The sequence below is a fragment of the Methylobacterium sp. ARG-1 genome (assembly GCF_001262595.1).
GTDB classification, from domain to species: domain Bacteria; phylum Pseudomonadota; class Alphaproteobacteria; order Rhizobiales; family Beijerinckiaceae; genus Methylobacterium; species Methylobacterium brachiatum.
The window spans coordinates 54754-112012 of sequence record NZ_LHCD01000013.1 but is presented as its reverse complement, the minus strand read 5'-3'; the positions used below and the strand labels follow the sequence as shown (position 1 = coordinate 112012).

General features: G+C 70.6%; 50 protein-coding genes and 1 pseudogene (2 of these 51 running past the window's edge). 26 read left to right on the top strand and 25 right to left on the bottom strand.

Annotated elements, in window-relative coordinates; genetic code table 11:
* The 5 genes from AKJ13_RS14335 to AKJ13_RS14315 all read left to right on the top strand — a co-directional run.
* A protein-coding gene (locus AKJ13_RS14335) for an ABC transporter ATP-binding protein (protein ID WP_039902032.1) crosses the window boundary here: on the top strand, positions 1–1680 show its 3' portion. Its footprint begins 90 nt before the window's first position; 1680 of the gene's 1770 nt are visible here — the last part of the coding sequence; its start codon lies off the left edge, out of view; the stop codon is at positions 1678–1680.
* Between the two features lie 25 nt (positions 1681–1705).
* Positions 1706–2635, top strand: coding sequence for a glutaminase (locus AKJ13_RS14330; protein ID WP_050733947.1), 930 nt, complete (start codon positions 1706–1708; stop codon positions 2633–2635).
* 77 nt (positions 2636–2712) lie between these two features.
* Entirely contained in the window at positions 2713–4122 is a 1410-nt protein-coding gene (locus AKJ13_RS14325; protein WP_050733946.1) for an MFS transporter, read from the top strand.
* 65 nt (positions 4123–4187) lie between these two features.
* Positions 4188–4742 (top strand): Uma2 family endonuclease, encoded by a 555-nt coding sequence (locus AKJ13_RS14320; RefSeq protein WP_244471604.1) that lies wholly within the window; start codon positions 4188–4190, stop codon positions 4740–4742.
* Positions 4743–4794: 52 nt separating this feature from the next.
* Entirely contained in the window at positions 4795–5808 is a 1014-nt protein-coding gene (locus tag AKJ13_RS14315; protein WP_007558712.1) for an adenosine kinase, read from the top strand.
* Between the two features lie 84 nt (positions 5809–5892).
* Here the strand turns inward: AKJ13_RS14315 and AKJ13_RS14310 are convergent.
* From AKJ13_RS14310 to AKJ13_RS14270, 9 genes and pseudogenes are all read right to left on the bottom strand, one after another.
* Positions 5893–6222, bottom strand: a pseudogene (locus AKJ13_RS14310) (methyl-accepting chemotaxis protein); the annotation flags it as partial.
* Between the two features lie 138 nt (positions 6223–6360).
* Positions 6361–7332: an NADPH:quinone oxidoreductase family protein gene (locus AKJ13_RS14305; RefSeq protein WP_050733943.1), complete on the bottom strand. Its 972-nt coding sequence runs from the start codon at positions 7330–7332 to the stop codon at positions 6361–6363.
* A gap of 56 nt (positions 7333–7388) precedes the next feature.
* Positions 7389–9476, bottom strand: a complete 2088-nt coding sequence (locus AKJ13_RS14300) for a PAS domain-containing sensor histidine kinase (RefSeq protein WP_050733942.1) — start codon at positions 9474–9476, stop codon at positions 7389–7391.
* A 160-nt stretch (positions 9477–9636) separates the two neighbouring features.
* The gene (gene polA / locus AKJ13_RS14295; protein ID WP_050733941.1) at positions 9637–12789 is read right to left on the bottom strand and encodes a DNA polymerase I; all 3153 of its coding nucleotides are present in this window, start codon (positions 12787–12789) and stop codon (positions 9637–9639) included.
* A gap of 22 nt (positions 12790–12811) precedes the next feature.
* Positions 12812–13081: a HepT-like ribonuclease domain-containing protein gene (locus tag AKJ13_RS14290; RefSeq protein WP_144426250.1), complete on the bottom strand. Its 270-nt coding sequence runs from the start codon at positions 13079–13081 to the stop codon at positions 12812–12814.
* Positions 13059–13304, bottom strand: a complete 246-nt coding sequence (locus AKJ13_RS14285) for a nucleotidyltransferase domain-containing protein (protein WP_050733939.1) — start codon at positions 13302–13304, stop codon at positions 13059–13061. The genes AKJ13_RS14290 and AKJ13_RS14285 overlap by 23 nt, the downstream gene beginning before the upstream one ends.
* A 116-nt stretch (positions 13305–13420) precedes the next feature.
* The gene (locus AKJ13_RS14280; protein WP_050733973.1) at positions 13421–14914 is read right to left on the bottom strand and encodes a UdgX family uracil-DNA binding protein; all 1494 of its coding nucleotides are present in this window, start codon (positions 14912–14914) and stop codon (positions 13421–13423) included.
* Between the two features lie 122 nt (positions 14915–15036).
* Positions 15037–16248, bottom strand: coding sequence for a putative DNA modification/repair radical SAM protein (locus AKJ13_RS14275; RefSeq protein ID WP_050733938.1), 1212 nt, complete (start codon positions 16246–16248; stop codon positions 15037–15039).
* Positions 16249–16348: 100 nt separating this feature from the next.
* Positions 16349–16963 (bottom strand): RecX family transcriptional regulator, encoded by a 615-nt coding sequence (locus AKJ13_RS14270; protein WP_050733937.1) that lies wholly within the window; start codon positions 16961–16963, stop codon positions 16349–16351.
* Between the two features lie 155 nt (positions 16964–17118).
* Between AKJ13_RS14270 and AKJ13_RS14265 the strand changes: the two genes are divergently transcribed.
* From AKJ13_RS14265 to grpE, 3 genes are all read left to right on the top strand, one after another.
* Entirely contained in the window at positions 17119–18543 is a 1425-nt protein-coding gene (locus AKJ13_RS14265; protein WP_050733936.1) for a TAXI family TRAP transporter solute-binding subunit, read from the top strand.
* A gap of 76 nt (positions 18544–18619) precedes the next feature.
* Positions 18620–21412, top strand: coding sequence for a [protein-PII] uridylyltransferase (locus AKJ13_RS14260; RefSeq protein ID WP_050733935.1), 2793 nt, complete (start codon positions 18620–18622; stop codon positions 21410–21412).
* 104 nt (positions 21413–21516) lie between these two features.
* On the top strand, positions 21517–22131 hold the full coding sequence (gene grpE / locus AKJ13_RS14255) for a nucleotide exchange factor GrpE (protein WP_007558684.1): 615 nt from the start codon (positions 21517–21519) through the stop codon (positions 22129–22131).
* Here grpE and AKJ13_RS14250 read toward each other — a convergent pair whose 3' ends face one another.
* Together AKJ13_RS14250 and AKJ13_RS33085 are read right to left on the bottom strand one after the other, a co-directional pair.
* On the bottom strand, positions 22132–22527 hold the full coding sequence (locus tag AKJ13_RS14250; protein ID WP_050733934.1) for a hypothetical protein: 396 nt from the start codon (positions 22525–22527) through the stop codon (positions 22132–22134).
* Between the two features lie 296 nt (positions 22528–22823).
* Positions 22824–22952, bottom strand: a complete 129-nt coding sequence (locus AKJ13_RS33085; protein ID WP_280137111.1) for a hypothetical protein — start codon at positions 22950–22952, stop codon at positions 22824–22826.
* A 467-nt stretch (positions 22953–23419) separates the two neighbouring features.
* Here AKJ13_RS33085 and AKJ13_RS14240 point away from each other — a divergent pair, with 467 nt between their 5' ends.
* Together AKJ13_RS14240 and AKJ13_RS14235 are read left to right on the top strand one after the other, a co-directional pair.
* Positions 23420–24265, top strand: a complete 846-nt coding sequence (locus AKJ13_RS14240) for a DUF6502 family protein (protein WP_050733932.1) — start codon at positions 23420–23422, stop codon at positions 24263–24265.
* Positions 24266–24276: 11 nt separating this feature from the next.
* Complete coding sequence (locus tag AKJ13_RS14235; protein ID WP_050733931.1) at positions 24277–25569, top strand: DUF5666 domain-containing protein; 1293 nt, start codon at positions 24277–24279, stop codon at positions 25567–25569.
* Between the two features lie 9 nt (positions 25570–25578).
* Here the strand turns inward: AKJ13_RS14235 and ada are convergent, their stop codons facing one another.
* Positions 25579–26643 (bottom strand): bifunctional DNA-binding transcriptional regulator/O6-methylguanine-DNA methyltransferase Ada, encoded by a 1065-nt coding sequence (gene ada, locus AKJ13_RS14230; protein WP_050733972.1) that lies wholly within the window; start codon positions 26641–26643, stop codon positions 25579–25581.
* A gap of 168 nt (positions 26644–26811) precedes the next feature.
* Between ada and AKJ13_RS14225 the strand changes: the two genes are divergently transcribed.
* The gene (locus AKJ13_RS14225; protein ID WP_050733930.1) at positions 26812–27804 is read left to right on the top strand and encodes a hypothetical protein; all 993 of its coding nucleotides are present in this window, start codon (positions 26812–26814) and stop codon (positions 27802–27804) included.
* Here AKJ13_RS14225 and AKJ13_RS14220 read toward each other — a convergent pair.
* Positions 27801–28547, bottom strand: a complete 747-nt coding sequence (locus AKJ13_RS14220) for a YebC/PmpR family DNA-binding transcriptional regulator (RefSeq protein WP_007558666.1) — start codon at positions 28545–28547, stop codon at positions 27801–27803. The two genes, AKJ13_RS14225 and AKJ13_RS14220, sit on opposite strands and share 4 nt — an antisense overlap.
* Before the next feature lie 178 nt (positions 28548–28725).
* Between AKJ13_RS14220 and AKJ13_RS31875 the strand changes: the two genes are divergently transcribed.
* Positions 28726–28884, top strand: coding sequence for a hypothetical protein (locus AKJ13_RS31875; protein WP_160320602.1), 159 nt, complete (start codon positions 28726–28728; stop codon positions 28882–28884).
* Positions 28885–28990: 106 nt separating this feature from the next.
* On the opposite strand, the gene AKJ13_RS14215 is transcribed toward AKJ13_RS31875, so the two are convergent.
* From AKJ13_RS14215 to AKJ13_RS14190, 6 genes are all read right to left on the bottom strand, one after another.
* A complete protein-coding gene (locus AKJ13_RS14215; protein WP_244471603.1) occupies positions 28991–31066 on the bottom strand; it encodes a HAMP domain-containing methyl-accepting chemotaxis protein in 2076 nt (691 codons plus the stop codon).
* Positions 31067–31600: 534 nt separating this feature from the next.
* Entirely contained in the window at positions 31601–32350 is a 750-nt protein-coding gene (locus AKJ13_RS14210) for an HAD-IA family hydrolase (protein ID WP_050733928.1), read from the bottom strand.
* Positions 32344–33030, bottom strand: coding sequence for a ribulose-phosphate 3-epimerase (gene rpe / locus AKJ13_RS14205; protein ID WP_050733927.1), 687 nt, complete (start codon positions 33028–33030; stop codon positions 32344–32346). Before rpe ends, AKJ13_RS14210 begins: the two co-directional genes overlap by 7 nt.
* A gap of 76 nt (positions 33031–33106) precedes the next feature.
* The gene (locus AKJ13_RS14200) at positions 33107–33358 is read right to left on the bottom strand and encodes an NUDIX domain-containing protein (protein ID WP_050733926.1); all 252 of its coding nucleotides are present in this window, start codon (positions 33356–33358) and stop codon (positions 33107–33109) included.
* Positions 33359–33563: 205 nt separating this feature from the next.
* Positions 33564–34424, bottom strand: coding sequence for a phosphoribulokinase (locus AKJ13_RS14195; RefSeq protein ID WP_050733925.1), 861 nt, complete (start codon positions 34422–34424; stop codon positions 33564–33566).
* A gap of 22 nt (positions 34425–34446) precedes the next feature.
* On the bottom strand, positions 34447–35502 hold the full coding sequence (locus AKJ13_RS14190; protein WP_007565703.1) for a class 1 fructose-bisphosphatase: 1056 nt from the start codon (positions 35500–35502) through the stop codon (positions 34447–34449).
* 182 nt (positions 35503–35684) lie between these two features.
* On the opposite strand from AKJ13_RS14190, the gene AKJ13_RS14185 reads away from it, so the two are divergent.
* Complete coding sequence (locus AKJ13_RS14185; RefSeq protein ID WP_007565705.1) at positions 35685–36626, top strand: LysR family transcriptional regulator; 942 nt, start codon at positions 35685–35687, stop codon at positions 36624–36626.
* Positions 36623–37864, top strand: a complete 1242-nt coding sequence (locus AKJ13_RS14180) for an FAD-dependent oxidoreductase (protein ID WP_050733924.1) — start codon at positions 36623–36625, stop codon at positions 37862–37864. The genes AKJ13_RS14185 and AKJ13_RS14180 overlap by 4 nt, the downstream gene beginning before the upstream one ends.
* 9 nt (positions 37865–37873) lie before the next feature.
* Here AKJ13_RS14180 and AKJ13_RS14175 read toward each other — a convergent pair whose 3' ends face one another.
* The 3 genes from AKJ13_RS14175 to AKJ13_RS14165 form a co-directional block, all read right to left on the bottom strand.
* Complete coding sequence (locus AKJ13_RS14175) at positions 37874–39118, bottom strand: MFS transporter (RefSeq protein ID WP_244471602.1); 1245 nt, start codon at positions 39116–39118, stop codon at positions 37874–37876.
* A gap of 74 nt (positions 39119–39192) precedes the next feature.
* Positions 39193–40104, bottom strand: a complete 912-nt coding sequence (locus AKJ13_RS14170; RefSeq protein WP_050733923.1) for an amino acid ABC transporter substrate-binding protein — start codon at positions 40102–40104, stop codon at positions 39193–39195.
* A gap of 177 nt (positions 40105–40281) precedes the next feature.
* Complete coding sequence (locus AKJ13_RS14165) at positions 40282–41178, bottom strand: LysR substrate-binding domain-containing protein (protein WP_050733922.1); 897 nt, start codon at positions 41176–41178, stop codon at positions 40282–40284.
* 97 nt (positions 41179–41275) lie between these two features.
* Between AKJ13_RS14165 and AKJ13_RS14160 the strand changes: the two genes are divergently transcribed.
* Positions 41276–41902: a glutathione S-transferase gene (locus tag AKJ13_RS14160; protein ID WP_050733921.1), complete on the top strand. Its 627-nt coding sequence runs from the start codon at positions 41276–41278 to the stop codon at positions 41900–41902.
* Positions 41903–41910: 8 nt separating this feature from the next.
* Positions 41911–42828, top strand: coding sequence for a pyridoxamine 5'-phosphate oxidase family protein (locus AKJ13_RS14155; RefSeq protein WP_050733920.1), 918 nt, complete (start codon positions 41911–41913; stop codon positions 42826–42828).
* A 7-nt stretch (positions 42829–42835) separates the two neighbouring features.
* Here AKJ13_RS14155 and AKJ13_RS14150 read toward each other — a convergent pair whose 3' ends face one another.
* Entirely contained in the window at positions 42836–43486 is a 651-nt protein-coding gene (locus AKJ13_RS14150; RefSeq protein WP_050733919.1) for a glutathione S-transferase family protein, read from the bottom strand.
* Positions 43487–43726: 240 nt separating this feature from the next.
* Here AKJ13_RS14150 and AKJ13_RS14145 point away from each other — a divergent pair, with 240 nt between their 5' ends.
* The 5 genes from AKJ13_RS14145 to AKJ13_RS14125 all read left to right on the top strand — a co-directional run bounded on the left by AKJ13_RS14145 (position 43727) and on the right by AKJ13_RS14125 (position 48814).
* Positions 43727–44107 (top strand): response regulator, encoded by a 381-nt coding sequence (locus AKJ13_RS14145; RefSeq protein WP_007565721.1) that lies wholly within the window; start codon positions 43727–43729, stop codon positions 44105–44107.
* 91 nt (positions 44108–44198) lie between these two features.
* The gene (locus tag AKJ13_RS14140; RefSeq protein ID WP_050733918.1) at positions 44199–46172 is read left to right on the top strand and encodes an AI-2E family transporter; all 1974 of its coding nucleotides are present in this window, start codon (positions 44199–44201) and stop codon (positions 46170–46172) included.
* A 142-nt stretch (positions 46173–46314) separates the two neighbouring features.
* On the top strand, positions 46315–47931 hold the full coding sequence (locus tag AKJ13_RS14135) for a hybrid sensor histidine kinase/response regulator (RefSeq protein ID WP_050733917.1): 1617 nt from the start codon (positions 46315–46317) through the stop codon (positions 47929–47931).
* A gap of 17 nt (positions 47932–47948) precedes the next feature.
* Positions 47949–48263, top strand: a complete 315-nt coding sequence (locus AKJ13_RS14130; RefSeq protein ID WP_050733916.1) for a hypothetical protein — start codon at positions 47949–47951, stop codon at positions 48261–48263.
* A gap of 368 nt (positions 48264–48631) precedes the next feature.
* Positions 48632–48814: a hypothetical protein gene (locus tag AKJ13_RS14125; RefSeq protein ID WP_050733915.1), complete on the top strand. Its 183-nt coding sequence runs from the start codon at positions 48632–48634 to the stop codon at positions 48812–48814.
* Between the two features lie 4 nt (positions 48815–48818).
* Here AKJ13_RS14125 and AKJ13_RS14120 read toward each other — a convergent pair whose 3' ends face one another.
* Positions 48819–49715, bottom strand: a complete 897-nt coding sequence (locus AKJ13_RS14120) for a ketopantoate reductase family protein (protein ID WP_050733914.1) — start codon at positions 49713–49715, stop codon at positions 48819–48821.
* Positions 49712–52798, bottom strand: a complete 3087-nt coding sequence (locus AKJ13_RS14115) for an FAD-binding and (Fe-S)-binding domain-containing protein (RefSeq protein ID WP_050733913.1) — start codon at positions 52796–52798, stop codon at positions 49712–49714. The genes AKJ13_RS14120 and AKJ13_RS14115 overlap by 4 nt, the downstream gene beginning before the upstream one ends.
* Positions 52799–52913: 115 nt before the next feature.
* Here AKJ13_RS14115 and AKJ13_RS14110 point away from each other — a divergent pair, with 115 nt between their 5' ends.
* The 5 genes from AKJ13_RS14110 to AKJ13_RS14090 form a co-directional block, all read left to right on the top strand.
* Positions 52914–53252: a hypothetical protein gene (locus AKJ13_RS14110; protein WP_050733912.1), complete on the top strand. Its 339-nt coding sequence runs from the start codon at positions 52914–52916 to the stop codon at positions 53250–53252.
* A 138-nt stretch (positions 53253–53390) separates the two neighbouring features.
* Positions 53391–55712, top strand: coding sequence for a ribonuclease R (rnr, locus tag AKJ13_RS14105; protein WP_050733911.1), 2322 nt, complete (start codon positions 53391–53393; stop codon positions 55710–55712).
* Positions 55713–55735: 23 nt separating this feature from the next.
* A complete protein-coding gene (locus tag AKJ13_RS14100) occupies positions 55736–56206 on the top strand; it encodes a DUF983 domain-containing protein (protein WP_050733910.1) in 471 nt (156 codons plus the stop codon).
* Complete coding sequence (locus AKJ13_RS14095; RefSeq protein WP_050733909.1) at positions 56157–56906, top strand: NUDIX domain-containing protein; 750 nt, start codon at positions 56157–56159, stop codon at positions 56904–56906. Before AKJ13_RS14100 ends, AKJ13_RS14095 begins: the two co-directional genes overlap by 50 nt.
* Positions 56903–57259 carry the 5' end (the start) of an MFS transporter gene (locus AKJ13_RS14090; RefSeq protein ID WP_050733908.1) on the top strand. Its footprint extends 834 nt past the window's final position, so 357 of the gene's 1191 nt are visible here — the first part of the coding sequence; it begins with the start codon at positions 56903–56905; its stop codon lies off the right edge, out of view. Before AKJ13_RS14095 ends, AKJ13_RS14090 begins: the two co-directional genes overlap by 4 nt.

Here is a 57259-nt window from a genome sequence, read left to right as displayed (position 1 = left end):
ATCTCCGTGCTCGGCGCGGTCGGGTTCTCGGTCTCGACCGATTACGCCCTCAAGGGCGTGGTCGACGCGCTGACCAAGGGTCCGGGCCCGGGCAACACCGTGGTCTGGGGGGCGCTCGCGGTCCTGATCGGCTTCATCGCGGCCGACAACATGCTCTGGCGCGTGGCGGCGCTGACCGGGGCCTTCACCTTCGTGGGCGTGACCGGCGACATCCGCCGGGACCTGTTCCGGCACATGACCGGCCATTCCCCGACCTTCTTCTCCGACCGGCAGCCGGGCACCCTGGCCTCGCGCATCACGGCGACCTCGAACGCGATCTTCACGGTCGAGAACATGTTCGTGTTCAACGTGATGCCGCCGACGGTCGCGGCCTTCGGGTCGATCGCCTACATCGCCACGGTCAACACCACCATGGCGGCGATCCTGGCCGGCGTCTTCGCCGCCGTGGTCGTGCTGATGTTCAAGATGGCCGCGGCCGGCAAGCCGCTGCACCACGACTTCGCCGCCAAGGCGGCCTCGGTGGACGGCGAGATGGTCGATCTCGTCGGCAACATGTCCCTGGTGCGTGCCTTCTCCGGCTTCAAGCGCGAGGGCCAGCGCTTCGAGGGCACGATCGCTACGGAGATGCGCGCCCGGCGCTCGTCGCTGCTCTACCTCGAGAAGCTGCGCATCGTGCACGCGGTGCTCACCGTGCTGGCGGTATTCGGTCTGCTCTATTGGGCGATCCAGATGTGGGAGGCCGGGCAGGCGACCAACGGCCAAGTCGTGCTGGTCTGCACGCTCGGCATCCGCATCCTGGCGGCCACCCGCGACCTCGCGGTGGCCCTGGTCGACGCGACCCAGCACACCGCCCGCCTCGCCGAGGCCCTGCACACCCTGCTCCAGCCGCACGACCTCGTCGACCATCCGGAGGCCAAGCCGCTGACCGGCCAGGGCGCCAAGATCGAGTTCGACCACGTCGCCTTCAACTACCCGGATGGGCGCCCGGTCTTCACCGATTTCGATCTGGTGATCGAGCCGGGCCAGAAGGTCGGCCTCGTCGGCAAGTCCGGCGGCGGCAAGTCGACCCTGTTCTCGCTGCTGCAGCGCTTCTACGACGTGAAGAGCGGCGAGATCCGGATCAACGGCCAGAATATCGAGCGCGTTACCCAGGAATCCCTGCGCGAGGCGATCACGGTCGTGCCCCAGGACGTGTCGATGTTCCACCGCTCCCTGCGCGAGAACATCCGCTACGGACGGCCCGACGCCACCGACGAGGAGGTCTGGCAGGCGGCCGAGGCGGCGCGCTGCACCGAGTTCATCCAGGCCCTGCCGGAGGGCTTCGACACGATGGTCGGCGACCGCGGCGTCAAGCTCTCGGGCGGCCAGCGCCAGCGCATCGCCATCGCCCGGGCGATCCTGAAGAACTCGCCGATCCTGCTGCTCGACGAGGCGACCTCGGCGCTCGACGCCGAATCCGAGCAGGCGATCCGCCAGGCGCTCGCCAACCTGATGAAGGGCCGCACCGTCATCGCGATCGCCCACCGCCTCTCGACGCTCCAGGACTTCGACCGGATCGTCGTGCTGGAAGGCGGCCGCATCATCCAGGACGGCTCGCCCGACAACCTGACCCATCTCGACGGTTTCTTCCGCGAGCTGATGAAGAAGGAATCGATGTCGATGTCCCTGGCCGCCGCCTGAGGGCGGCGCTCCGGGGAACCCGGCCGTGCCCGACCTCGACAGCGTCATCCGGGAGATCGCGGCGGAGATGGCGCAGCGCTCCGACCGGGGCGTGGTGGCCGACTACATCCCCGAACTGGCCCGGGTCGACCCGAACCAGTTCGGCATCGCGGTGATCGATGCCGACGGCCGGGTCACGACCGGCGGCGACAGCGAGACGCCGTTCTCGATCCAGAGCGTGTCGAAGGTGTTCACGCTCACCCTGGCGCTCGGCATGGCCGGCGACCGGCTGTGGAAGCGGGTTGGGCGCGAGCCGTCGGGCAACCCGTTCAACTCGATCGTCCAGCTGGAGCGCGAGTGCGGGGTGCCGCGCAACCCGTTCATCAATGCCGGCGCGATCGCGGTGACCGACCTGATCCTCTCGGGCCACGAGCCGCGGGAGGCGCTAGGCGAGATCCTGCGCTTCCTACAGTTCCTGGCCCAGGACCCAACCATCACCATCGACGAGCGGGTGGCGGCCTCGGAGAAGCGCACGGGCTTCCGCAACACCGCGCTCGCCAACTACATGAAATCGTTCGGCGTCATCGAGAATCCGGTGGACTACACGCTCGGCGTCTACTTCCACCATTGCGCCATCGCGATGAATTGCCGGCAGCTCGCCATGGCGGGGCGGTTCCTGGCCCATAACGGCCGCAACCCATCGACCGGCCACAATGTCGTCTCCGCCGAGCGAGCGCGCCGCATCAACGCGATCATGCTGACCTGCGGCCATTACGACGGCTCGGGCGAGTTCGCCTACCGGGTCGGCCTGCCGGGCAAGAGCGGCGTCGGCGGCGCCATCCTGGCGGTGGCGCCCGGCAAGGCCTCGATCGCGGTCTGGTCGCCGGGCCTGGACGCGGCGGGCAATTCCCATCTCGGCCGCGTCGCCCTGGAGCGCCTGACCCAGCGGATGGGCTGGTCGGTGTTCGGGGCTTGACCGACAGCTTGCGCAGGGGCGCCTTCCGCGGCACTGCGCCTGCGTGGTGCTGCGGCGCCTGAGGCAGGACCGGGCACATGACAACGCGTACGGCGGCACGGATGTCGGGCAGCGATCTCGATCCCGGTGCCATCCTGGCCCGCCTCGACCGGCTGCCGCCGACGCGGACGATCTGGCGCCTCGTGGCTCTGCTCGGCCTTGGCTTCTTCTTCGAACTCTACGACCTGCTGTTCACCGGCTACGTCGCCCCGGGCCTCGTGAAGGCCGGGATCCTCACGCCGACCACGCCCGGGCTGTTCGGCGCGAGCGGCGTGGCGAGCTTCGTGGCGGCCCTGTTCACGGGGCTGTTCATCGGCACCCTGATCTGCGGCTGGCTCGCCGACCGGTTCGGCCGCCGGGCGATCTTCACTTGGTCGCTCCTGTCCTACACGGCCGCCAACGTGGTGATGGCCTGCCAGACCGACGCGTTCGGGCTCAATCTCTGGCGGTTGATCGCCGGCATCGGCCTCGGCCTCGAGATGGTGACCATCGGCAGCTACCTCTCGGAGCTGGTGCCGAAGGGGATCCGCGGCCGCGCCTTCGCCCTGTGCCAGGGCATCGGCTTCACCGCCGTGCCGGTGGTGGCCTTCCTGTCCTACCTGCTGATCCCAACGGCACCGCTGGGCATCGATGGCTGGCGCTGGGTCGTGCTGATCGGCGCCACCGCGGCAATCGGGGTCTGGTGGCTGCGCGCCGGCCTGCCGGAGAGCCCGCGCTGGCTGGTCGAGCGCGGGCGGCTCGTGGAGGCCGACACGGTCCTGCAGCGCCTCGAAGGCCAGGTCGCCGCCGAATACGGTCGCCCCCTGCCGCCGCCCGCAGCACCGGAACCGGTTCAGCGGCGCGGCGCCTACGGCGACCTGTGGGTGGCGCCCTATCGCCGCCGGGCGCTGATGATGGCCGGCTTCAACGTCTTCCAGACGGTGGGCTTCTACGGGTTCGCCAATTGGGTGCCGACGCTGCTGGTGGCGCAGGGCATCACCATCACGTCGAGCCTCGCCTACACGGCGCTGATCGCGCTCGCCGCCCCGGTGGGGCCGCTGATCGGGCTCGCCATCGCCGACCGCTTCGAGCGCAAGCACGTCATCGTCGCCGCCGCGCTGGTCTACATCGCCTGCGGTCTGGCCTTCGCGCAGACCCGGGACGTGTCGGTAATCGTCGCGCTCGGGATCGGCCTGACGCTCGCCTCCAACGTGATGTCCTACAGCTTCCACGCCTACCAGGCCGAGCTGTTCCCCACCGGCATCCGGGCCCGGGCGGTGGGCTTCGTCTATTCGTGGAGCCGCTTCTCCGCGATTTTTACGGGGTTCGTCATCGCCTTCGTGCTGCGCGAGGCCGGCACCCCGGGGGTGTTCCTGTTCATCTCCGCGGCGATGCTGGCGGCCGGGTCGCTCGTCGGGCTACTCGGGCCCCGCACCCGGGATGTGGCCTTGGAGAAGATTGCAGGGTGAGGCGCGGTCCGCACGCATGCGAATCGTGTTAGCCTACGCCCATGGTCGCACTGCCGAAGCCTCGGATGACGGTCGACGAGTTCCTGGTCTGGGCCGAGGGCCAGCCGGGGCGCTACGAGCTGGTCGACGGCGAGGTTTTCGCGATGTCGCCGGAGCGCGCCGGACACGCGCTGGTGAAGTACGCAACCCAAACGGCGTTGAATCGGGCGATCAAGAAAGCCGGCCTACCTTGCCACATGATGCCGGACGGGATGATGGTGCGCGTCGACGCAGCGACGACATTCGAGCCGGACGCGCTAGTCTATTGCGGCCCCCCAATCGACCTTGACGCGGTCGAGGTGCCCAACCCTGTCGTCGTGGTCGAGGTGCTGTCTCCCAGCACCGCAGGGGTCGATTCAGGCCGCAAGCTCGCTGGCTATTTCACCCTCGCGAGCGTGATGCACTTCCTGATCGTCGACCCGGTCAAGCGCCTCGTGATCCACCATGCGCGCGGCACCGAAGGGCTGATCGAGACCCGCATCGCCAGCGAGGGACAACTCGCTCTGACCCCACCCGGCCTGAGCCTGTCCGTTACCGAGCTGTTCGCCGATCTCCCGCCCCCCGCAGATCCCGCGGCTTGATCCGATCCGAGGCGGATGTCACAGCGGCGCAACCGCGAATCAGGACGCCCGGATGACCACACCCCTCGATCTCCTCGTGCTCGGCAACGCCATCGTCGACGTGATCGCCCGCACGGACGACGCCTTCCTGGACGCCCAGGGGGTGACCAAGGGCGCGATGCAGCTGATCGACGAGGAGCGGGCTGAGGCTTTGTTCGCCGCGATGGGCCCGGCCACGATCGTCTCGGGCGGCTCGGGGGCGAACACCGCAGTGGGCGCGGCCCTGCTCGGCGCCAAGACCGGCTTCGTCGGCAAGGTGCGGAACGACGAGCTCGGCGGCCTGTTTGGCCACGACCTCAAGGCCACGGGCGTCGGCTTCACGGTGCCGGCGGCGATCGAGGGGCCGGCCACGGCCCGCTGCTTCGTGCTGGTGACGCCGGACGGCGAGCGCACGATGAGCACCTATCTCGGCGCCTGCCAAGGGCTGAAGCCCGAGGACGTGGACCGGGCGCTCGTCGCCTCGGCCCGGGTGGTCTACCTCGAAGGCTATCTGTGGGACCCGCCCGCCGCCAAGGACGCGTTCCGCAAGGCGGTCCAGATCGCCCACCAGGCCGGCAACGCGGTGGCGCTGACCCTGTCGGACGCGTTCTGCGTCGGCCGCTACCGGGACGAGTTCCTGGGGCTGGTGCGCGACGGCAGCATCGACATCCTGTTCGCCAATATCGGCGAGCTGCAGAGCCTCTACCAGACCGACGATCCCGAGGCCGCCGTGGCCGCGCTCCGCGACGAGCGCAACGCCCGGGGCCGGCACCTGCTCGGCTTGGTCACCCGCTCGTCGGAGGGCGCCCTGGTGGTGCAGGGCGGCGAGGTCCGGTCGGTGGAGGCGAGCCCGGTCCGCGAGGTGCTGGACACGACCGGGGCCGGCGATCTGTTCGCGGCCGGGTTCCTGGCCGGCCATGCCCGCGGCCTCGACAACGTCACCAGCGCCCGCCTCGGCGCGCTGGCGGCCGCGGAGGTGATCCAGCATATCGGCGCGCGCCCCCAGGCCGACCTCGTCGGCCTGGCCAAGGCGCGCAAACTGATCTGAACGGGGTTGCTTAGAGCGCTCGCCGCCGAGTCGGGTACCGGTTCGGCGTAAGCGAGCCCGATTGCAACGCGCTCGGGACCGGCGCTAGGCGGTGCGCACCGTCGCGAGGAAATGCGTCACCTCGCTCCGGAGATGCTCGGAGCGCAGCGACAGCTCGGACGCCGAGCTGAGCACCTGGTCGGCCGCCCCGGTCTCGCTGGCGGCGTCCGCGACCCCGGAGATGCTGCTCGTCACCTCGCCGGCGCTCGAGGCCGCCTCGGTGACGTTGCGGGCGATCTCCTGGGTCGCGGCCCCCTGCTCCTCGACGGCGGCGGCAATCAGGGTCGCCACCGCGCTGCTCTCCTGGATCCGCCCGCCGATCCGACCGATCGCGGACACGGCATCGTCGGTGGAGGCCCGTCGCCGCATTGAACCTTGGCGCGCCGAGGTGACAAAAAGGGATTCAATTTCGCCGCCCCATTTCAAAAACACGGCGGGCCGGCGCGGAAGAACGCAGAACATCTTTCGCGCCGTTCGACTGACGACCCGAGCGGGGGCGACGCCCCCGCCGGATCAGGGCTGCAACAGCACCTTGCCTACCGCAGCCCGGCGGGTGAGCAACCCGAAGGCCTCCTGGAAGTCGGCCAGCTCGTAGGTGCCGTGGACCTGCGCGGTAAGCTTGCCCTCGGCGACCCAGGCCAGCAAGCGGCGCTGGTCGGCCCGGTGTGCCTCCGGCTCGCGGTCGAGGAAGGCGCCCCAATGGACGCCCTGCACGTCGAGCTCCTTCAGGAGCATCAGGTTGAGCGGCAGCCGCGGGATGCCGCCGGCGGCAAAGCCGATGACGAGGTAGCGGCCGCGCCAGGCCAGGGCCCGCAGGGCGGGCTCGGCGTAATCCCCTCCGACCGCGTCGTAGACCACGTCGATCCCGCCGCCGCTGATCCGGCGCAGCTCGTCCTTGAGGGTCGCGGGGTCGTAGACCAGTGTCGCCTCGGCGCCGTGGGCGCGGGCGACCGCGAGCTTCTCCTCCGAGGAGGCGCAGGCGATCACCCGGGCCCCCATCAGCCGGCCGAGCTCCACCGCGGCGAGGCCGACGCCCCCGGAGGCGCCGAGCACGGCGAGCCACTCGCCCGGCTGAATGCGCGCCCGGTTGGCGAGCGCGTGCAGCGAGGTGCCGTACGTGATGGTGAGCCCCGCGGCCTGCGCGTCCGGCACGGCCTCCGGCACCGGGGTCAGCTTGGCGGCGTCGAGAGCGATCCGTTCGGCGCAGCAGCCATGGCCGGCATGGACGATGACCCGGTCGCCGACCGAGACGCCGGAGGCCCCCTCCCCCAGCGCCTCGACCACGCCGACGCCCTCGCCCCCGGGCGAGAACGGCAGCGGCGGCTTCACCTGGTAGCGCCCGGCCACGATCAGCGTGTCGAAGAAGTTGAGGGCGGCGAGGCGGATCCGCACAAGGGCCTGCCCGGGGCCCGGCACCGGATCGGGGCGCTCCACGATCTCCAGATGCTCCGGCCCGTCGAGCCTCGTGCACAGCAGCGCCCGCATCCTGTCCTCCCGGTTGGTATCTTTGCGCTCTGTTCAGGCCCGGACCGGCGGCGCGGTCAAGCCGTCCCGATCATCTCGCGGATGCGCGCGCCCAGCACCTCGACCACGAACGGCTTGGTGATCACCTGCATGCCGGGGTCGAGCTGGCCGTTGCCGAGCACGGCGGCCTCCGCGTATCCGGTGATGAACAGCACCTTGAGGCCAGGGCGCGTGGACCGCCCGGCCTCGGCCATCTGCCGCCCGTTCATGCCGCCGGGCAGCCCGACATCGCTGACCAGCAGGTCGATGCGCACGTCGGATTGCAGCACCTTCAGGCCCGCGACGCTGTCGGCGGCCTCGATCGCCGTATAGCCCAGATCCTCGAGCACCTCGGTAACCAGCATGCGCACGGTCGGCTCGTCGTCGACCACCAGCACGGTCTCCCCCGGCGCAGCCCGGGCGGGCGCCCCGGCGGCGGCCAGCGGATCCTCCTCCGCGACGGTGCCGCCATGGCGGGGCAGGTAGAGACAGACCTTGGTGCCCCGGCCGAGCTCCGAGACGATCCGCACCTGACCGCCCGATTGCTGGGCGAAGCCGTAGATCATCGACAGGCCGAGGCCGGTCCCCTGCCCGAGCGGCTTGGTGGTGAAGAACGGCTCGAACACCTTGCCGACGATCTCCGGCGCCATGCCGGTGCCGGTATCGGTGACGCGCAGCAGCAGATACGGCCCCGGCGGCATGTCGAGCTGCCGGGCCTCGCGCGCGTCGAGCGAGGTGTTGGCGGTCTCGATGGTGATCGCCCCGCCCTCCGGCATCGCGTCCCGGGCGTTGATGCACAGGTTGAGCAGCGCGTTCTCGAGCTGCGGCGGGTCGACCAAAGCCGGCCACAGGCCCGTGGCGGCGATCACATCGACCGTCACGGCGGGGCCGACCGTGCGACGGATCAGCTCCTCCAGGCCGGCGACCAGCCGGTTCACGTCGGTGGGCTTGGGGTCGAGGGTCTGCCGGCGGGAGAAGGCGAGCAGGCGGTGCGTCAGGGCGGCGGCGCGCTTCGATGCGCCCTGAGCGGCGTTGATGTAGCGGTCCACATCCTTGAGCCGGCCCTGGGCCAGCCTGGTCTGGATCAGCTCCAGCGAGCCCGAGATGCCGGCGAGCAGGTTGTTGAAATCGTGGGCGATGCCGCCGGTGAGCTGGCCGACCGCCTCCATCTTCTGCGACTGGCGCAGGGCCTCCTCGGCGGCCGCCAGGGCGTCAGCGCGCTCGCGCTCCGCGGTGAAGTCGCGCCCGACCGCGTTGATCACCGTCTCCCCGGGCCGCGCCGCCCAGGTGATCCAGCGGTAGCTGCCGTCCCGGTGACGGTAGCGGTTGTCGAAGCGCGCCTGGCTGCGCCCCTCGGCGAGCTGTCGCCCGCCCTCGGCGGTGCGGCCCAGATCGTCCGGGTGGACGAAGTCGATCAGGTTCGTGCCGACGAGCTCGTCGGCGCGCCAGCCCAGCACCTCCGTCCAGGCCGGGTTCACCGCGGTGATCGTCCCGTCGAACAGGCAGCGCAGCATCATGTCGGACGAGAGGGTCCACAGGGCGTTGCGGTCGGCGGTGCGCTCCTCGACCTGCCGGGCCAGCGAGGCGTTGAGGTCGCGCAGCTCGGCGAGTGCCGTCTCCAGCCGGGCCTGGCTGTCCGTGAGGGCGGCGTCGGACAGGACCCGGCCGGTGGTCTCGTTGGTGAGGATGAACAGGCCCGCGACCGTGCCGTCCGCGTCGAGCACCCGCGAATACGAGAAGGTCCACCACGTTTCCCGGGCGCCCCGGTCGCTATCGAGCCGCCACGGCAGGTCCGTGAACCGCTCGGGCCGGCCGTCCATGGCGGCGTCGATGATCGGCTTGGCCTGCGCCCAGCCATCGGCCCAGACCTCGTCGAACCGCGCGCCCATGGCCCAGGGCAGGCGCGGCCCGAGCAGCGGAAAATAGGTGTCGTTGAAGAAGAAATGGAGATCCGGGCCCCAGGCCAGGATCATCGATTCCGGCGAGTTGAGCACCAGCGACAGGGCGGCGCGGAACTCCGCCCGCCAGGTCTCCGGCGGGCCGAGCGGATGGTCGGACCAATCGCGCGCACGGATCATCCGCGCGGCTTCACCGCCGCCGGCGAGGAAGGCCAGGGGATCGGTCACGGGGCGATGGCGATCCGCGTCATGAAGAAGCGTCGGCGTTTCCGTTATAGGGCATCTCGAAAGCCGAAAACCACTTTTCGAGACGCAACGCTAGACCAACTTGAGACGGACAACGGCAAGACCAGGCTAGAGCGCGTGCGCCGGTCTTGGCTTTACCCCCTCAATGCGCCTCCTGCCAATTCTCGGCCGCGTTGGCTTCCACCACCAGCGGCACCTTGAGGGTCAAGGCCGGCGCGGGCGCCTCCTCCATCACGCCGCGGATGATCGGGATCGCGCGGTCGACCTCGTCCTCGGCGGCCTCGAAGACCAGCTCGTCGTGCACCTGCAGCAGCATGCTCACCTTGAGCTTCTGGGCCGTGAGCGCGGTCTCCATCCGGGTCATCGCCCGGCGGATGATGTCGGCGGCCGAGCCCTGGATCGGGGCGTTGATCGCCTGGCGCTCGACGCTGGCCCGCTCGGACGGGTTGTTGGAGCGGATCTGCGGGTAGTGGCAGACCCGGCCGAACAGCGTCGTGACGTAGCCCTTGTCCCGGCAGATCTTCTTCGTGCTGTCGATGTAGTCCCGGATGCCCGGGAATTGCTCGAAATACTGCTTGATGAACGCTGAGGCCTCCTCCCGGCCGATGCCGAGCCGGTCGGCCAGCCCGAAGGCCGAGATGCCGTAGATGATGCCGAAATTGATCGTCTTGGCCCGGCGCCGCAGGTCGGGGGTCATGTCCTTGAGCGACACGCCGAACATCGCCGAAGCCGTGGCCGCATGGATGTCGATCCCGTCCGCGAACGCTTTGCGCAGCTCCGGGATGTCGGCCATGTGGGCGAGGAGCCGCAGCTCGATCTGCGAGTAATCCGCCGAGATCAGTCGGTTGCCCGGCGCGGCCACGAAAGCGCGCCGGATGCGGCGGCCCTCCTCGGTGCGGATCGGGATGTTCTGCAGGTTCGGCTCGGAGGAGGACAGGCGGCCCGTCGTCGTGGCCGCCAGCGAGAACGAGGTGTGGACCCGGGCGGTTTCCCGGTCGGCATGGGTCTGGAGGGCGTCCGTGTAGGTGGATTTCAGCTTCGAGAGCTGGCGCCACTCCAAGATTTTTTTCGGCAGGGGGTGCCCGGCCTGGGCCAGTTCCTCGAGGAGCGTGGCGGGCGTCGCCCATTGCCCGGACGGCGTCTTCTTCGCCCCCGGCAGGCCCATCTTTCCGAACAGGATGTCGCCGATCTGCTTGGGCGAGCCGACGGAGAACTTCTCGCCGGCATCCTCTTGGATCTCCTCCTCCAGGCGGACCAGGATCTGCGAGAAATCCCCCGAGAGCCGGCTCAGCATCTCGCGATCGACCCGGATGCCGCGCTGCTCCATCCGGGCGATCACCGGCAGGAGCGGCCGCTCCAGGGTCTCGTAGACGGCGACCCGCCGCTCCGCGACGAGGCGCGGCTTCATCATCCGCCACAGGCGCAGGGTGACGTCCGCGTCCTCGGCCGCGTAGGCGGTGGCCTTGTCGATGGCGACGCGGTCGAAGCTGACCTTGTTGCGGCCGGTGCCGGCCACGTCGGTGAAGGTGATCGGCTGGTGGCCGAGATGGCGGCGGGCCAGCTCATCCATGCCATGGCCGCCCTTGCCGGCGTCGAGCACGTAGGAAATCAGCATCGTGTCGTCGAACGGCGTGATCTCGATGCCGTAGCGGGCCAGCACCACCCAATCGTATTTCAGGTTCTGGCCGACCTTCAGCACCCCGGGATTCTCGAGGAGCGGCTTCAGCCGGGCGATGGCGGCGTCGAGCGGGATCTGGCCGGGCACCGGCTCGGCCACGTCGGAGGCCGCCGCGCCCTCGCCGAACAGGTCGGTGGAATCGGCCTGCACCTTCGCGGCCTGGATATGGGCCAGCGGGATGTAGCAGGCCCGGCCGGTGGCGGTCGCCAGCGAGACGCCGACGAGCCCGGACTTGTGCGCGTCCAGCGCGTCGGTCTCGGTATCGACCGCGACCACCCCGGCCTCCTCGGCCTCGGCGATCCAGGCGTCGAGCTGCTCCAGCGACGCGACGGTCTCGTAGGCGGCCGTGTCGAACGGCGCCACCGCCTCCGCGGCGCGGGCCGCGACGACGTTGCCCGGCGTCGCCTCGATCGGCGCCCGGGGCTTGGCCGGCGCGTCGGGCAGGTCGAGATCGGCGAAGGGATCGACCTCACCGCCCTCGGGCGGGGCGGCGCCCGGCGGCCGCTCGGCCCCGGCCGCAGCGGTCTCCGGGTCCGGCGGCACGGAATCGCCGAAGAACGGCACCGCGTCGCTGCCGCCGGCGCCGTTCCGGTAGCCGTGGGGCCGGGCGCCTGGCAGCAGGGCCGGATCGGGCTTCACCGCCTCGGGATCGACATGCAGCATCTGGGCGATGCGGCGGGTCAGGGTGTTGAACTCCATCGCCTTGAGGAAGCCGACCAGCTTTTCGGGGTCGGGCTTGGGCACGGCGAGGTCGTCGAGGGGCACCGGGACGGCCACGTCCTCCATCAGCGCCACGAGCTTGCGTGAGAGCTTAGCCTGCTCGACATTGGCGAGCAGGGTCTCGCGGCGCTTGGGCTGCTTGATCTCGCCGGCCCGCTCCAACAGCGCGTCGAGGCTGCCGAACTCCTTGATCAGCGCTGCGGCGGTCTTCAGCCCGATGCCGGGCACGCCGGGTACGTTGTCGGAGGTGTCGCCGATCAGCGCCAGAGCGTCGCCGATCTGGTTGGGCTGCAGCCCTTCCCATTTGGCGATGATCGCCTCGACATCGAGGTTGCGCTCGGGCCGGTAGCCGGCCTTGCCCTTGGCGCCCGATTCGAAATCGTAGAACCGGACCAGCGGCCCGACGAGCTGCATCAGGTCCTTGTCGGAGGAGACGATGATGACGCCCGCGCCCCTTGCCTCCGCCTGGCGGGTGTAGGTGGCGATCAGGTCGTCCGCCTCGTAGCGCTCCAGCTCCACCGCGTGCAGGCCGAAGGCGCGCACCGCGTCGCGCATCAGCGGCATCTGGCGCTTGAGGTCGTCGGGCGCGTCGGGCCTGTGTCCCTTGTAGTCCGGGAACATCTCCTTGCGGAACGAGCCCTCGGACTTGTCGAAGACGATCCCGAGATGGGTCGGCATCGTGCCGGCGGCGCCCTCCTGGATGAACTGCGCGATCTTGGTGCAGAACAGCCGCACGGCGCCGGTGGGCAGCCCGTCCGAGGGCCGCGAATTGTACTTCTGGTCCTGATTGATCGACTGGAAATAGGCCCGGAAAATGAACGATGAGCCGTCGACCAGGATCACCTGATCACCCGGGCCGACCTTCTTGGGACTTGCGATGGCGATCTCGGCGGTCATGGTCGAAGGCGTCTCGGGGCGATCAGGGCTCGGGCGCGCGGTCCAGCTCGGCACGGCAGGCCGCGACGAGAACGGGCAGTTCGTCGTGGACGGTGAGCCAGACGATGTCCAGAGTCACGCTGTCGTAGCCGTGCCGGTAGCCGTTGCCCGCCCCCGCGATCAGTCGCCACGGCACGTCTTGATGTCGCGCCTTCGCGGCGGCGCTCAGCCGGCGGCTCTCTTCCGAGATGATCTCCAGGCAGCGCACGACGGCGTAGTGGGTCCGCTCATCAGCCGCGAAGGTTGGCGACATCGACGCGGATCGTGAACAGGTCGCCGATGAACCGGCACAGCCCGACATACCCGTAGACGCCGCTCACCACAGGGGCGTCGATCTCGATCATCACATCGAGGTCGCTGTCGGCCCGGGCTTCGCCGCGGGCCACCGAACCGAACAGGGCTGCGTGCCGAACGCCGCGACGGCGCAGCTCAGCCTCGTTGGCGCGCAGGATGGCGAGGGCGGCGTGGCTGTCCATGGCGCAGGCGCCGTGTGGATGCGATTGCCGGGATGTCAACAGAAACGGGGTGTCAGGACTCAAGCCTGACTGCTTGCATCCCCGCCGGATTGTCGGAGCTCAGCCGCGACGGCCCCTCACGCGGCCAGCTCACGCCCGAGCTCCTCCACCCGGCGCAGGTCGTCCACGAAGGCCGCGTAGGCCTCCGCCTTGGCCTCGTCGGGCAGGCGCAGCAGGTAGGACGGGTGGACGGTGATGAAGCCCTGGAAGCGGTTGTCGAGCCGGTCGAACCGGAACGGGCCGCGTGCCCGGGTGATCGGGACCGCCTTGCCGGTGAGCGCCAGAACCGCGGTGGCGCCGAGCGCGACGACGAGCTTCGGGGCGACGAAGTCGAGTTCCCGGTCGAGCCACCAGCGGTAGTGACTGACTTCCCCGGCAGTCGGCTTCTGGTGGATGCGGCGCTTGCCGCGCTCCTCGAACTTGAAATGCTTCACCGCATTCGTGAGGTAGCTCGCCTCCCGGTCGATCCCGGCCTCCGCCATGGCGCGTGAGAGCAGCTGCCCCGCCGGTCCGACGAAGGGTCGGCCCTGCCGGTCCTCCTGATCCCCCGGCTGCTCGCCCACGAAGGCGATGGTGGCGCCGACCGGCCCCTCGCCGAGGACCGCCTGCGTGGCGCCCGGCACCAGGGGCTCGGTCCGCTTGATGATCGCGTTCAGCTCGTCGAGGCTCTTCGGGTCCTGGTCGGCCATGGCGGCGACGGCGCGGACGGGTTCGCGGCGTGTGGGCAAGGTCGGCTCCCTCTCGATCATGGCTTCGGTCCGTCCCGCCGCCGCCCGGACGAGGGCGGGGATCGCGGCGGTCTCGGGCATGTTGCGCCAGTACTTCTTGGGCATTTCCGCCCGCATGGCCTTCAGGTTGGTGCGGGCCGGGTTGAACGTGCTCTCGTAATAGGTCTGCCAGCCGGCCTCGAATCCGTCGCCCTCGGGCAGCGCGGCCCGATCCCCCGGCGGTCCGAAGGTCAGGGTCTCGGTATCCCAATGCGCCGAACCGTCGGGTGTCAGGATCGACCAGCGCATGCCGCGGAAACGCGCGACGAAGAACGGCGCGGCCGCCTCCAGGATGTGGTGATCGGGCTCGAACCACGCCACGAAATGCTCGCCGCCCGAATCCTCGGCGCGGCGGAAGCGCAGGAAGGCGTGCATCTTGTGCAGGTCGCGCCCGATCGCCTTCGCCATCCGGTGGAGGCGGTGGACCAGGGGATCGCTGCCGACCTCCATCAGGTGGCGCTCGCCCAGGCAGACGCGCCAGATCAGGGCGTAGAGCAGACCGTAGCGCTCCGGATGGCGATGCGGGATCACCTGCGGGATCAGACCGGCGACGGCTTTGGGCAGGGCGAGCGGACCGGCGGGGGCCTGAGCCGTCTCGGCACCGAACAGGCCGGGCGAATCCGTCACCGACCACGTCACCGCCTCAGGTCGGACGCCCTGCGCCATGAGCCGGCGCGCGGCATCGCGGAAGCCTGCGAGATCGGCGCCCGGGCGCAGGAGGATATTCTGTGGCGCGTGCGCATTCCCTTCCCCTTCTGCGGGGGAGGGTGGGCCTGGCGTCGGCGAGGGTCGGGAGCAGGGCAGTGCGACGGTAGTGGATGGCGCAATCGCCGCGCCCTGTCCGGAATCGTCGCTCTCCTCTCCCGACCCGCTTCGCGGGCCACCCTCCCCTACAGCGGGGGGAGGGAATGCACGCAGGCCGCTCATCAAAACAAGCTCAGCTGCCGGGCTGGCTCGACCAGGCGTTCGCGCAGGTCGAGCCGGTCGGTGAGCCCCACCGGGCGATGGTCCGCGGCGATCAGGAACGGGCGGGCGCGTTTCAGCCCCGAGGTCAGCCGGGCGACGTCGTCGAGCCGCAGGGTCGCGTGACGGCGCGCCTTAACGATCTTGTCGACCGCCTTGGCGCCGAGGCCCGGCACCCGCAGCAGCCATTCCCGGTCGGCCTTGTTGACGTCGACAGGGAATTTCTCGCGGTGCTTGAGCGCCCAGGCGAGCTTCGGATCGATGTCGAGGGCGAGCATGCCGTCGTCCGAGGCGTCGGCGACCTCGTCGGGGGTGAACTCGTAGTACCGCAGCAGCCAGTCGGCCTGGTAGAGGCGGTGCTCCCGCTGAAGGGGCGGCGGCTTCGGCGGCAGGATCGCCGACCCGTCCGGGATCGGGCTGAAGGCCGAGTAATAGACCCGCTTCAGGCCGACGCTGCCGTAGAGATGCGCGCTCTTGCGGATCAGCGCCTCGTCGGTGGTGGCATCGGCCCCGACGATCACTTGGGTCGAATGCCCGGCCGGGGAGAAACGCCGCTTCTCGGCCTTGGCCTCGACGATGCGCTCGCCGATCTGCGCCATGGCGTTCTGGATCGCGGCCCCGTCCTTCTCGGGGGCCAGCCGTTCCAGGCTCGCCTCGGTGGGCAGCTCGACATTGATCGAGAGCCGGTCGGCGTAGAGGCCGGCCTCCTCGATCAGCCAGGGGCTCGCTTCCGGAATCGACTTGAGATGGATGTAGCCGGCGAAGCCATGGTCGCGCCGGAGCGACTTCGCCACCCGGGTCAGCAGTTCCATCGTGTGGTCCGGCGACTTGATGATGCCGGACGACAGGAACAGGCCCTCGATGTAGTTGCGCCGGTAGAAGTTGAGGGTGAGGTTCACGACCTCCTCGACGGAAAATTTCGCCCGCCGGACGTTCGAGGACCGCCGGTTGATGCAATAGGCGCAATCGAACAGGCACCAATTGGTCAGCAGGATCTTGAGCAGCGAGACGCAGCGCCCGTCCGGCGTGTAGGCGTGGCAGATGCCCGCCCCGGTGGTGGAGCCGAGCCCGTCCTTGCCGGCCGCGCGCTTCGGCGCCGCCGAGGAGGCGCAGGAGGCATCGTATTTGGCGGCATCGGCGAGGATGCGCAGTTTCTTGGCCAGGGTCTCGTCCATCGAACAGACAATGAACGAGAGGCCTCAAGAGGCAAGGCCGACCGGCGTCTGGCCCCCGTCCGCAATGCCGCACCCGTCCGACGGCCCAGCCACAGCCCTCTTATTCCACCTCGTCCGGGTCGGCATCGACCACGCGACGGGCGAGGTCGTAGGAAAAGCCGGCCCGGGCCAGGGCGCCGAGGTCGCGGTCGCGATGCAGCGCCCGCGTGTCGGGCCTGCGGTGCATCCCGAGGCGCCGTCGCTTGGCGTAGGCGCGGGCGGCCTGCAGGTCGATATCGGCGGCTTCCACGTCAGGGATCGCGTCGCGCTCGGCCTGCATGGCCGCCTCGACCACGTGGCGGGGCACCCCCTTGGCGGCGAGCTTCGCCGCGGCGCCCCGGCTCGACGTGCCGCGGCGTCGCAGGGTGGCGAGGCGCATGTCGGCGAAGCGGACATCGTCCACCAGCCCGGCCGAGACCGCCCGCGCCACGGTGGCGTCGATCATCTCGGCGAAGGGGGCCGGATCCTCGCCGCGCAGCCGCGCGCGCTTGTCGACCCGCCGCGCCAGGGTCCGGCGCAGCATCTCGGTCGAGGCGCTGTAGCGCTCGAGGTAGTAGAGCGCGACCCGCTGCAGCCAGGCCGCGCTGACCGGGCCGGGCGGCCGACGCTCGGCGGGCCGGTCCTTGTTCGCGAGGCGGCCGTTCGGCCCGGGCTCTGCAACGAATGGGGGTTTCACCGGTTCTTCACGATCTCGACAGGTTTGCGTTCCATGACTTGGGGATGGAACGTGCGCAACGCGACAGGCTCGGCCATGGTCCGGACCAACGCCCTACGCCGGATCTCAACCACGGCCCGTGGCGGCGACGCCTGCGCGCCGCGGCGACGATCGTGATGCGCCGCGAGTGGCTCCTCGTCCTGTTGGCCTTCGGGCTGGCCGCGATCGCGGCCGGGATCGTCTATCTGTCGCGCCCGACCACCCTGACGGTCGCGGTCGGCCCCCAGGACGGTGCCGAGGCCGCCCTGATCGAGGCCTATGCCAGCGCCCTCGACCGGAGCCGTGAGGACGTCCGGCTCAAGGTCGTCCGGTTCTCCGACGTGCGCGACAGCGCCCTGGCGCTCCAGCGCAACCGCGCCGACCTCGCGGTGGTGCGGCCGGACGTGTTCCTGCCCGAGAACGGCCTGACCCTGGCGATCCTGCACGACGAGGCCCTGGTGATCGCGGCGCCCGAGGCGTCCGAGATCGAGGACGTCCCGGCGCTGGCCCGCAAGCGGCTCGGCGTCGTCGTGCGCCACGGCGCCGACCTGCCGTTCCTGATCAACCTGCTCTCCTTCTACGACCTCCTGCCGGACAGCCCGCTGGCGGATGCGCCCGAGACCGATCCCGCGACCGAGTCCGAGATCGCCGCCGGCCACGTTCAGGTGGTGCCGCTGAAGATCGGCGAGGTCACTGCGGCGCTCGCCGAGAAGCGGGTCGACGCGGTGGCGGTGATCGCCAGCCCCGCCTCGAAGATCGCCGGCGCGGTGGTGCGGGCCATCGAGCTGGGCTCTCCCGAACGCAAGATCGGCTTCGTATCGATCCCGGACGGGGACGCGATCCTGCAGCGCTTCCCCGAACTGCAGGCGGTGACCATCCCGGCCGGGACCTTCGGCGGGCGCCCGAAGCGCCCGGACGAGGAAGTCCGCACCGTCGGGGCGTCGTATCGGCTGATGGCCCGGGGTTCGGTCAGCCGGGTCGCGATCGCCTCGGCGACGCAGCACCTGTTCGAGTGGCGCTCGCGGCTCGCCGCCGCGGCCCCGGCCGCCAAGCTGATGAAGGCGCCCGATTTCGACACCACGGTCGCGGCGACCTCGGCACGCCTGCCGAACCACCCGGGCGCGGTCGACTATTTCGAGCGCGAGCAACAGACCTTCCTCGATCGCTACGAGGATTACATCTACCTGCTCGCCTTCTTCGGCGGCACGATCGGCTCCGGCATCGCCTGGATTGGGCAGCGACTGGCGCGCAAGCGCCGGGAGCGGATCGACATCGTGCTCGACCGCCTGCTCGACATCATGCGCGAAGTCCGGGCGGCCACGACCACGGCCGAGCTCGACGCCATCGCGGTCGAGACCGACGGGCTCGTGGCCGATGTCGTCTGCTACGCCCGGGAGCGCAGCATCGACGCCCGGACGGTGAGCGCGCTCATCCTGGCGGTGGACGGCGTCCATGCGGCCATCGCCGATGCACGGCGGCGCGCGAACGACTCGGCGCCGGGGGCGACCGGCCGCCCGCGCACCGCGCGGCTGCTGGCCCTGAATCTCCCGGCCGCGGAATAACGGTGGCCTTCCGCGCCGGCGCGCCGGTCCTTCGACGCACGGCTGGCGGCGTAGGCATATCATGCTAACGGGGGGCATGTTCGATCCCGCCGCCGCCCTCCAAACGGTTCTCGACAACCTCGACCGCGATGCCCGCGAGCCGACCAAGCTGCGCGCCCTGCTCGTGCCCGAGCTGCGCCGCGTTATCGAGGAGGGCCATCGCGCCGCCGAGGCGCAGCTGCTCGATGACCGCAACGGGCTCCGCTGCGCGCAGGCTTTGTCGAATCTGACCGACGCCGTGGTGCGGACGATCCATGACGCGGTGGTCCGGCAGCTCTACCCCAACGACAACCCCTCGACCGGCGAGCAGCTCGCGGTGGTCGCCACCGGCGGCTACGGCCGGGGCACGATGGCGCCGGGCTCCGACATCGATCTACTGTTCCTGCTGCCCTACAAGCAGACCGCCTGGTCCGAGAGCGTCGTCGAGGCGATGCTCTACGTCCTGTGGGACCTGAAGCTGAAGGTCGGCCACGCCACCCGCTCCGTGGAGGAGTGCCTCCGCGAGGCCAAGGCGGACATGACGATCCGCACAGCGCTCCTGGAGGCGCGCTACCTGTTCGGCACGCGGATCCTGTTCGAGGAGCTGGTGACGCGTTTCGACGCCGAGCTTGTGGTCGGCTCGGCCGCCGAGTTCGTGGACGCGAAGCTGCGCGAGCGCGACGCCCGGGTCTCGAAGGCCGGCTCCTCGCGCTACCTGGTCGAGCCCAACGTCAAGGACGGCAAGGGCGGCCTGCGCGACCTGAACACGCTGTTCTGGATCGCCAAGTACACCTACCGGGTGCGCGACCAGATCGAGCTCGTGGGCGCCGGGCTGTTCACCCCGGAGGAATACGCGCTGTTCGAGCGCTGCGAGGAGTTCCTGTGGCGGGTTCGCTGCCACATGCACTTCGTCACCAAGCGGTCGGAGGAGCGCCTGTCCTTCGGCCTGCAGCCGCGGATCGCCGAGCGCTTCGGCTACGAGGCCCGCGGCGGCCTGTCCGGCGTCGAGCGCTTCATGAAGGCGTATTTCCGGGTCGCCAAGGATGTCGGCGATCTCACCGCCATCGTCTGCGCCGAGCTGGAGGCGCGCCATGCCAAGCGCACGCCGGTGCTCGACCGCTGGATCGGCCGGTTCCGGGACCGGTTCCGCGCCACCGCCATCGAGGCCGAGGATTTCTGGATCGACCACGGCCGGGTGAACCTGCGGGCCGAGGACGCGTTCGAGCGCGATCCGGTCAACCTCATCCGGCTGTTCTGGCTGGCCGACCGGCACAATCTGGCGATCCACCCGGACGCCAAGCGGCTCGCGAACCGCTCGCGGCGCCTCATCACCCCGACCCTGCGGGCGGATCCGGAAGCCAACCGGCTGTTCATCGACATCCTGACCTCGCGCAACGCCCCCGAGGAGGCCCTGCGCGAGATGAACGAGGCCGGCGTGCTCGGCCGGTTCATCCCGGATTTCGGCCGCATCGTCGCAATGATGCAGTTCAACATGTACCACCACTTCACGGTGGACGAGCACTTGCTGCGCACCGTCGGCATATTGGCGTCGATCGAATCGGGCCGCGCCGAGGAGGCCTACCCGCTGGTCTCGCGCCTCGTGCACACGATCCACAACCGGACGGCGCTCTACGTCGCGATCCTGCTGCACGACATCGCCAAGGGCCGGCCCGAGGATCACTCGATCGCGGGGGCCGCGATCGCGGAAAAGCTCTGCCCGCGCTTCGGTCTCACCGAGGCCGAGACCGAGACCGTGACCTGGCTGGTCGAGCATCACCTGCTGATGTCGATGACCGCACAGAGCCGCGACCTCTCGGACGCCAAGACGATCGAGCGCTTCGCCTCGGTGGTGCAGAGCCTGGAGCGGCTCAAGCTCCTGACCATCCTGACCGTGGCCGACATCAGCGCGGTCGGCCCCGGCGTGTGGACCGCCTGGAAGGGCACCCTGGTCCGCACCCTCTACGACGAGACCGAGGTGTTCCTCTCGGGCGGCCATTCCGAGATCGCCCGCACCGACCGGGTGCGCCTCGTGCAGATGAGCCTGCGCGAGCAGCTGCCCGGCTGGGCCTCCGAGGAGTTCGACGCCTACGCGGCGCGCCACGGCCAGGCCTACTGGCTGAAGGTCGACAGCCCCCGGCAGATCAAGAACGCGATCTTCCTGCGCGACGTGCTGAGCGAGGGCCGGACCAGCGCCACCGACGTGGCGCTCGACCCGGTGCGCGGCGTGACCGAGATCACGATCTACTCGCCGGACCACCCGCGCCTGCTCGCGATCATCACCGGCGCCTGCGCGGCGGCCGGCAGCAACATCGTCGACGCCCAGATCTTCACCACCACCGACGGCTTCGCCCTCGACACGATCTTCATCTCCCGGGCCTTCGAGCGCGACGACGACGAGCTGCGCCGGACCAAGCGCATCACGGCGGCGATCGAGCGCGCCCTGAAGGGCGAGATCCGCATCGCCGACCTCGTGGCCGACAAGCACCCGCCGACCAGCGCCCGGGCCAAGACCTTCCTGGTGCCGCCCGATGTCGGGATCGACAACGCCCTGTCCTCCCGCGAGACCGTGGTGGAGGTGACCGGCCTCGACCGGCCCGGCCTCCTCTACGAGCTGACCACGGCCTTCGGCCGGCTCTCGCTCAACATCACCTCGGCGCATGTGGCGACCTTCGGCGAGCGGGCGGTGGACGTCTTCTACGTCACCGATCTCACCGGCACCCGGGTGACGCAGCCCGACCGGCAGGCCGCGATCCGGAAGGCGATGCTGGACGTGTTCGCGGGCGACGTCGCCATGCTCAGGGCCGAGGGCCTGGAGGCCCTGGTCGCCGCGCCGCCACCGCGCGAGGCGTGAGCGTGCGGGTTGATTTCGGCCGCTCCGGGTCAGATATCAGCGCCGAATCCGATAACCTTCCACCCATCCCTGTCGACGACTGAAACGTGATGACGAGCAACGACATGTCCCAGGATGACCAGCGCCAGACCACGGTCGAGGCCGGTGCCAGCGCGGCCCAGGATACCGCGCCTGCGGGCAAGCCCGCCGAGGGGGCGTCCGTCGATCCGGTCGCCGAGGCGCTGGCCCTGCTCACCGCCGAGCGCGACGAGCTCAAGGACCGGATGCTGCGCACGCTGGCCGAGATGGAGAATCTGCGTCGGCGCACCGAGCGGGAGATCGCCGATGCCCGCGCCTACGCGGTGACGAACTTCGCCCGCGACGTGCTCAACGTGGCCGACAACATCCACCGCGCCCTGGAGAGCGTGCCGGCGGACGCGAAGGCTTCGGCGGACGGCGCCCTCAAGGGGCTGATCGACGGGATCGAGCTGACCCAGCGCGATCTGGTCAAGACCCTGGAGCGCCACGGGGTGAAGCCCGTCGAGCCGCAGGGCCAGAAGTTCGATCCGAACCGCCACCAGGCCATGTTCGAGGTTCCGAACCCCGACGTTCCGGCCGGTACCGTCGTGCAGGTCGTGCAGACCGGCTACGTGATCGGCGAGCGCGTGCTGCGGCCGGCCCTGGTCGGCGTCGCCAAGGGCGGTCCCAAGGCGGCGGCCAACCCGGCCGACGCCGCCTGATCAGTGCGCCTGCGCCGACGACGCCTCGGCGCAGGGAAGCGCGGTCGCGAATTCCGCGATGAACTGCGCCGCCTGCCGGGTCTCGGCGCGGGCGCGCGGATCGCGGGCGAGCCGACCCGCCTCGACCTCGAGGCGGCGGTTGCAGGCGCAGCTCGGCATCAGGCCCGAATCCGGGTCGGGCCAGCAGGCATCGTGATGCGCGCAGGCGCGGTCGAGCGCGTCGATCGGCGGATAGCCGGGGCCGCGATTCCCGGGCCCGCAGAAATTGCCGTAGATCAGGAACGCGCCCCGTCCGGACGGCCCGGGCGGCACGATTTCCTGCGCCGATGCGGCGCCGGCGGTGAGTGCGAGGGCGAACAGGGCCGTCGCGACGGCCTTCGGGCTGAGAACAATCACGGCCGATCCTGCGTCGCTTCTGCCTGCTGACGCCGCGCCGCGTCCGCGGCGCAGCATTTGGCGGGCGCCTTCCCGGCCCGCCGAGGACTCCCCGGGCGGCGGACGGATTCGCGAAGCCGAACGTCTCGCATAGCGACCGAACGCAGTGATACCGTCAAGATCGGTCGTTGCAGTTATTGCTCCGGATCCGCATTTCGCACCGGTCTCGACCTGCGCGCGCCCCGCATCCTGTTTGCCGGCACTGTAATGGCCCGGAGCACCGGCGCTGTAATCTGTTGTTCGTGTGACGCGCCGGCTCACAGCGCCAGGAGCAGGAGGCCCACAACGGTGACGGCGAGGATCAGGCAGAGGGCGAGATCGAGGATCGGCCCGCCGCCGCAGGCGGGCGGCTGCCGGACCCGATCGCCGAGGCGATGAACTGTCATGCTCAGGATCGCCTGTCCGCGCTTACCGTCTCTGCAACCGCGGCCTCCGTAGCACGGAGGCGCGCGACGGCGCCGGAAAGGGTCGCCCCCCCGCTCGGCGGGATCGCGGCGGTCCGAAACATTCTCGTTCCACAGATCCCGTGGACCGTATCCGCGGCGGCGATGCCGATGGCCGGCAGTCCGAGTGCAGCAAGGAGATAGGCGATGCGCCGGAGCCGCAGGAGCGGATCGACCAGAGGAGACCGGCGGGACATCGTTCGCAGAAGCGTCAGCGGCGGCAACGGTTCGGCGACCAATCTACACGTCTCAATCCGCATCCTCTGCGCCCCATATGAACTGTGGGAAATTTGACCACGCAGTCTAATTACGTGTGCAAAATTCCCACGTCAATCAGAAATCCGGACGCCCGCACGCGGATCCGCCGCCTGTGGGATTGTCTCCCACAGTCCATCCGCTAACGATGCCCCATGTCCGAGAGTGCCGACACCAGACCGGAGGGCGCCGCCCTGCACGCCCCGCTCGCGCGGTTGCTGCGACCGCTGGTGCGCCTGCTCGTTGCCCGCGGCCTCACCTTCCCGGCGCTCACCGACCTACTGCGCGAGCTCTACGTCAACGTGGCCGAGCACGACTTCGCCCTGCCCGGCAAGGAGCAGACCGACAGCCGCGTCTCCCTGCTCACCGGCATCCACCGCAAGGAGGTGCGCCGGTTGCGCGGCGCCGGCGCGCCGGTGAGCGCCGTGCCGGCCGTGGTCTCGCGCACGAGTCGGATCATCGCACGCTGGATCGCCGACCCGGCCTTCACCGATCCGCAGGGCCAGCCCCTGCCGCTGCCGCGCACCGCCGACGCGGGCACGCCCTCTTTTGAGGCCCTGGTCGCCGGGGTGACCCGGGATCTGCGCCCCCGGGCGGTTCTCGACGAGTGGCTCGACCGCGGGCTCGCCTTCACGGATGCGCAGGACCGGATCGTGTTGGCGGAGGCCGCCTACGTGCCGCGCGGGGACGGCGGGGCCGAGCCGCAGCTCTACTATTTCGGCCGCAACCTGCACGACCATATCGCGGCGAGCGTCGCCAACATCCTCGGCGACACGCCGCGCTTCCTCGAGCGGGCCGTGCATTATGACGGACTGTCCAAGGAACTCGCCGCCCAGCTCGAGGCGCGGGCGCGCGAAATCGCCATGGCGGCCCTGCAGCAGGCCAACCGCGAGGCGCATGCCGCCTGCGCGACCGATCCCGGCGGCGCGCACCGCTGGAATTTCGGCCTCTACGTCTACGCCGAGGCCGCACCGCCGGCCCGGCCCACGGACGGGCGCTGAGAGGCCGGCCGGTGCGAGCCTTCCCGAACCGCCGATCCGTCCTGCGCCTGCTCGCTGGCGCCGCCACCCTGCTGCCCGGAATCGCCCGGCCCCAGGAGAGCCCGCCCGATCAGGGGATCGGCGGCACCGGCATGAAGATGACCGACGAGCCGAAGGACGGGCCCCTCGGCGAGGGCGACCGCGGCATCGGCGGCACCGGGGTGATCGGCACGATCCGCCGGTTCGGCTCGATCATCGTCAACGACCTGCGCATCGCCTACCCGTCGGAGGTCGAGGTGCGGATCGACGGGGAACCCGCCAAGGCCGCGGACCTGAAGATCGGCCAGGTCGTGCAGGTCGTCGCCCGGCCGGAGCGCGGCGGCCTCGGCACAAGCCGGATCGACGTGATCAGCGAGGTTGTCGGGCGGGTGGACTCCGTCGCCCCGGGACGGATCATCGTGCTCGGCCAGCGGGTCGTCACGACCGGGCTCACGGGCGATTGGCAAGCCGGCACCCGGGTGGCGGTGAGCGGCCTGCGCCGGCCGGACGGCGTGATCGTGGCGAGCCTGATCGAGCCGCGCAATTTTGGGCCGGACCGCGTCGCCGGGCCGGTGCGGCGCGACGCGGGCGGGGGCCTGGCGATCGGCGGCCTGCGCCTGAAGGGCGCCGACGCCTTGCCCCCGGGGCGGCGCGCGATGGTGACCGGCGTGACCGAACCCGGACTCCTCGACGTGACCAACACCCCGGAGGTCGGGCTCCCCTTCCCCCCGGGCATCCGGCGGGTGTCGATCGAGGCCTATATCGGCCGGGCCGAGGCGGGCGCCGGCCTCGATCTCGGATCGGGCCTCGTCGTGTCGGGCTATGCCGGGCTGCGGGTGCCGCGCCAGGGCAGCGTGCACGGGGTGCTCACCGCCGACATCGCGCCGGACGGCGGCCTTACCCTGGGGCGGCTCCGGGTCGACGACCGGATCCCCGCCGAACCGTCCCGGCGGCCGGGATCGCCTCGGTTCGAGCGCGAGCGCGACGGCCTCGACCTGCAGAAGCTGCCCGACCTGCCGGAGATGCCCCGCGAGCGGCCCGGCCGGCTCGGTACAGAGCCGGGCAGAAGCCGGAGCCCGTTCGGCGGCCTCGGCGATTCCCACGGCCCCACGATCGACACCCGCCCCGGCGCGGGCAGCATCCCGGGCACGGACGGCCCCGGCGGTTTCGGCCCGCCCCGCGGCTTCGGTGGTCCTCCAGGCGGCCCAGGCCCGGGCGCCCCCGGCGGCGGGTTCGGGGGACCGGGCGGTTTCGGCGGCCCACCCGGCGGGGGTGGCCGGCGCTGAGCCGCGCGATCAGCCCCCCGCCTCCCGCGTCAGCAACGCGCGCTTGCGGGCGACGCCCCAACGGTAGCCCGACAGGGCACCGTCCGAGCGGACCACCCGGTGGCACGGGATCGCCACCGCCAGATGGTTCGCCCCGCAGGCCTGGGCGACGGCCCGCATGGCGGTTGGCGCCCCGATGGCGCGGGCGATGTCGGCGTAGGTGGCGGTCGCGCCCACCGGGATCGCCCGGAGCGCCGCCCAGACGCGCTGCTGGAACGCCGTGCCGCGGATGTCGAGGGGCAGGTCGACGCCGGTGCCCGGCGCCTCGACGAGGCCGATGACCCGGGCCATCCAGGCCTCGAAATCCGGGTCGCCGCCCTCGATCTCCGCCCCCGGGAAGCGGTCCTGGAGGTCGTGGACTAGAGGCTCGGGCTCGTCGCCGAGCAGGATCGCGCAGATCCCGGCCTCGGTGGCGGCGACCAGGATCGCGCCGAGGGAACAGGCGCCGACGCCGAACCTGATGCGGATGCCGAGGCCGCCCTTGCGATAGACGGCGGGCGCCATGCCCAGGCGCCCGGCGGCGTCGGCGTAGAACCGGCTCGCGGTCCCGTAGCCGGCCTCGTAGAGCGCCGCCGTCACGCTGACCGCCTTGGGCAGGCCGGCGGCCAACGCCTCGGCCCGGCGGGCGGCCGCGTAGGCCTTCGGGGTGACCCCGGTGGCGGCCTTGAACACCCGGTGGAAATGGAAGGCGCTCAGGCCCGCGGCGCGGGCCAGGTCGGCCAGCGGCGGCATCGTCTCGGCGGCGTCGATCAGGCGGCAGGCCCGGGCCACGGCCTCGGCCCGGCGCTCGGCCAGCCCGGGCTCGTCCGGCCGGCAGCGCCGGCAAGGCCGGAAGCCCGCTTCCTCGGCGTCGGCGCAGGTCGCGTGGAAGGTGACGTTCTCGGGCCTTGCCGCCCGGGAGGGGCAGCTCGGGCGGCAATACACGCCGGTGGTGCGGACCGCGTAGACGAAGCGGCCATCCGCCCGCCCATCGCGGGCGGCGAGCGCCGCCCAACGCTCGGCATCCTCGGAATTGGCAGTCGAGAGAGCGGCCATGGCCGCATTATGCGGTGTGCCGGCGGCGTTGGGGAGGGGCTTGGCGGAGGCGGACATGACGGGACCTGCCGGCTGCGTATATCGAGTGCCCGTCACCCTGCCGTCCGGCGGCCGGGACCGCATCCTGCGCCTTGCTGCCGAATTCCCGATCGTCCTCCCGAGTGCGTCATGGCGTCGAGCAACACCGATCACATCCATGTCGGGCGGGACGGCTGGCTGTTCCTGAAGACCGGGACCAACGACATCCTCGGGCAGTTCGAGCGCCCGGAGGAGACCACCGACCTAATCTGGAGCTGGCGCAGCCTCGTGGCGACCCGGGAGCGCCGGCTGCGCGCGCTCGGCATCCGCTACCGCCACGTCGTCGCGCCGGACAAGCTGCTGATCTACGACCATCGCCTCGACGGCATCGCCATCGCGCCGGAGGCCTCACCGGCCTGCCGGCTGCTCCACACCGAGCCGCCGCTCGGCAGCCTATGGCGGCGGGGCCTCACCGGTCTCTACGCGGATTGGCGCCGGCGGAAGCGCTGGCGAGAGACCTGCATCGATCTGGTCACGCCGATGCGCGCGGCTCGCGACGCATCCGACCTCTATTGCCGGACCGACACCCATTGGAGCTTCGACGGCTGCTACCTGGCCTATGCCGAGATCTGCCGGGCCTTCGGGGCGGAGCCGCGGGCGGATCTGCGCAAGCGGCCCTTCACCCAGATCGACCACGATGGCGATCTCGGCAGCGCCTTCGACCCGCCCCGCCGGGCGCCGTCACGGGCCTATCGGATCCAGCAGGACGCGGTACGGACCTATGCCAGCCCGATCGTTGAGGCGCGCGAGAAGGCGGGCCTGCTGCACACGCTCCATGTCGGCGCCAACGTCGTCTACGGCAACGCGAAAGCGACCGATCCGCGCCGCCTGGCGCTGTTCGGCGACTCGTTCTCGCACGTCATGCCATACATGCTGACGATCCTGCTCGCGGAGACGTTCCGCGAGGTCCACTTCGTCTGGAACACGTCGCTCGACTGGTCCTACATCGACCGGGCGAAACCGGACCTGGTCCTGACCGAGGTGGCCGAGCGCTTCATGGCGCAGCTGCCGGACGACAGCTTCTCGCTCGACGCCTACGTGCAGGAGCGGTTCGGCGCCGAGCTGGCGAACCGAGGCGCTTAACCTTCGAGCTTCGCCATCAGCGCCTCGGACAGGGCGAAGTTGACGTAGACGTGCTGCACGTCGTCCTGGTCCTCGATCACCTCGACCAGGCGGATCAGCTTCTCGCCGGTCTCGTCGTCGACATCGATCGTGTTCTGCGCCTTCCAGATGAGGCCGGTGCGGGTTGGCTCCCCAAAGCGGGCCTCCAGGGCCTTGGCGACCTCGCCGTAGGAATCCTGCGCGCAGACGACCTCGTGGCCCTCCTCGCTGGAGCTGACGTCGTCAGCGCCCGCCTCGATCGCCGCCTCCAGCATCGTGTCGGCATCGGCCACGCTCGCCGGGAAGCCGATCACGCCGACGCGGTCGAACATGAACGCCACGGCGCCGGTCTCGGCGAGGCTGCCGCCGGACTTGGTGAAGGCCGAGCGCACATCCGAGGCGGTGCGGTTGCGGTTGTCGGTCTGCGCCTCGACGATCAGCGCGGCGCCGCCGGGGCCGTAGCCCTCGTAGCGGATGTCCTCGTAGTTCTCGCCCTCCGCACCGGCGGCCTTCTTGATGGCGCGCTCGATATTGTCCTTGGGCATGTTCTCGGCGCGGGCCGCGATGATCGCGGCGCGCAGGCGCGGGTTCATGGCCGGGTCCGGCGTGCCGAGCTTGGCCGCCACGGTAATTTCGCGGGCGAGCTTGCCGAACACCTTCGAGCGGACCGCGTCCACCCGGCCCTTCCGGTGCATGATGTTCTTGAACTGCGAATGGCCTGCCATGTTGCGTGAGACTTTGTTCGTTGGCGCGGGCGGGCGTGTGGGACCCCGCCGTCGCGGCTGTGAGGTCGCCGCGTTATAGGCCGCCGGCTTCCGACGAGGCAACGCGCCAACCGATCGTTACGACAAGGGAAAGATCGCGCCCCCCGGACGTTGGTGCACATCCGCAGCTGGAAACCCGATGTCGAGCCGGACTGAACACAGCCATCCCGTGACAACCGCACGGGCCAGCGATCGCCGCTGGTTCAAGCTCGGGATCGCCACGCTGCTCGGCGCGGTGGCCGGCTCGATGCTGTTCGCCACCGAAGCAAAGGGGCGGCCGGAGGCGCGCCGGCGCTAAGCGGCTTCACCCGTCAGCCCGCGCGATCCTCCGACCCATGCGGGCAATGCCGCGGCGGCCGCTCCAGCAAGCGCTCCGTACAGGGACGTGCGGGGCGGATCCCGCCTCAGGCCGCCCGGACAGTGGCGAGAAAGCGCCCGACCTCGGCGGTGAGCCGCTCCGATTGGCGCGACAGCTCGGAGGCCGAGTCCAGGACATCGCCCGCCGCCGCGCCGGTCTTCTCCGCAGCCCCGGCCACGCCCGTGATGGTGCGGGTCACCTCGCCGGTGCCGGAGGCCGCCTGACCGACATTGCGGACGATCTCCTGGGTCGCCGCATCCTGCTCCTCCACCGCCGCCGCGATTGAGGCGGACACCGTGCTGATCTCCCGGATGCGGGCGGCGATCTGCCCGATCGCGGTCACGGCCTCGCCCGTCGCGCCCTGGACCTGGCCGATCTGATGGCCGATCTCGTCGGTCGCCTTGGCGGTCTGGTCGGCCAGCGCCTTGACCTCGGACGCCACCACCGCGAAGCCCTTGCCCGCCTCCCCGGCCCGGGCGGCCTCGATCGTGGCGTTGAGCGCAAGCAGGTTGGTCTGCGCGGCGATGCCCGAGATCATGCCCACCACCTCGCCGATCTTGGCGACGCTCTTCGTGAGCGCGGTCACGAGTGCGGCCGTGTGGTCCGCCTCGCCCACCGCGGTCCGGGCCAGATCGGCCGAGCCCGAGACCTGCCGGCCGATCTCCTGCACCGAGGCACCCAGCTCCTCGGCGGCCGCCGCCACCGTGTTCACGTTGGACGCAGCCTGTTCGGCGGCGGCCGCGACAGTGGTCGAGCGTTCCGCCGTATCGGCCGCGGTGGACGCCATGGTCTGCGCGGTGGCCTGCAACGCCCCGGCCGAGGTCGAGAGTGTACCGACGATTCCGCTGGTGGCCTGCTCGAACGCATCGGCCATCTGGCGCGTGGCCGCCCGGCGCTGTTCCTCGGCGACGCGCCGGGCCTCGGCGGTTTCCGCCTCCAGGGCCTTGGTCCGGATCAGGTTGTCCTTGAACACCTGCACGGCCCCGGCCATGGACCCCAGCTCGTCCCGGCGATCGAGGCCGGGCACCTCCGTCCCGAGCTCTCCGTCGGCGAGGCGCCGCATGGCCGCCGCCAGGCCGACGATCCGCCGGACGACACGGAACTGCACGATCAGGATCGCCAGCACGGCCAATCCGGCAGCGAACACGATCGCCGTGACGGCGAGGGCGAGGTCCTGGCGGGCTTCGGCGGCGGCCGCCCGCGCCTTGTCCACGGCAGAGCCGATGACCGCCGCCGCCGCCTCGGAGACCGCCTTCTGGCGGCCGAAGATCCCCGAATCCCAGTCCGCGCTCGGAACCGAGATCTTGCGGCCGGCCGCGAAATCGGCCGCGACCGACGCCTGAACCTGGACCCATTGCGGATTGGCCTGGGCCGCCTTCGCGCGGGCATAGGCGTCCTTCACGGCGGCGTCGAAATCTCCGATCGCGATCACGCGCTCGGCGACCCGCCAGGCCGTGAGGGTCTCCGTCTCGGCGGCATTCAACCGGACCGCATCCGCGGGCGTGGGGACACGACCGCTGGCCATGATCTCGCCGACCAGGGACGCGGTCCGGCCGCTGCTCGTCCGCGAGAGCCACGTCGCCGCCCGGGCATCGATGAAGCTCCCGAAGGCGGGGTCGAGCGCCTGGATCGTCCGTTCGGTCATGTCGGATGCGGCTTCGAGTTCGGCCAGGAAACGGTCGCAGAGCTCGTCCAGCTTGGTGCCCAGGGCTAGGTCGCGCGCCGCGACGGGCACATTGAAGGCCGCGTCCACGGCCGGACGCAACCGCCTCCACGCGTCCACGAGACCCTGGAGGTCGACGCCCTTGGCCTTGAGGGCGCCGTCGCGCACGTCGCCCAGCTCGGCCAGGGCCGCATTGACCGCCGTGTCGAACGCGGCGCGCCCCTCGAGGGCGGTCTGCCGATGGAGGCGGAGAGCATCGGCTTCATCCAGAAGCGCGATCTTGGTCCATCCGCGCTCGGTCCGAAGCTGGTTGAGGCTGGCGAAGAGGTCGCGGTCGATCGCCATGTGCTGGGCGACCTGCGTCGCGATATCGGATTTCCTCCTGTTTTCACCGACCTGCAGGGCGGCCAGGACGATAGCCAGAAGACCGACAAGCGAGACGATCGCCATGAGCAGCATGCGAATCGTTATTTTAGGCATGGTCGGCCGTCCGTCTCAGTAGATACCTTCGTATAAATCTAAGCTGAGCTCATGTCTAGAATTTTGTGATCCAATTTTATCTTCAAAATCCGATAATAATGATCGCGATATCGCAAAAACTTATTACTAAGGCAATCGGGTTACAACTTCATACAGAAACGCGTCCGTGTAACCGGCATTCATGATTGATCGGATGGGGTCTGGAAACTTGTCATCCGAGAACCGGACGGGGCTTTTCGCCCACCCTTACTCTCCGATCCGGCATCGCCGGGAGCCCGCGCGGGACCAAGCCTGATCCGGGCGGCCTCACCTTCGGGCGTGCGGAAGCGCGCGGCAACGCGGCCGATGACGGCTTGAAGCCGTGCCGGATGCCCGGGTCTCCCCCTGCCCCGCTACGATCCAGGCCTCGCGTTCGGCGGTCCATGCCGGAGATGCCCGAACCGCTTGAACGATCCCGACCAAACAACGGGAGGCGTGAGCATCGCGCTCGGTGCAAGACGATGGATCGCCGCCTCAGCGCAATCCCGCGTGCCAATCCCTCAGCGCGGCCAGCGTCACCACCCGGTCCGGCCATTCCAGCCCGGCCAGGTGCCGGTGCGGGTGACCCGGCTCGCCGAGGTCGGAGAGTGCCGAGAAGGCGCCGTCGAGCCGATGGCTGTCGGTGTAGCGGCTTCGGGTCGCCAGGACCGGGAGGCCGGCGGCGCGGGCCGAGGCGATGCCGGGGGCGGAATCCTCGAAGGCCACCGCCTCCGAGGCCGGCACACCGAGACGGTCGAGCGCCAGCAGGAAGACGTCGGGGGCGGGCTTCTTGCGGTCAGCCTCGTCGCCGGCCGCGATCACCGCGAAGGGCGCGTCGGAGGACGGAAAGTTCGCCGCCAGTAGCCGATCGACATTCGGCCGGCTGGTGGTGGTGGCGATGGCCAGCCGCAGGCCGCCAGCCCGGGCCTCGGCGACGAGCCGGGCGATCCCCGGGCGCAGGGGTAGCCCGGTCTCGGCCATCAGATCGCCATACGCGATCGTCTTGCGGGCGTGGATCTCGGGGGCCTGCGCGTGGAAGGACGCGGCCTCGCCGGGATGGCGCGTATCGATGTAGTGGCTGAGCCGTTCCTTGCCGCCCATCACGGTGAGCAGGTCGGCGTAGAGCGCCGGGTCCCAGCGCCAGGGCAGGTCCAGCGCCGCGAAGGCGCGGTTGAAGGCCTGCCGGTGCAGGTCCTCGGTCTCGGCCAGCGTGCCGTCGACGTCGAAGATCAGCGCCCTCAGCACGAGAGGTCGCGGCCGGAGGCGCCCTCCGCGCCGGCCCGGATCGCCGCGATGCGCTCCGCATAGGCGTCGGGACCGCCGCTGAACACCGCGTTGCCGGCCACGAACGTGTCGGCGCCGGCGCGGCTCGCCGCCTTCACGGTCTCGGCATCGATGCCGCCATCGACCTGGATGCGGATGTCGCGGCCGGCCACCATGGCGCGGATCCGCGCGACGCTCTCCATGGTGCTCTTGAGGAATTTCTGGCCGCCGAAGCCGGGATTGACGGTCATCACCAGCACGAGATCGACCATATCGAGCACCGGCTCGACCAGGGCGGCGGGGGTGCCGGGATTGAGCGCCACGCCGGCGCGCTTGCCGAGGTCGCGGATGGTCTGGAGCGAGCGGTGGATATGCGGCCCGGCCTCGGCATGGACCGTGATCCCGTCGGCCCCGGCCTCCGCGAAGGCCGCGAGATACGGGTCGGCCGGCGCGATCATCAGGTGCACGTCGAAGAACGTGTCGGTGTAGGAGCGCAGCGCCTTCACCACCGGCGGGCCGAAGGTGATGTTGGGCACGAAGTGGCCATCCATCACGTCGAGATGGATCCAGTCGGCCCCGGCCTCGGCCACCGCGCGGGTCTCCTCCGCGAGGCGGGCGAAATCGGCGGACAGGATCGACGGGGCGATGACGGGAGGGAGCATGGGATATCCAGGATCGGGCGTGCGCGCATAGAGGCCGACAGGTTTCGCCCCGTTTACGTCGCCTCGCCGGCGGTTCCTACCCCCGCGTTTGGCCCTGCCGGATGAGCCCGATGGCGGTCTTCGCTGCCAGCGTCAGGGGCTCGGGCGGTGCCTCCAGGGCGAACCAGTCCAGGCCGTCGTGCTTGTCCGGCTCGATCCCGATGCCGAGTTCCTCGGCGACCTCGCGCTTCACCGCGTCGGCCACGGGCTCGAACAGGTCGACCTTCCCGCCCGCCAGCTCCCGTTGCCCGGCCTCCGGCTCGGCTCTGTCGGTAGCCAGGATCGTCATTGCGAGCGCAGCGAAGCAACCCAGTGATCCGCCACGTCTTGGGAGCGCACGCTGCCCTGGGTTGCTTCGCTGCGCTCGCAATGACGGCGGGGAATGATTGGCTGAGGGACCGGTGCAGGACCAAGGGCAAGTTGCATGGCTCCGTCATTCCGAAACGACGGAGGCGCCCCCCTCCCTGCAATCAGGGAGGCCCCATCCCAGAAGATTACGCCAGACGGCGGCGGCGTTCCACGAGCTGCATGATCATCGGCGTCAGGATCAGCTGCATGGCGAGGTCGAGCTTGCCGCCCGGGATCACAATGGAATTGGCCCGGCTCATGAAGCTGTCGTGGATCATCGACACGAGATAGGAGAAGTCGATCCCCTTCGGATCCTTGAACCGGATCACCACCATCGATTCGTCGGCGGTGGGGATCCAGCGGGCGATGAACGGGTTCGAGGTGTCGACGGTCGGCACCCGCTGGAAGTTGATGTCCGTGAACGAGAATTGCGGGCAGATGGTCTGCACGTAATCCGGCATCCGCCGCAGGATCACGTCGGTTACCGCATCCGTGGAATAGCCGCGGAACGACCGGTCCCGGTGCAGCTTCTGAATCCATTCGAGGTTGATCACCGGCACGACGCCGATCTTCAGGTCGGCGTAGCGGGCGATGTCGACATCCGGGTCGGCCACGCAGCCGTGCAGGCCTTCGTAGAACAGCAGGTCGGAATCCGGCGGGAAGTCCTCCCAGGGGGAAAAGCTGCCCTCCGGGATGCCGTAGGCCCGGGCGTCGTGCTGGTCGTGGGCGTAGTGGCGGGTCCGGCCGGTGCCGCTCTCGGCGTAGCTGCGGAACACCGCCTCCAGCTCGGGCAGCAGGTTCGCCCGGGGCGCGAAATGCGACAGCGTCGGCTCGCGCGCCATCATGGCCCGCATCGTGTCCCGGTCGAAGGCGTGGAAGCCGTCGCCCTCGATGAACACCGCGCGCACGTCCTCCCGGCGGAAGATCTGCTCGAAGGTGTTGCGCACCGAGGTGGTGCCGGCCCCGGAGGAGCCGGTCACCGAGATGATGGGGTGCCGCGCCGACATGGTTTTGGACTTTGCGTTGCGTCTATGACCGCATCAGCCCGCGCTGGCCGAACAGCGGGGAGCGGCCGGCATCGGGCTTGCCGCCGGCATAGTAGGTGGCCACGCAATCGACCTCTTCGGTGGAACCGCAGACCAGGGGCGCACGCTCGTGGATCCCGGTCGCGACCAGGTCGAGGATGCGGGTCTGGCCGTCCGTCGCGGCCCCGCCGGCCTGCTCGACCAGCATCGCCACCGGGGCGACCTCGTATAGCAGCCGCAGGCGGCCGCGGGCGTAGTTCTTGCGGGCGTCGCCCGGATACAGGAACACGCCGCCCCGGGTCAGAACGCGCTGGATGTCGGCCACCAGGGAGGCGAGCCAGCGCATGTTGTAATCCTTGTCGCGCGGCCCCTCGGTGCCGCGCTGGCAATCCTCGATATAGGCCTTCACCGGGGCGTCCCAGTGCCGGGCGTTGGAGGCGTTGATCGCGTATTCCTTGGCCGAGGCCGGGACCGACATGGCCGGGCTGGTCAGGCGGAACACGCCCTCGGCGCGGTCGAGGACGTAGGATTGCGTGCCGTCGCCCAGGGTCAGGATCAGCGCGGTGGCCGGGCCGTAGGTCACGAAGCCGGCGGCGATCTGGGCGGTGCCGGGGGTCGTGAACGAGGCCAGCGGGTTGGCCGGATCCTTGATCGACGGTCGGATGCCGAAGATCATCCCCACCGCCATGTTGACGCCGATGTTGGACGAGCCGTCGAGCGGGTCGATAGCGACCGCCAGCGGCGCGTCCGGGTTCAGCCGCATCACCTCCTCGGCCTCCTCGGAGGCGACCTCGGCCACGGGGGCGCCCTGCAGGGCGGCGGTCACGCTCTCGTGCGCGATCACGTCGAGCGCCTTCTGCACGTCGCCGTCGCTGTTGTGATCACCCGCCGCCGCGAGGTCGCCGCCGAGCGCGCCGCGCCCGATCAGGGCGCTGATCTCCACCGCCGAGCCCGCGATCGCACGGATCACCGCGGCCGCATCCTTCAACGCCGGGTTGGCCTCGACCGCCTGCGCCAGGCAGGTCTCGAGAGGCGTCCCGATCGCTGCTGAAATTGCCATCGGCCTATCTCTCCTGCTGGGATCCCGCCTGCCGGGATCGCGCGTTCCGCGCCGGGTCTGTAGCGACCCCTCTATCACCATGATAGCGGGCGGCGCGCCCCGATCGACAAGAACCGGAGACGCCACGCTCAAGATTTCTGGGGGATCTTGTGTCATAGGACAAAAAAAACGAGACCTCCGCCATGCGCAATCTCTCCCTCAAGCAGCTCCAGGCGGTGGCGGCGGTGGCCCGCCTGGGTACCATGACCCGGGCAGCCCAGGAGCTGAACGTCACCTCGGCCGCACTCTACGCGCGCATCCGCCAGCTCGAGGAGGAGGCCGGCCTGCTGCTGTTCGACCGGACCCCGGGCGGCCTCAAGCCCACCGATGCCGGCCGCGAGATGCTCTGGGCGATCGACAGCATCAACACCGTTCTGGAGACCTGCACCGACCGGCTGCGGACTCTGCGCGGCGCGGAAGGCGGGCGCGTCGCACTGGGCGTCGTCTCCACCGCTAAGTACTTCGCCCCCCAGGTGATCGCCGGCTTCGTCAAGAAGCATCCGGGCGTCGAGATCAGCCTGTCGGTGCGCAACCGCGGCCAGACCGTCGAAGCCCTGCGCGGTTACGAGATCGATTTCGCCGTCATGGGCCGCCCGCCCCGGGACTTCCCCATCGAGGCCGCGACCTTCGGCCCGCACCCGCTGGTGCTCGTCGCGGCCCCGAGCCACCCGCTGGCCGGACGGACCGGCCTGTCCCGCGAAGACTTGGCCGACCAGCCATTCTTCTTCCGCGAAGAGGGTTCCGGCACGCGCACGGTCTTCGAGGAGTTCATGAGCGGCATCCTGGTCAAGCGCGCGCTCCTCGACATCGATACCGGCTCCAACGAGACGATCAAGCAATCGGTGATGGCCGGGCTCGGCATCGCGCTCCTGTCGGTGCATTCCGTGGCGGCCGAGGTCGAGAGCGGCCGCCTCGCCCTCCTCGACGTCAAGGGCTTGCCGATCCGGCGCGACTGGTACGCGGTGCGCCGGGCCGACAAGGTGCTGGGGCCGGCGGCCTCCGCGGTCTGGTCCTACCTGATGAGCGACGGCGCCCGCATGCTGCCGGGCGTGGCGTTGCCGGACGCCGCCGGAGCCAAGGCATGAGCGCGGCCGGCATCGTTGTGGCCGGCGCCGGCCAGGCGGGCTTCCAGCTGGCCGCCTCCCTGCGCGAGGGCGGCTTCCGGGACCCGATCACCCTGGTGGGCGACGAGACCGCCCTGCCCTACCAGCGGCCGCCCCTGTCCAAGGCCTATCTCGCCGGCAAGACCGACGCGGAGGGCCTGTTCCTGCGCCAGCGCGGCTTCTTCGCCGAGCACGCCATCGCCCACCGGCCGGGGATCCGGGCCGTCGCGATCGACCGGGCCGGGCAGCGCCTGTGGCTCTCGGACAGCCAGAGCCTCCCCTACGACCACCTCGTTCTGGCCACCGGCGCGCGCAACCGGCCGCTGCCGGTGCCGGGGGCCGATTTCCCGAACGTGCGCCAATTGCGCGGCCTCGCAGACGCCGACGCACTCCGGGCGGCGCTCGACGAGGCCAAGGCGATCGTGGTGATCGGCGCCGGCTTCATCGGGCTGGAATTCGCCGCCGTGGCCGCCGCCCGGGGCCTGTCGGTGGCCGTCGTGGAGGCGGCCGACCGGCCGATGGCCCGGGCGGTCTCGCCGGAGATCGCGCAGTTCTTCCGCGGCGCCCATGAGGCGATGGGCGTGCGCTTCGCGTTCGGGGCCGGTGTGACGGCGGTCACCGGACGGGACGGCCGCGCCACCGGCATCACCCTGGCCGATGGCCGGGAGCTTCCCGCCGACTTCATCCTGATCGGCATCGGCGTGCTGCCGAACCGGGAGCTCGCCGCGGAGGCCGGTCTTCCGGCGGAGGACGGGGTGCGGGTCGACGCGTTCCTGGCGACGCCCGATCCCGCGATCTCGGCGATCGGCGATTGCGTCCGCTTCCCGAGCCCGTTCGCCCACGGGCTCAGCCCCGACGGCACCGTGCGGATCGAGTCGGTGCAGAACGCCATCGACCAGGGCCGCTGCCTCGCCGCGCGGCTCAACGGCAAGCCGGCGGCCTACGGGGCGCTGCCGTGGTTCTGGAGCGACCAGGGCCCGCACAAGCTGCAGATCGCCGGCCTGTCCGGGCCCGGCGATGCCAGCGTGGTCCGAGGCTCCGGCCCGGCATTCTCGGTGTTCCGCTTCCGGGACGGGGCCTTGAGCGCTGTGGAATCGGTCGACCGGGCGGCCGACCACATGATCGCCCGGCGCCTGCTGGCGGCGGGCACGCGGCTGACCCCGGAGCAGGCGGCCGATCCCGCCTTCGACCTCAAGGCGCTGGCGATGGCGCGGCCCTGACCGGCCCGGTCAATCCGAGAAGGCGATCTTCGGGCCCGGCCGCTGCAGGGCCATTGCGGTGGCGATTCCGAGGGCCAGGATCGTGACCGCGCAGGCGGCGAGCGCCCCGAACTGCCCGAGCTGCAGCAGCGCCTGGCCCAGGACCGCGACCCCGAGCGCCTGACCGCAGAAGAACGAGAAGGCGTGCAGCGCCACCGCGGAGGCGCGGGCCGTCGGCGCGACCTCGGTCACCTGGGTCTGGAAGGTGTTGTGCAGCATGTAGAAGCCGAGCCCCATGGCGGTCAGGGCGGCGCAATCCACCTGCCAGCTGCCGGCAAGCCCGACCACGGTGAGCGCGGCGCCGCAGATCAGCCCACCGCCGATCAGCATCCGGGGCATGCCGAGCAGGCGCACCAGCAGCCCGACCAGGGCCGAGTAGAGCAGGCCGCCGATGGCGAAGCCGGCGAGCACCAGGCCGGCCTCGCGCGGGCCACCCTCGCCGCGGGCCTCGATCAGCGGGGCAAGATGCGGGAACACGCCGAAGATCGCGATCGCCTCGATGAACACCGCGGAGAACAGGATCCGGGCCCGCGGATTGGCCAGGATCGTCCGGTAGCGCCGCACCGCCTGCCCGAAAGCCGGGCGGCGGGCGGGCGCGCGGCCGGTGCGGTCGAAGCCGAACACCGTCGCGGCGCAGGCGATGGCGGCGACCAGCGCGGTCACGGCGAACACGCCGCGCCAGCCAATCGCGACCTCGATCAGCCCCGCGAAGGTCGAGCCGGTGAGCTGCCCGAGGATCGCCGCCACCAGGAAGCGCCCGATCGCCACCTGCCGCCGGTCCATGGGGACCCGGTCGCCCAGCAGCGCGAGCGACAGCGGGATGCAGCCGCCCGCCGCCGCCCCGGCCAGCATCCGCAGGCCGAACAGGGCGCCGATATTGGGGGCGAGGCTGCACAGGACGAGGGCGCCGGCGAGCACCGCCAGGCAGACGCTCATCACCCGTTCCTTGCCGAGCGCGTCGCCCACCGGGCCGAGCACCGGCTGGATGAAGGCGTAGGGCAACGCGAAGGCGGTGGAGAGCAGCGCCACCGTGTGGGCGTCGCTGCCGAGGTCCCGGGCCAGCACGCCGACCAGGGGCTCGACCGAGCGCAGCGCGAAGGTGCTGCCGAACCCGGCGCAGGCCAGCACGACGATCAGGCGCGGGATCGAGCCGGCTGCCGGCTCCGGCGCGCGGGTCGCGGGCGGCGTGAGGGCCGGCTCTTGGCGGTCGAGCATGGGGCGGATTCGCGGGGCGGGCGGAACTCGATGCGGCATCGCATCTCCTTGCCCGGAGCGGAACCCCACTGGGATCAGTGCACGTAGAAGGCCGGGTCCGAATTGTCGCTCGGATGCTCGAACGCCCAGCGGAGCGCCGAGGACAGGGGAATGTTGTAGGTCAGCCCCCGCGGCGGCACCGGCTTGAGGAACCAGGTCTCGTAGATCGTCATGATCTCGGGGCTGCGGTAGAGATCCGCGGTAGCCTTATCGACCACCGCCTTGAAGGCCGGGTCGTCCCGGCGCAGCATGATCCCGTAGGGCTCCGGATCGGACAGGGTCTCCTGGCTGATCACATAGGCCGCCGGATCCTTCGACTGGGCCGCCACGACGCTGAGTTGCACGTCGTCCATCACGAAGGCCGCCGCCCGGCCGGTCTCGACCATCAGGAAGGCCTCCGGCACATCCTTGGCGGCGATCACCGTGATGCCGAGCTTGCGCTCGTTGTTGGCCTTGATCAGCATCAGGATGTTGGTCGAGCCGGCCACCGACGAGACCACCTTGCCGCGCAGATCATCCAGGCTGGCGATCTTCTGGTCCTTCCGGGAGACGAACCGGGTCGCCGTGAGGAAGTGGGTGTTGGTGAAGGCGACCTGCTTCTTGCGCTCCGCGTTGTTGGTCGTGGTGCCGCATTCGAGATCGGTGGTGTTGTTGGTCATCAGCGGGATTCGGGACGAGGAATTCACGAACTCCATCGCGACCTCGAGACCCGGCATCTTCAATTCGCGCTTCACGGCGTCGGCGATCGTCCGGCAGATATCGACCGCGAAGCCGACCACCTTCTGGTTCTGGTCCAGGTAGCTGAACGGCGGCGAGCTATCGCGCACGCCGAGCACGAGCCGGTTGCTGTCCTTGATCTTCTTGAGGGTGCCGGTCAGCGGGTCGGCCTGCGCCGCCGGGGGTAGGATCGCGAGCAGCACGGCGAGGATCGGGGTGAGCAGGCGCATGGGCTGGCGGGCTCCGGGATCGTGCATCGGGGCGCCGTCCGAGCTGGCCGGCGGGGTGCCCGACCGCGTGCCGGAACGGGCGCCCGCCTATCCCTCAGCAAGAGTCCGGCCGCGACAATGCCGAGCGGTGGGCCGAAGACCCGTTTGCGATCACATCGGGCTGCCTGATACCGGTTGTCATCTGGATTCATCCGCGTGCAGCACCGGCAATGTTCGCAGGGCCTCGGTGGCGTAATCAAGGAAGGCGCTCACCCGGGCGGGCCGGAGCCCCTGGCTCGGGGTCACGAGCTGGACCGGCATCGGCGGCGGCTCGTGGGCGGCGAGCAGGCGCACGAGGCGACCGGCGGCGATGTCCTCGGCGGTCTGGTAAGAGAGCACCCGGGCGATGCCCCGCCCGGCTCGGGCCGCGATTAGCGCCGCCTCGATCTCGTTGACGATCAGCCGTGGTGCCAGGCGCACGCGGTTGGTCCCGAAGCGCCATTCGCGCAGATTGGCCCGGACCATGCCCAGGATGGTGTCGTGGTCGCTCAAGTCGGCGGGCGTTCGTGGCGTGCCCCGCGCCGCGAGGTAGCTCGGGCTCGCCACCACGACCTCGCGCACCTGCCCGACCCGCCGAGCCACGAGGCGGGATTCCGCCAGCTGCCCGATCCGCAGGGCGACGTCGATGCCCTCCTCCACCAAGTCGAGGTTGCGGTCGGCGAGCACCAGCTCGATCTGCACCTCCGCGTAGGCGTCGAGGAAGCCCGACACGATCGGCGCGACGTGCTTGCGCCCGAACAGGACCGGGCCCGTGACCCGCACCAGGCCGCGCACCGCGTCGCCCGCCGCGCCGGAGACGGCCGCGTCGTAGCCCGTGAGCAGGCTGCGCGCCCGCTCGGCCAGTTCGAGCCCCGCCGGGGTCGGGGCCAGGCGCCGGGTCGTGCGCTCCACCAGCCGGGTCCCGGCCCGCGTCTCCAGGCTCGCCAAGGCTCGGGTCGCGGCGGCGGCCGAGCGACGCGACCGACGCGCAGCCCCGGCGAGGCTGCCGGCATCGATGATCGCGACGAAGAGGGCGAGCTCGTCCAGCCGGTCCATGGATCACTTCAGAAGCTGAAATTCTGAGTGCCAGAGGTTCCGGATTATCGCTGCACTTTGCAAGAGCCATATTCGGGCCTCGCTGGAGACCCCGACCATGTCCGACCCCGACCTGACCCTCTACGGCCTGCGCCTCTCGGGCCATTCGCACCGCGCGGAACTGTTCCTGTCCCTGCTGGGGCTGCCCTATCGCTTCGTCGAGGTGGCCAGCGCGGAGCAGCGGGCCGCCGCCGATTTCCGGCGCCTCAATCCCCTCGGCCAGATCCCGGTCCTGACTGATGGCACGGCGGTGATCCCCGACAGCAACGCGATCTTGGTCTACCTGGCCGCGCGCTACGCGCCGGACAGCAGCTGGATGCCGGTTGATCCGTTGGCCGCCGCGGAAGTCCAGCGCTGGCTCTCGATCGCCGCCGGCGAGGTCCGCACCGGGCCCGCCCTGGCCCGGCTGATGGTGGTGTTCGGCGCCCGCGCCGACCGGGCGACGGTGCACGCGACCGCGGCGCGGATCCTCACCTTCATGGACGGGCATCTGGCCGAGCGCCGGTATCTCGCCGCCGAGCGGGCGACGCTCGCCGACATCGCCTGCTATTCCTACGTCGCCCACGCCCCCGAGGGCGGCGTCTCGCTCACGCCCTACCCGGCCGTGCGGGCCTGGATCGCCCGGGTGGAGGCCCTGCCGGGCTTCATCCCGATGCCGGCCTCTCCCATCCCCGAACAGGCGTGAGGTGCGCCATGGCCGACTTCCACGCAGACGAACTCATCGCCCAGGCCCATGCCGGGCACATCCTGGGCGGGACCCCGGCGATCCGGCCGTTCATGCCCGATCAGCACCGCCTGTTCTTTGCGGGGCTCACCTATCTCCTGATCGGGACCGCGGACGCCGCCGGCGCGCCGGTCGCGACCCTCCTGACCGGGCCGCCCGGTTTCGTGCACAGCCCGGACGCGACGCACCTCGCGATCACGGCAGCGCTCGACCCCGCCGACCTGGCGGCCGAGTACCTCGTGCCGGGTGCCGAGGCCGGGATCCTCGGCATCGATCTGGCGACCCGGCGGCGCAACCGCGCCAACGGCCGCATCGTGAACCGCGACCGGGGCGGCCTGACCGTGGCGGTCGACCAGAGCTTCGGCAATTGCCCGCAATACATCCAGCGGCGCGCGGTCGAGCCGGTGCGGCGTGAGCCAGGCTCGACCGAGATCCTGTCGGCCCTGGATACGGAGGCCGGAGCGCTGATCGATGCCGCCGACACGCTGTTCGTGGCGACCCGGTCGCGGGACGGCCTTCGGGAGGGCGGCGCCGACATCTCGCATCGGGGCGGGCGGCCGGGCTTCGTCCGGCGCCGCGGCGACGTGCTGACGGTGCCGGATTTCTCCGGCAACCGCTATTTCAACACCCTGGGCAACCTGATTGGCGAGCCGCGGGCGGCGCTTCTGTTCCTCGACTTCGCCAGGGGCGACCTGCTGGTCCTGCAGGGCCGCACCGAGATCGACTGGACGGGCGCGACGGGGCTCCTCGGCGCGCAGCGCTCCTGGTCCTTCACGGTGACGGGGGGCTGGTGGCGCCGGGCTTCCGTTCCCCTGCGCTGGAGCGCGCCCGAGCCGGCGCCGCAACTCGCGCGCACCGGAATCTGGGCCGAGGCCGAGCGGGCCTGATCCCACGTCAGGCCGCGCCGGCAGCCGCAGCCTCGTGTTCCTGGGCGAGCTTCGCATCCGCGGCCGCGACGGTCTGGAAGGCCGGACGGCCGCGGACACGCCCGACATAGGCCGACAGAACCGGATCGGGCGCCACCAGGCCGAAGCCCATCGTCCAGCCGAGCGCGCTGCCCCAGAGGATGTCGGCGGCGCTGAAGCGCTCGCCCAGCAGGTACGGGCCCGGCTTCAGCGCCTCGGTGATGCGCGCGATGACGCTGTCGCAATCGGCATAGGCCGACATGGCCCGCGGCCCGGGCTCGCGCTTGAGATGGCGATCGATGACGGCAGGCTCGAAGCAGGAGCCGTAGAACACCATCCAGCGCAGATACGTCCCCCGGGCGGGATCGGTGAGGGCGGGCGCGAGACCGGCTTCGGGAAACAGGTCGGCCAGATACAAGTAGACCGCCGCCTGCTCGGTCACCAGCGCCTCGCCGTGGCGGATCGCCGGCACCTTCGCCATCGGGTTGATCGCGCGATAGGCGTCTCCCAGATGCTCGCCCGCCCGCATGTTGAGCACATGCAGGCGATGCGGCACGCCCAGTTCCTCCAACAGCACACGGACACCCGTCGAGCGCGTATTGGGCGCGTGATAGAACGCGATCTCCGGCGTATGCGTCATCGATCATCCTCCAGACTTCTCTGACTTGCGGCGCGACACGCTTCGTCCCGCGGGCGAGGCGGGTCAATCGTACAGCGCGCCGATCCGGCCCGGCAGACCATCCCGGCGTGGCCGAGACCGTTCTGTACGGGGACCTCTCTTCCGCAGGGACCGGAATCGCGGCAGGGACGTTGGGCATTTGTGCGTTGCCGCGCGTTGGAGTGCCGGCCGGCTCAGCGCGACCCGGGGATTCGAGTTCTGATGGCGAAGATACTGTTGGTCGAGGACCATGAAGAGATCTGGGACTTCCTGTCCCGACGCCTCAAGCGCCGCGGCTACGAGGTGATCCTGGCCCATGACGGCGAGGCCGGCGTTCAGCAGGCCCGGTCGGGCCAGCCCGACGTGATCCTGCTCGACATGAACCTGCCGATCCTCGACGGATGGTCGGCGGCGCGGGCGCTGAAATCCGGATCCGACACGCGGGCGATCCCGATCATCGCGCTCACCGCCCACGCCATGTCCGGGGACCGGGACAAGGCGATCCAGGCGGGCTGCGACGACTACCATCCGAAGCCGGTCGATTTCTCCAAGCTGCTCAGCCAGATCAGCGCCGCCCTGGGCGAGACTGCGCAAGCCGGCTGAGCTCGGCCGACACGGCAGGCTCCCCGATCCAGACCGCACCGCTTCCGCGGGCGGCCACGTCCCTGAGTTCGATCTAGAGTGGAGCGTATCCGTGAGCGAGGATCCCGTCACCGCCCAGCGCCTGAAGCAGGGCCTGCCGGTCATCGTCGCGCTGGCTTCGACGCTCCTCGTCGTGTCGATCATGGCGGCCCTGTATCTCGGGCGCGAGATCCTGGTGCCGGTGACGCTGGCGATCCTGCTGAGCTTCGTCCTGGTGCCGGCGGTGCGGGTGCTCCGGCGGATCCGCGTGCCGCGGGCGGCCGCGGTCCTGCTGGTCGTCGTGATCGTGTTCGGCGCCCTGTTCGGGATCGGCAGCCTCATCGCCACCGAGGCGTCGCAGCTCGCCTCCGACCTGCCGCGCTACACCCAGGTGATGCGCACCAAGATCAAGGACCTGCGCGGCGCCACTGCGGGAACCGGGACGCTGTCGCGGATGGTCGACATGGTCCAGGATCTGAGCGCCACGCTGCAGCCGCCTCCGGCCATCGAGGTCAAGGGCGAGCCGGGAACCCGCACGCACCCGCTCACCGTCGAGATCAGCCCCGCCCGGGCGAGCGTCGTCGAGACGTTTCAGACCTTCGCGGGCCCGATCCTGCACCCGCTGGCCACCACCGGGCTGATCCTGATCTTCACGATCTTCATCCTGCTCCAGCGCGAGGACCTGCGGAACCGGGCGATCCGACTGGCGGGCGGCTCAGGGGACCTGCGCCGGGTCACGGCGGCGATCGACGACGCCACCAGCCGGCTCAGCCGGTTCTTCCTGGCCCAGCTCGCCCTCAACATCGCCTTCGGCGTCGTGATCGGGGTCGGCCTCTGGCTGATCGGCGTGCCGAGCCCGACGCTGTTCGGCGTGCTGGCCGCGATCCTGCGCTTCGTCCCCTATATCGGCGCCGCGATCAGCGCCCTGCTGCCGCTGATCCTCGCCGCCGCGGTCGATCCCGGCTGGACCATGGTGATCGCCACCGCGGCCCTGTTCCTGGTGGTGGAGCCGATCGCCGGCCACGTGATCGAGCCGCTGCTCTACGGCCACTCGACCGGGCTGTCGCCGATCGCCGTGATCCTGGCGGCCACGATCTGGACCTTCCTGTGGGGGCCGATCGGCCTGGTGCTGGCCACGCCGCTCACCGTCTGCCTCGTCGTCCTCGGCCGGCATGTCGAGCGGCTCTGGTATCTCGACGTGCTGCTCGGTGACCGGCCGGCCCTGGCGCCGCCGGAGATCTTCTACCAGCGGATGCTGGCGGGCGACCCGGCCGAGGCGATCGACCAGGGCTGGCAGTTCCTCAAGGAGCGCGCCCTCGTCACCTATTACGATGAGGTGGCGCTTGCCGGCCTGCTGCTCGCGCAGGAGGACCTCTCACGCGGCACCCTGGACCGCGCCCGCCAGGACGAGGTCGGCGCCGCGATCCGCACCGTGGTGGCGCGGCTCGGGACCGCGCCGGTGGCGCGGCGGACCTGGCGCGGATCGGCGCGCTCGCCCGACACCGAAACCGCCGCGGCTCTGGCGGCTATCGGTCCCGACCGGCAGGTGGCCGGCATCGTGCTCGCCCGCGAGGATCTGGCACCGGCCTGGCGCAGCGAGACGCCGGTCCTGTGCGTGTCGAGCCGCGGCCCGTTCGACGAGGCGGCGACGCTGATGCTGAGCCAGATCCTGGCCCGGCACGGGCTCGCCTCGCAGACCCTGTCGATGGCCGCGATCCGCGCCGGCGAGCGGCCGGAGAAGCCGGAGGGCCTCGCGCTGATCTGCTTCTCCTATCTGGAGCCGGTCAGCCTGTCGCAGATCCGCTTCACCGTGCGACAGGCCCGTGCAGCAGTGCCGGGCGTGCGCATCCTGGTGGGCTTCTGGCGCGAGCGCGACCCGGCCACTCTGGACCGCCTCCGCCGGGCGACATCGGCGGATTTTCTGGTGACCTCGCTGAACGAGGCGCTCTCGGCAGTCCTCACCGCCTGCCGCGAGCCGGCGCCGACGCGGGTCGCTGCGGCGCCCGTGAAGGCCTTGCCCGGCGCGGCCCGGACGGCGGCGGCCTAGCCGGCCCACGGCTGCGCTTCGCGCGGTAAGCGCGACATTGGCGCCGTCGACAACGTCGATGGGCCCCCTAGAGTCGCTGCCGGATGTCGATCGCTACCGACATCCGCTCCGTTCAAGTCCGAAAGAATCAAGACCGCGCGGCATGTCCGACTCCCCCGAAAAACCCCCGATCGGACCGAGCGCCGTGGTCCAGGACGGCGCGGCCAGCGACGTCTCCGACCGCACCAGCGACATCTTCTTCGCCGCGGTGGAAACCACCCGGATGCCGATGATCGTCACCGATCCGCGCCAACCGGACAACCCGATCATCTTCGCCAACCGCGCGTTCCTGGCAATGACCGGCTACACGCCGGAGGAACTCGTCGGCCGCAATTGCCGGTTCCTGCAGGGGCCCGAAACCGACCGCGAGACCGTCGACCAGATCCGCACGGCAATCGCCGAGAAGCGCGAATTCGCGACCGAGATCCTGAACTACCGCAAGAACGGCTCGAGCTTCTGGAACGCCCTGTTCGTCTCGCCGGTGTACAATTCGGCGGGCGAGCTGGTGTATTTCTTCGGCTCGCAGCTCGACGTCTCGCGCCGCCGCGACGCCGAGGAGGCGCTGGGCCAGGCGCAGAAGATGGAGGCGCTGGGCCAGCTCACCGGCGGCATCGCGCACGATTTCAACAACCTCCTGCAGGTGATCGTGGGCTATGTCGACATCCTCGCCTCCGGTCTGGAGAAGCCGGATGCCGACCGCGCCCGGCTCGGGCGTGCCACCGACAATATCCGGCAGGCGGCCGAGCGCGCGACGACACTGACGCAGCAGCTCCTGGCCTTCGCCCGCAAGCAGCGGCTGGACGGGCGCGCGGTCAACCTCAACACGCTGATCGAGGGGATGCGCGAGATGGTCGCCCGCTCGGTGGGCGAGGTGGTGACGATCGAACTGGATCTCGCCGAGGACCTCTGGAACTGCCGCGTCGACCCGACCCAGGCCGAGGTCGCGATCCTCAACGTGCTGATCAACGCCCGCGACGCGATGCCGGAGGGCGGCACCGTCCGGATCACCACGAAGAACACCGAGGTCGTGTCGAGCGGCGAGATCGGGCCGCTCCGCCCCGGCCGCTACGTCAGCATCGCCATCCAGGATACCGGCACCGGCATCCCGCCCGCCGTGCTCGCCCGGGTGATGGACCCGTTCTTCACCACCAAGGAGGAGGGCAAGGGCACCGGACTCGGCCTGTCGATGGTCTACGGCTTCGCCAAGCAATCGGGGGGCGCCGCCCAGATCGAGTCCGCGGTCGGCGCCGGCACGACGGTGCGCCTGTCCTTCCCGGCGACCGACGGCGACGCGCATGCCCCGTCCAAGGTCTCGCACCGGGCGGTGGACCGGCAGGGCACGGAGACGATCCTGATCGTCGACGACCGCGAGGACGTGGCCGAGCTCGCGCGCACCATCCTGCGGGATTTCGGCTACACGACCCTGATGGCCGGCAATGCCCGCGAGGCGCTGGAGATCCTCGATTCCAGCGAGCGCATCGACCTGCTGTTCACCGACCTGATCATGCCCGGCGGCATGAACGGCGTGTTGCTCGCCCGGGAAGCGCGTCGCCGCCAGCCCAAGCTCAAGGTCCTGCTCGCCACGGGCTACGCGGAGGCGAGTTTGGAGCGAACCGATATCGGCGGTTCGGAGTTTGACCTTCTCAACAAGCCTTACCGGCGCACGGAACTGGTCCGCCGCGTGCGGGCGATCCTCGACGGTCCGACCGGCGTAGGCTGAGCGTGAGGAGAGGCGCGATGGCGCAGGGAGACAAGGCGAAATACACCGACAAGCAGAAGCGCAAGGCCGAGCACATCGCCGACTCCTACGAGGCGCGCGGCGTGCCGGAGAAGGAGGCGGAATCCCGCGCCTGGGCCACCGTCAACAAGGATGATGGCGGCGGCAAGAAGCCGGGTGGCTCGGGCCGCGGCAAGGATACGGGACACCCGGCGGCTCACAAGGGCGGCGCCACGGGCGGCAAGGCCGCCGCCAGCCGGACACCGGAACAGCGCTCGGCCTCGGCCAGGAAGGCTGCGGCGACGCGCAAGGCGAATGCCGCCGCGAGCGCGTAGGCCGATCGTTGAACGGGCTCGTTTTATAGCCTTCGCCGCGTCGCAAGTCGGGGGGGTGAGCGTTCACGCGCTCGCTATGCTCGAGCGATGGAACACGCACTCGTCCGCGTTGCCAGCGAAGCCGACTGGCAGGTCTATCATGCCATCCGACGCCGAGTTCTGGGGCACGAGCGAGGGCGCTCCGGCTATGACGAGTCTCGTCCCGAAGAGCGGCTGTCCGATAATCATCCCCTACTGCTGACCCGAAAAACGGGCAAGGCGTCGGTACGACACGTCTGGATGGCCTGCGCGACGGCACGGGCATCGTCAGGCTTGTTGCGATTATGGGAGCGGTTCTTGGGCGAGGTCACGGCCACATACTGAGCGTGATGGTCGAGGATTACGCGCGCCGGCTTGGTATCGACACGCTGTTCGTGAATGCGGCCTTGGACGCCGAAAGATTCTATGTCGCGACCGGATGGACCCACCGCCTGACCGACGCGTCTGGCCAGTTGGGACAGTTGGAAGCGATTGTCCCGATGGTCAAAAACATCGCCCGCCGCGGCTCTTGATCCGTCAGCCTACCTCCCGCCGCTCCGCGAGCTTGACCAGCGTGTGCAGCATCCGGTTCGCCGGCGTCGGAATGCCCAGCGCCGCGCCTCTCCGCACCACATAGCCGTTGAGGTGGTCGATCTCGCTGGGCCGGCCCCGGGCGAGGTCCTGGGCCGTGGAGGAGCGCTGGTCGGCCATGCTGGTGCTGAGGGCGAGCACCGTGTCGCGGATGTCGTCGGGCACCGACACGCCTGAGGCTTTCGCCACCGCGACGCATTCCTGCACCACGTCGGTCATGGCCGCGACGACGCCCTCGCCCTGCACCAGGCGGCCGTAGGGCAGCTGGGTCAGGGCTGAGAGGGCGTTGTACGCGCAGTTCAGGATCAGCTTGCCCCAGAGCGCGTCCAGGGCGCGGTCCGAGACGGTGGTCGGGATCCCGGCCGCGTCGAACGCGGCGGCGATTCCCTGGCTCGCTGCCGAGGCGCCGAGCACCAGGTCACCCCTTCCGTTGTGGCGGACGTGGCCCGGCCGAACCACCTCGGTGGCGACGTAGACCGCCACCGGCAGCACGGGCCGCCCCAGCACGGCGCCCAGGCGCTCGGCATTGTCGACGCCGTTCTGCAGGCTGAGGATCGTGGCCGCGGGGCTGAGATGTGGAGTGATCGTCGCCCCGGCGGCTTCCGTGTCGCCCGACTTGACGCAGACCAGCACGAGATCGGCCCCGGCGACGCCTTCGCCCTCCGTCGTTGCCAGGACTGGAACCGAGGCACGCCCGGCCGCACTCTCCAGCACCAGGCCGCCGGACCGGACCGCCTCGACCAGCGCGGGGCGACCGATCAGCGTGACCGCGTGGCCGGCCCGGGCCAGCAGGAAGCCGTAATAGCAGCCAACCGCCCCGGCCCCGAGGATGGCGACCTTCATCGGGCCGAAGCCGCGGCGCGCTCGGGATGGAACGGCGCGGCGCCGGCTGCGCTCGTCCGGACGTGGTCGAGCAGGGCCTGGACCGGGTGGCGCAGCCGCACGCCGTCGACGAGCTTGACCTGCGACCGACAGGAATAGCCGTCCGCCAGCAGGGCGCCGGCGGGGGCATCGGCCACGTGGCGGGCCCAGCTCAAGCCGTAGATCGCTTCGGAGGTGGCGCGGTTGCGCGTCTCGTGGCCGTAGGTCCCGGCCATGCCGCAGCAGCCCGCGGCCGGCACATCGAGCCGCAGCCCGAGATGGGTGAACACGGCCTGCCAGTCGCGCACCGCGCCGGGGGCGTTGGTGCGCTCGGTGCAATGGGGCAGCAGTCGCAGGGTCGCGCCAACCGGCCGGGGCGCGATCCGGTCGAGCTGCGTGGCGAGCCATTCCTGCAGCATCTGGACTTTAGGCAAGTCGTCGCCGCCCAGCGCCTGGGCGTATTCCGCCCGGTAGGTCAGCGTCATCGAGGGGTCGAGGCCGACGAGCGGCACGCCCGAGCGGGCGAGCGCCCGCAGCATCGCGGCGTTGGAGCGCGCCACCGCGGCGAACCGAGCCAGGAAGCCGTGGACGTGCAGCGGCTTGCCGTTCGGCCGATAGGGCACGAGCCAGGGCTTGAAGCCGAGCGCGATCAGGAGCGCGCAGGCATCCACCACCAGGGCCGCCTCGAAATGGCTGGTGAAGGCGTCCTGCACCAGGAGTACCGCGCGCTCCCGCTCGGCCGGGGCGAGCCGGGCCAGCGCCTCCGGGGTCGCGGTGGCGACGCCGAGATCGGCGAGCCGCGCCGTGAGATCGACGGAGGAGAGGGTCGGGATCCCGACCAGGCCAACCTTGGCCAGCAGCTTCCGGGCGAGCGAATTGGCCAGGGCCGCGTTGCTCAGGCGCGGCATCCGGGCCGCGAGCGGCAGCAACGGCTCGAGCGCCGCCACCAGATGGTCCTTCAGAGGCCGGGCGTAGCGCGCGTGGTAGAGGGCCAGGAACTTGGCCCGGAAGGTCGGCACGTCGACCTTGATCGGGCAGGAGCCCGTGCAGGACTTGCAGGCGAGGCAGCCGTCCATCGCCTCCTTCACGGCGTGGGAGAAGTCATCCGCTTCGGAGCGATGCCGGAAACCACGCCGCAAAGTCGCAAAAAAGTCGGGCAGCCAGCCGGCGCGCTGGCGCTTCAGCTCGGCGGCCGGGTCGAGCCCCGCCTGGGCGACCAGGCGCAGCCACTCGCGCATCAGCGAGGCCCGGCCCTTGGGCGAGTGCCGCCGCTCCCGGGTCGCCTTCCAGGACGGGCACATCGCCTCATCCGCGTCGAAGGTGAAGCAGGCGCCGTTGCCGTTGCAGTGCAGGGCTTCGTCGAAATCCTGCCGCACCGGCGGCGGGATTGTGCGGTCCTGCTCGCCCCGGCGGGGCACGCCGTCGATCCGGGTGAGCGCACCGCCCCGGGCCGAGGCGATCTTGCCCGGGTTCATCCGGTCGCCCGGATCGAAGGCGCGCTTGACCGCCTCCAGCGCCGGCATCAGCGGCCCGAAGGTCGCGGGCACGAATTCGGAGCGGAACCCCTTGCCGTGCTCGCCCCAGAGCAGGCCGCCATACTTGGCGGTGAGCGCGACCACGCCCTCGGTCACCTCGCGGATCAGGGCGTTCTGGTTCGGGTCCTTCAGGTCGATCGCCGGGCGGACATGCAGCACGCCGGCATCGACATGGCCGAACATGCCGTAGCGCAGCCCCTTGGCATCGAGCAGCGCCCGGAACTCGGCGATGAAGTCGGCGAGCCGCTCCGGCGGCACCGCGGTATCCTCGACGAACGGGATCGGGCGCGCGTCGCCCTTGGCGGCGCCGAGCAGGCCCACCGCCTTCTTGCGCATTGTCCAGAGTTTCTCGATCGCGTCGCCGCGGGCAATGGTGAAGCCCAGACGCTTGGTCTCGGTGCCGCGCTCGCCGTCCAGCATGGCGGTGAGCCGCGCCAGGGCGGCGTCTACAGCCTGGGCGTCGTCGCCGACGAACTCCACGAGGTTGATGCCGTGGACCGGCCGACCGCCGGGATCGTCCGGGAAGAAGGCCTGCACCTCGGCCCAGATCGGGTCCTGGCGGGCGAGCCCCAGGACGGTGGAATCGATGGTCTCGACGGAGGCCGCGCCGAAGGGCAGCAGGGCCTGGGCGTCGCGGAGCGCGGCGTCGAAATCCACGTAGGAGAGCGCCACCAGCACCGAGGCCTTCGGGATCGGCAGCACGTTGAGCCGCGCCTCGGCGATCAGCGCCAGGGTGCCCTCCGAGCCGCAGATCACGCTCTTGAGGTCGAAGCGCCCGGACGCGTCGCGCAAATGGGCCAAGTCGTAGCCGGTGAGGCAGCGGTTGAGCTTGGGGAAGCGCTCGGCGATCAGCGCCGCGTTCTCGGTGACGACGGTGTCGACGGTGCGGTGGATCGCGCCGACCCGGTCGTTGCGCGCCTTGGCGGCCGCGAGCCCAGCCTCGTCCAGCGGCTCGGCGGTGCAAACCGTACCGTCGGCGAGCACGCAGGTCAGCGCCAGCACATGGTCGCGGGTCTTGCCGTAGAGGCAAGAGCCCTGCCCGCAGGCGTCGGTGGAGATCATGCCGCCGATGGTGGCGCGGTTCGAGGTCGAGAGCTCGGGGGCGAAGAACAGGCCGTGGACGGCGAGCGCCCGGTTGAGCTGGTCCTTCACCACCCCGGGCTCGACCCGGACGATGCGGCGCGCGACGTCGATTTCCAGGATGCGGTTCATGTGCCGCGAGGTGTCGACCACGAGGCCGTGGCCGAGCGACTGGCCGTTTGTGCCGGTCGCCCCGCCGCGCGGGCGGATCACGATCTCGGTGAAGCGCGGGTCGTCCAGCAGCTTGGCGATCCGCACGAGGTCGTCGCGCGAGCGCGGGAAGGCCACGGCCCCGGGCTCGACCTGATAGATCGAGTTGTCGGTGGAAAAGACCGTCCGGTCGGCGGCCGATATGGTCAGGTCGCCCTCGAAGCCGCGCAGGCGCAGCTCAGCGATCGCCGCCTCGTAGAGCGGCACGGCCTCGGTTTGGCGGGTCAGGACCGGGATCATGGAAGCGTTCTACACTGGGCGGCCCGCGAGGGAAGGTCCGCGATTATGTCGCGCCGCCCCGAAGAGCGCTGGCACTGCGCTTGCCCCGGCGGACGCGAATGCGGAGTGGATGCCCATGAACGCGAGCGTCGAACGGGTCCGGGATGCCCTGGCCGAACTGATCAAGGCGGCCCTCATCTCCGACGATGACAAAAGCCTCGCCTGCCGCGAGGCCGGGCGGGACAAGCTCGCTGCGCTGGCGGCCGACCCGCCGACAGCCGGGAGCCTGCGCATGGACGGCGCCTGGACGCTGGCGATCCAGCTGGCGGAGACGCCGGAGTTGGCACCCGAGGAGGGCCAGGTGAATCTGACGCTGCCGCGCGCCTGCCCGTTCACCTTCGACGAGATCCTGGATCCCGGCTTTGACCTGGATCTCGCGGTCGATCGCGTCCGCAAGTCCGCCTCCACGGGCTGATCGCGCCTGTTGAGGACGCACGTGCCGCCGTTGCCGCGGACCCACCGGAACCCCATCTTGGGATGACAAGACCGAATCAGCGGTCCGGCGCCCGATTTCGGGCGCACATCGTTTTCGAGAACTGTCCGGCACCACCTTTTGGCACGACGCATCAGCGCAGAGACGGCCGAGCCCGCCGCTCCCCCGCCCTTCCCCACCCGCGAGCAGATCCTCGCCTTCGTGGCGGAGGCGACCGAACCCGTCGGCAAGCGGGAGATCGCAAAGGCGTTCGGCATCAAGGGAGCGGCCAAGATCGACCTGAAGCGGATCCTCAAGGAGATCGAGGAGGACGGCGCCGTCGATCGCGGTCGCGGCGGGCTCGCGACCGCGGGCCGCCTGCCCCCGGTGGTGCTGACCGATATCCGCAGCCGCGACCGCCACGGCGATTTCCTCGCGATCCCGGTGGAATGGACCGGCACAGGCAAGCCGCCATCCATCGTGCTGACTCAGCCGCGCGGCCCGCGCAAGGGCAACCGGCCGGCCGCCGGGATCGGCGACCGCGCCCTCGTCCGGGTCGAGCGCGACGCCGAGGGCGGCTATACCGGCCGGGTCATCAAGGTCATCGGGAAGAACAAGGCCGAGATCATCGGTGTCTACCGCGCCGGCGCGCAGGGCGGCCGGATTGTGCCCGTGGAGAAGCGCTCGCAGGGCCGCGAGATCCTGATTCCGCCCGGCGAGGAGGGGCAAGCCCGGGACGGCGACCTCGTCAGCGTGTCGCTGGAGCGCGAGACCCGCTTCGGCCTGCCGCGGGGCCGGGTCCGGGAGCGGCTCGGCTCGCTCGGCTCTGAGAAGGCCGTGAGCCTGATCGCGCTGCACCTGCACAACATCCCACACGTTTTCTCCGACGCGACCCTGGCCGAGGCCGACCAGGCGGAGCCGGCCTCGCTGGCCGGCCGCGAGGATTGGCGAGACCGCCCGCTGCTCACCGTCGACCCGCCGGACGCCAAGGACCACGACGATGCCGTGATGGCGGAGCACGATCCCGACCTGGCCAATCCGGGCGGCTTCATCCTCACCGTCGCGATCGCGGATGTCGCGGCCTATGTCCGCCCCGGCTCGAGCCTCGACCGCGAGGCTTTGGAGCGGGGCAACTCGGTCTACTTCCCCGACCGCGTCGTGCCGATGCTGCCGGAGCGGATCTCGAACGACCTCTGCTCCCTGCGCGAAGGCGAGGACCGCCCGGCCATCGCGGTCAGGATGGTGATCACCGCCGACGGCGAGAAACGTCGCCACACGTTCCACCGGGTGATGATGCGCTCCCGCGCCAAGCTCGCCTACGCGCAGGCGCAGGCCGCCATCGATGGCCAGCCGGACGCCGCCACAGGGCCGCTGCTCGAGCCGGCGCTCCGCCCGCTCTGGACGGCCTATGCCGCCCTGCGCGAGGCGCGCGACCGCCGCGGCCCGCTCGCCCTCGACCTGCCCGAGCGCAAGGTTCTGCTGTCGCCCGAGGGCGCGGTCGACCGGGTGATCGTGCCGGAGCGCCTCGACGCGCACCGGCTGATCGAGGAGTTCATGATCCAGGCCAACGTAGCCGCCGCCGAAACCCTGGAGGCGGCCAAGCAGGCGCTGATCTACCGGGTCCACGACGAGCCGGCGCAGGAGAAGATGCAGGCTCTGGGCGAGGTCCTGGCCTCGGTCGGCATCAAGCTGCCCAAGGAGGGCGCGCTGCGCCCCGCTTTGTTCAACCGCATCCTCGGATCGGTGGCGGGCAGCGAGCACGCGACCTTCATCAACGAGGTGGTGCTGCGCTCCCAGGCGCAAGCGGTCTATGCCGCGGAGAATCTCGGCCATTTCGGGCTGAACCTGCGCCGCTACGCGCATTTCACCTCGCCGATCCGGCGCTACGCCGACCTGATCGTCCACCGGGCGCTGATCACCGCCTGCCGTCTCGGCTCCGACGGCCTGCCGGCGGCGGTGTCCCTGGGCGAGCTCACCCAGATCGGCGAGCAGATCTCGGCGGCAGAACGCCGCGCCATGGCGGCCGAGCGCGAGACCATCGACCGGCTGATCGCACATCACCTGGTCGACCGGATCGGCGCGACCTTCGCGGGCCAGATCGCGGGCGTCACCCGGTCGGGCCTGTTCATCAAGCTCGACGAGACCGGGGCGGACGGGTTCGTGCCGATCTCGCAGCTCGGCGCCGACTATTTCCGCCACGAGGAGGCCCGCCACGCCCTGGTGGGCGAGCGCAGCGGCGAGACCTTCCGGCTCGGCGACCGGGTCGAGGTCCGTCTGGTGGAGGCCGCACCGGTGGCCGGCGCGCTGCGCTTCGAGCTGCTCAGCGAGGGCAAGACCCGCGCCGGGTCCGGCAAGGAGAGCGGCGGCCGGAAGTCCGGTGGCCGCCCGTTCAAGGCCGCGCCCTCGGGTCGTCCGCCCGGCATCCGCAACTCCGGTACGCGCCATCGCGGCTCGCGCCGGTGACCCGGGCGGTGTAGACCCTGGACATGGCCACCGACGCGATTCCCGTGCGCACCCGCCTGATCCCCGCGATGGCGCGCGGCTTCATCGGCCGCTGCCCGTATTGCGGCCAGGGCCGGATCTTCGGGCGCTTCCTCAAGGTGCGTCCGGAATGCGACGTCTGCGGCCTGGAGCTGCACCATCACCGGGCCGACGACCTGCCGCCCTACGTGGTGATCTTCATCGTCGCCCACGTGGTCGGCTACCTGATCCTGGAGACCGAGAGCGCCTACGACGTCCCCCTCTGGGTCGAGATGGGCGTCTGGCCGGTCTTCACGCTCCTGTTCGCCCTCGTGCTGCTCCAGCCGGTCAAGGGCGCCGTCGTCGGGCTGCAATACGCCCTTGGCATGCACGGCTTCGCCACGTTACCGCGGGGCGGCCCCGTCTCGGGGCTGAAGGAGACACGCCTTGCCGCAGCCGGAGCCGCAGCAGGAATCCGAGATCCCGACCAGCCCTGAACGGACACCCTCCCCGGCGCGCCTGCGCCCGCGGGACGCCGCGACCCTGATCGTGCTCGACCGGCGCGGCAAGGGCGGCCCGAAGGTCCTGATGGGCCGCCGCAACCCGCGGCTCGCCTTCATGCCGGGGCAGTTCGTGTTCCCGGGCGGCCGGATCGAGCTCGGCGATCGCCACATGCCGGTGGCCGGCGCCCTGCCCGACTATGCCGAGGCCGCGCTGACCCGCCAGGTCTCCCGGCCGCCGCATCATCTCGGCCGGGCGCTGGCCCTCGCCGCCATCCGGGAGACCTACGAGGAGACCGGCCTGCTTCTGGGCACGCGCGAGCACGGCGCTCCCGAGACCGCCCCGGCGGGCTGGGAAGCCTTCGCCCGCCACGAGATCCTGCCGGACCTCGAGGCGCTGCACCTCGTGGCCCGGGCGATCACCCCGCCCAAGCGCGTGCGCCGGTTCGACACGCGGTTCTTCGCCGTGGACCGCCGGATGGTCGCGGCCGAGGAGCCGGGCCGGGTGAGCCCGGATTCCGAGTTCACCGAGCTCGCCTGGGTCCGCCTCGACGCGGCGCGCAAGCTCGACCTGCCGTTCATCACCCGGGCCATCCTCGATGATCTCGAGGCGCAGATCGCCGTCGATTTCGCGCCCTACCGGATGATCCCCTTCCACTACGAGCGCTACGGGCGCCGCGAACGAGTTGCGTTGTGAATGTTTCCGAGAGGCCGGACCGGATCGTCGCGGGAAGCGGGATCGGGCCGGACACCGTGGCGGCGATCACCGCCGCCATCGCCTGCGTCACCGTGGTCGGGATCGGGCTGAGCCTTTCGATTCCGCTCCTGTCGATCGAGCTGGAGCGGCGCGGCGCGTCGAGCACGCTGATCGGGCTCAACACCGCGGTCGCCGGCATCGCCAGCATCTGCACGGTGCCGTTCGTGCCCCGGCTTGCCGCGCGGATCGGCGTCGCGCGGCTGCTCTGCCTGGCGCTGGTCGTGGGGGCGGTGAGCCTGGCGGCCTTCCCGATCCTGCCGGGCATCGCCCTGTGGTTTCCCCTGCGCTTCGTG

Bases quoted from the DNA above. Each gene is read 5' to 3' on its own strand.
- AKJ13_RS14325 (WP_050733946.1), top strand. From the start codon at position 2,713: ATGACAACGCGTACGGCGGCACGGATGTCGGGCAGCGATCTCGATCCC.
- AKJ13_RS14320 (WP_244471604.1), top strand. From the start codon at position 4,188: ATGACGGTCGACGAGTTCCTGGTCTGGGCCGAGGGCCAGCCGGGGCGC.
- AKJ13_RS14315 (WP_007558712.1), top strand. From the start codon at position 4,795: ATGACCACACCCCTCGATCTCCTCGTGCTCGGCAACGCCATCGTCGAC.
- AKJ13_RS14305 (WP_050733943.1), bottom strand. From the start codon at position 7,332: ATGCGGGCGCTGCTGTGCACGAGGCTCGACGGGCCGGAGCATCTGGAG.
- polA (WP_050733941.1), bottom strand. From the start codon at position 12,789: ATGACCGCCGAGATCGCCATCGCAAGTCCCAAGAAGGTCGGCCCGGGT.
- AKJ13_RS14290 (WP_144426250.1), bottom strand. From the start codon at position 13,081: ATGTCGCCAACCTTCGCGGCTGATGAGCGGACCCACTACGCCGTCGTG.
- AKJ13_RS14285 (WP_050733939.1), bottom strand. From the start codon at position 13,304: ATGGACAGCCACGCCGCCCTCGCCATCCTGCGCGCCAACGAGGCTGAG.
- AKJ13_RS14275 (WP_050733938.1), bottom strand. From the start codon at position 16,248: ATGGACGAGACCCTGGCCAAGAAACTGCGCATCCTCGCCGATGCCGCC.
- AKJ13_RS14265 (WP_050733936.1), top strand. From the start codon at position 17,119: ATGCGCCGCGAGTGGCTCCTCGTCCTGTTGGCCTTCGGGCTGGCCGCG.
- AKJ13_RS14260 (WP_050733935.1), top strand. From the start codon at position 18,620: ATGTTCGATCCCGCCGCCGCCCTCCAAACGGTTCTCGACAACCTCGAC.
- grpE (WP_007558684.1), top strand. From the start codon at position 21,517: ATGTCCCAGGATGACCAGCGCCAGACCACGGTCGAGGCCGGTGCCAGC.
- AKJ13_RS33085 (WP_280137111.1), bottom strand. From the start codon at position 22,952: ATGACAGTTCATCGCCTCGGCGATCGGGTCCGGCAGCCGCCCGCCTGC.
- AKJ13_RS14240 (WP_050733932.1), top strand. From the start codon at position 23,420: ATGTCCGAGAGTGCCGACACCAGACCGGAGGGCGCCGCCCTGCACGCC.
- ada (WP_050733972.1), bottom strand. From the start codon at position 26,643: ATGGCCGCTCTCTCGACTGCCAATTCCGAGGATGCCGAGCGTTGGGCG.
- AKJ13_RS14225 (WP_050733930.1), top strand. From the start codon at position 26,812: ATGGCGTCGAGCAACACCGATCACATCCATGTCGGGCGGGACGGCTGG.
- AKJ13_RS14220 (WP_007558666.1), bottom strand. From the start codon at position 28,547: ATGGCAGGCCATTCGCAGTTCAAGAACATCATGCACCGGAAGGGCCGG.
- AKJ13_RS31875 (WP_160320602.1), top strand. From the start codon at position 28,726: ATGTCGAGCCGGACTGAACACAGCCATCCCGTGACAACCGCACGGGCC.
- AKJ13_RS14215 (WP_244471603.1), bottom strand. From the start codon at position 31,066: ATGCTGCTCATGGCGATCGTCTCGCTTGTCGGTCTTCTGGCTATCGTC.
- rpe (WP_050733927.1), bottom strand. From the start codon at position 33,030: ATGCTCCCTCCCGTCATCGCCCCGTCGATCCTGTCCGCCGATTTCGCC.
- AKJ13_RS14200 (WP_050733926.1), bottom strand. From the start codon at position 33,358: ATGACGATCCTGGCTACCGACAGAGCCGAGCCGGAGGCCGGGCAACGG.
- AKJ13_RS14195 (WP_050733925.1), bottom strand. From the start codon at position 34,424: ATGTCGGCGCGGCACCCCATCATCTCGGTGACCGGCTCCTCCGGGGCC.
- AKJ13_RS14190 (WP_007565703.1), bottom strand. From the start codon at position 35,502: ATGGCAATTTCAGCAGCGATCGGGACGCCTCTCGAGACCTGCCTGGCG.
- AKJ13_RS14185 (WP_007565705.1), top strand. From the start codon at position 35,685: ATGCGCAATCTCTCCCTCAAGCAGCTCCAGGCGGTGGCGGCGGTGGCC.
- AKJ13_RS14180 (WP_050733924.1), top strand. From the start codon at position 36,623: ATGAGCGCGGCCGGCATCGTTGTGGCCGGCGCCGGCCAGGCGGGCTTC.
- AKJ13_RS14175 (WP_244471602.1), bottom strand. From the start codon at position 39,118: ATGCTCGACCGCCAAGAGCCGGCCCTCACGCCGCCCGCGACCCGCGCG.
- AKJ13_RS14170 (WP_050733923.1), bottom strand. From the start codon at position 40,104: ATGCGCCTGCTCACCCCGATCCTCGCCGTGCTGCTCGCGATCCTACCC.
- AKJ13_RS14165 (WP_050733922.1), bottom strand. From the start codon at position 41,178: ATGGACCGGCTGGACGAGCTCGCCCTCTTCGTCGCGATCATCGATGCC.
- AKJ13_RS14160 (WP_050733921.1), top strand. From the start codon at position 41,276: ATGTCCGACCCCGACCTGACCCTCTACGGCCTGCGCCTCTCGGGCCAT.
- AKJ13_RS14155 (WP_050733920.1), top strand. From the start codon at position 41,911: ATGGCCGACTTCCACGCAGACGAACTCATCGCCCAGGCCCATGCCGGG.
- AKJ13_RS14150 (WP_050733919.1), bottom strand. From the start codon at position 43,486: ATGACGCATACGCCGGAGATCGCGTTCTATCACGCGCCCAATACGCGC.
- AKJ13_RS14145 (WP_007565721.1), top strand. From the start codon at position 43,727: ATGGCGAAGATACTGTTGGTCGAGGACCATGAAGAGATCTGGGACTTC.
- AKJ13_RS14135 (WP_050733917.1), top strand. From the start codon at position 46,315: ATGTCCGACTCCCCCGAAAAACCCCCGATCGGACCGAGCGCCGTGGTC.
- AKJ13_RS14130 (WP_050733916.1), top strand. From the start codon at position 47,949: ATGGCGCAGGGAGACAAGGCGAAATACACCGACAAGCAGAAGCGCAAG.
- AKJ13_RS14125 (WP_050733915.1), top strand. From the start codon at position 48,632: ATGGTCGAGGATTACGCGCGCCGGCTTGGTATCGACACGCTGTTCGTG.
- AKJ13_RS14120 (WP_050733914.1), bottom strand. From the start codon at position 49,715: ATGAAGGTCGCCATCCTCGGGGCCGGGGCGGTTGGCTGCTATTACGGC.
- AKJ13_RS14115 (WP_050733913.1), bottom strand. From the start codon at position 52,798: ATGATCCCGGTCCTGACCCGCCAAACCGAGGCCGTGCCGCTCTACGAG.
- AKJ13_RS14110 (WP_050733912.1), top strand. From the start codon at position 52,914: ATGAACGCGAGCGTCGAACGGGTCCGGGATGCCCTGGCCGAACTGATC.
- AKJ13_RS14100 (WP_050733910.1), top strand. From the start codon at position 55,736: ATGGCCACCGACGCGATTCCCGTGCGCACCCGCCTGATCCCCGCGATG.